Annotated in this window: 48 protein-coding genes and 2 tRNA genes (2 of these 50 cut by a window edge); 16 read left to right on the top strand and 34 right to left on the bottom strand. The window is 65.8% G+C overall.

What is annotated here, in order from left to right; translation table 11 throughout:
- A protein-coding gene (locus ABIB45_RS00525) for a DUF4166 domain-containing protein (RefSeq protein ID WP_354213930.1) crosses the window boundary here: on the top strand, positions 1-7 show its 3' end. It extends 707 nt beyond the left edge of the window; only the last 7 of its 714 coding nucleotides appear in the window; the start codon falls outside the window, past its left edge; the stop codon is at positions 5-7.
- Between the two features lie 5 nt (positions 8-12).
- On the opposite strand, the gene ABIB45_RS00520 is transcribed toward ABIB45_RS00525, so the two are convergent.
- From ABIB45_RS00520 to mnmA, 7 genes are all read right to left on the bottom strand, one after another.
- Positions 13-1023 carry a uroporphyrinogen decarboxylase/cobalamine-independent methonine synthase family protein gene (locus ABIB45_RS00520; RefSeq protein WP_354213929.1) on the bottom strand — a complete coding sequence of 337 codons (1011 nt, stop codon included), beginning with the start codon at positions 1021-1023 and terminating at the stop codon, positions 13-15.
- Positions 1014-1400 carry a chorismate mutase gene (locus tag ABIB45_RS00515; protein WP_354213928.1) on the bottom strand — a complete coding sequence of 129 codons (387 nt, stop codon included), beginning with the start codon at positions 1398-1400 and terminating at the stop codon, positions 1014-1016. The genes ABIB45_RS00520 and ABIB45_RS00515 overlap by 10 nt, the downstream gene beginning before the upstream one ends.
- A 9-nt stretch (positions 1401-1409) precedes the next feature.
- A complete protein-coding gene (locus tag ABIB45_RS00510) occupies positions 1410-3119 on the bottom strand; it encodes an ABC transporter ATP-binding protein (RefSeq protein ID WP_354213927.1) in 1710 nt (569 codons plus the stop codon).
- Positions 3116-4108, bottom strand: a complete 993-nt coding sequence (locus ABIB45_RS00505; RefSeq protein ID WP_354213926.1) for an ABC transporter permease — start codon at positions 4106-4108, stop codon at positions 3116-3118. Before ABIB45_RS00505 ends, ABIB45_RS00510 begins: the two co-directional genes overlap by 4 nt.
- On the bottom strand, positions 4108-5190 hold the full coding sequence (locus tag ABIB45_RS00500; protein WP_354213925.1) for an ABC transporter permease: 1083 nt from the start codon (positions 5188-5190) through the stop codon (positions 4108-4110). Before ABIB45_RS00500 ends, ABIB45_RS00505 begins: the two co-directional genes overlap by 1 nt.
- Before the next feature lie 94 nt (positions 5191-5284).
- The gene (locus ABIB45_RS00495; protein ID WP_354213924.1) at positions 5285-6925 is read right to left on the bottom strand and encodes an ABC transporter substrate-binding protein; all 1641 of its coding nucleotides are present in this window, start codon (positions 6923-6925) and stop codon (positions 5285-5287) included.
- Positions 6926-7114: 189 nt separating this feature from the next.
- Positions 7115-8245, bottom strand: coding sequence for a tRNA 2-thiouridine(34) synthase MnmA (gene mnmA, locus ABIB45_RS00490; protein WP_354213923.1), 1131 nt, complete (start codon positions 8243-8245; stop codon positions 7115-7117).
- Positions 8246-8454: 209 nt separating this feature from the next.
- Between mnmA and ABIB45_RS00485 the strand changes: the two genes are divergently transcribed.
- Entirely contained in the window at positions 8455-9711 is a 1257-nt protein-coding gene (locus ABIB45_RS00485) for an NAD(P)/FAD-dependent oxidoreductase (RefSeq protein ID WP_354213922.1), read from the top strand.
- On the opposite strand, the gene ABIB45_RS00480 is transcribed toward ABIB45_RS00485, so the two are convergent.
- Together ABIB45_RS00480 and ABIB45_RS00475 are read right to left on the bottom strand one after the other, a co-directional pair.
- The gene (locus ABIB45_RS00480) at positions 9687-10919 is read right to left on the bottom strand and encodes a cysteine desulfurase family protein (RefSeq protein ID WP_354213921.1); all 1233 of its coding nucleotides are present in this window, start codon (positions 10917-10919) and stop codon (positions 9687-9689) included. The two genes, ABIB45_RS00485 and ABIB45_RS00480, sit on opposite strands and share 25 nt — an antisense overlap.
- Before the next feature lie 31 nt (positions 10920-10950).
- On the bottom strand, positions 10951-11613 hold the full coding sequence (locus ABIB45_RS00475; protein ID WP_354213919.1) for a helix-turn-helix transcriptional regulator: 663 nt from the start codon (positions 11611-11613) through the stop codon (positions 10951-10953).
- Between the two features lie 88 nt (positions 11614-11701).
- Between ABIB45_RS00475 and ABIB45_RS00470 the strand changes: the two genes are divergently transcribed.
- Positions 11702-12127, top strand: a complete 426-nt coding sequence (locus tag ABIB45_RS00470) for a hypothetical protein (RefSeq protein WP_354213918.1) — start codon at positions 11702-11704, stop codon at positions 12125-12127.
- Here ABIB45_RS00470 and ABIB45_RS00465 read toward each other — a convergent pair.
- Positions 12124-12798: a hypothetical protein gene (locus ABIB45_RS00465; protein WP_354213917.1), complete on the bottom strand. Its 675-nt coding sequence runs from the start codon at positions 12796-12798 to the stop codon at positions 12124-12126. The two genes, ABIB45_RS00470 and ABIB45_RS00465, sit on opposite strands and share 4 nt — an antisense overlap.
- Positions 12799-13228: 430 nt before the next feature.
- On the opposite strand from ABIB45_RS00465, the gene ABIB45_RS00460 reads away from it, so the two are divergent.
- From ABIB45_RS00460 to ABIB45_RS00445, 4 genes are all read left to right on the top strand, one after another.
- Positions 13229-14185, top strand: coding sequence for a J domain-containing protein (locus ABIB45_RS00460; protein WP_354213916.1), 957 nt, complete (start codon positions 13229-13231; stop codon positions 14183-14185).
- A 23-nt stretch (positions 14186-14208) separates the two neighbouring features.
- On the top strand, positions 14209-14676 hold the full coding sequence (locus tag ABIB45_RS00455) for a tRNA (cytidine(34)-2'-O)-methyltransferase (RefSeq protein WP_354213915.1): 468 nt from the start codon (positions 14209-14211) through the stop codon (positions 14674-14676).
- A 205-nt stretch (positions 14677-14881) separates the two neighbouring features.
- The gene (gene sigK / locus ABIB45_RS00450; RefSeq protein WP_354213914.1) at positions 14882-15490 is read left to right on the top strand and encodes an ECF RNA polymerase sigma factor SigK; all 609 of its coding nucleotides are present in this window, start codon (positions 14882-14884) and stop codon (positions 15488-15490) included.
- Between the two features lies 1 nt (position 15491).
- Positions 15492-16346 (top strand): anti-sigma factor, encoded by an 855-nt coding sequence (locus ABIB45_RS00445; RefSeq protein WP_354213913.1) that lies wholly within the window; start codon positions 15492-15494, stop codon positions 16344-16346.
- A gap of 89 nt (positions 16347-16435) precedes the next feature.
- On the opposite strand, the gene ABIB45_RS00440 is transcribed toward ABIB45_RS00445, so the two are convergent.
- The 4 genes from ABIB45_RS00440 to ABIB45_RS00425 form a co-directional block, all read right to left on the bottom strand.
- Positions 16436-17215 (bottom strand): PIG-L deacetylase family protein, encoded by a 780-nt coding sequence (locus ABIB45_RS00440; protein WP_354213912.1) that lies wholly within the window; start codon positions 17213-17215, stop codon positions 16436-16438.
- Positions 17216-17217: 2 nt separating this feature from the next.
- Positions 17218-18171, bottom strand: a complete 954-nt coding sequence (locus ABIB45_RS00435; protein ID WP_354213911.1) for an electron transfer flavoprotein subunit alpha/FixB family protein — start codon at positions 18169-18171, stop codon at positions 17218-17220.
- A 14-nt stretch (positions 18172-18185) separates the two neighbouring features.
- Positions 18186-18986, bottom strand: a complete 801-nt coding sequence (locus ABIB45_RS00430) for an electron transfer flavoprotein subunit beta/FixA family protein (protein ID WP_354213910.1) — start codon at positions 18984-18986, stop codon at positions 18186-18188.
- A gap of 242 nt (positions 18987-19228) precedes the next feature.
- Positions 19229-20827 carry a S1C family serine protease gene (locus tag ABIB45_RS00425; RefSeq protein WP_354213909.1) on the bottom strand — a complete coding sequence of 533 codons (1599 nt, stop codon included), beginning with the start codon at positions 20825-20827 and terminating at the stop codon, positions 19229-19231.
- A gap of 288 nt (positions 20828-21115) precedes the next feature.
- Between ABIB45_RS00425 and ABIB45_RS00420 the strand changes: the two genes are divergently transcribed.
- From ABIB45_RS00420 to ABIB45_RS00410, 3 genes are all read left to right on the top strand, one after another.
- Entirely contained in the window at positions 21116-23161 is a 2046-nt protein-coding gene (locus tag ABIB45_RS00420; RefSeq protein WP_354213908.1) for a TPM domain-containing protein, read from the top strand.
- Positions 23162-23273: 112 nt separating this feature from the next.
- Positions 23274-24065, top strand: a complete 792-nt coding sequence (locus ABIB45_RS00415; RefSeq protein ID WP_354213907.1) for a PspA/IM30 family protein — start codon at positions 23274-23276, stop codon at positions 24063-24065.
- Positions 24066-24226: 161 nt separating this feature from the next.
- Positions 24227-25663 (top strand): cryptochrome/photolyase family protein, encoded by a 1437-nt coding sequence (locus ABIB45_RS00410; RefSeq protein WP_354213906.1) that lies wholly within the window; start codon positions 24227-24229, stop codon positions 25661-25663.
- 27 nt (positions 25664-25690) lie between these two features.
- Here the strand turns inward: ABIB45_RS00410 and ABIB45_RS00405 are convergent, their stop codons facing one another.
- From ABIB45_RS00405 to ABIB45_RS00385, 5 genes are all read right to left on the bottom strand, one after another.
- The gene (locus tag ABIB45_RS00405) at positions 25691-26626 is read right to left on the bottom strand and encodes a cytochrome b/b6 domain-containing protein (RefSeq protein ID WP_354213905.1); all 936 of its coding nucleotides are present in this window, start codon (positions 26624-26626) and stop codon (positions 25691-25693) included.
- A gap of 133 nt (positions 26627-26759) precedes the next feature.
- Positions 26760-26836 (bottom strand) — tRNA-Met (locus tag ABIB45_RS00400).
- A gap of 212 nt (positions 26837-27048) precedes the next feature.
- Positions 27049-27122, bottom strand: a tRNA-Met gene (locus tag ABIB45_RS00395).
- A 77-nt stretch (positions 27123-27199) separates the two neighbouring features.
- Positions 27200-30190 carry a UPF0182 family membrane protein gene (locus tag ABIB45_RS00390; RefSeq protein ID WP_354213904.1) on the bottom strand — a complete coding sequence of 997 codons (2991 nt, stop codon included), beginning with the start codon at positions 30188-30190 and terminating at the stop codon, positions 27200-27202.
- Between the two features lie 136 nt (positions 30191-30326).
- Positions 30327-31520, bottom strand: coding sequence for a YlbL family protein (locus tag ABIB45_RS00385; protein WP_354213903.1), 1194 nt, complete (start codon positions 31518-31520; stop codon positions 30327-30329).
- Positions 31521-31652: 132 nt separating this feature from the next.
- On the opposite strand from ABIB45_RS00385, the gene ABIB45_RS00380 reads away from it, so the two are divergent.
- A complete protein-coding gene (locus tag ABIB45_RS00380; protein ID WP_354213902.1) occupies positions 31653-33164 on the top strand; it encodes a zinc-dependent metalloprotease in 1512 nt (503 codons plus the stop codon).
- A gap of 9 nt (positions 33165-33173) precedes the next feature.
- Here the strand turns inward: ABIB45_RS00380 and ABIB45_RS00375 are convergent, their stop codons facing one another.
- From ABIB45_RS00375 to nudC, 3 genes are all read right to left on the bottom strand, one after another.
- Positions 33174-33821: a M48 metallopeptidase family protein gene (locus tag ABIB45_RS00375; RefSeq protein ID WP_354213901.1), complete on the bottom strand. Its 648-nt coding sequence runs from the start codon at positions 33819-33821 to the stop codon at positions 33174-33176.
- A complete protein-coding gene (locus tag ABIB45_RS00370) occupies positions 33818-35953 on the bottom strand; it encodes an ATP-dependent DNA helicase UvrD2 (RefSeq protein ID WP_354213900.1) in 2136 nt (711 codons plus the stop codon). The genes ABIB45_RS00375 and ABIB45_RS00370 overlap by 4 nt, the downstream gene beginning before the upstream one ends.
- A gap of 80 nt (positions 35954-36033) precedes the next feature.
- Positions 36034-37056, bottom strand: a complete 1023-nt coding sequence (gene nudC / locus ABIB45_RS00365; RefSeq protein ID WP_354213899.1) for an NAD(+) diphosphatase — start codon at positions 37054-37056, stop codon at positions 36034-36036.
- Positions 37057-37224: 168 nt separating this feature from the next.
- Here nudC and ABIB45_RS00360 point away from each other — a divergent pair, with 168 nt between their 5' ends.
- Positions 37225-38529: a macrolide 2'-phosphotransferase gene (locus ABIB45_RS00360; protein WP_354213898.1), complete on the top strand. Its 1305-nt coding sequence runs from the start codon at positions 37225-37227 to the stop codon at positions 38527-38529.
- Here the strand turns inward: ABIB45_RS00360 and ABIB45_RS00355 are convergent.
- The 3 genes from ABIB45_RS00355 to ABIB45_RS00345 are packed head-to-tail and all read right to left on the bottom strand — an operon-like array spanning position 38516 to position 45860.
- Positions 38516-42013 (bottom strand): ATP-dependent helicase, encoded by a 3498-nt coding sequence (locus tag ABIB45_RS00355; RefSeq protein WP_354213897.1) that lies wholly within the window; start codon positions 42011-42013, stop codon positions 38516-38518. The two genes, ABIB45_RS00360 and ABIB45_RS00355, sit on opposite strands and share 14 nt — an antisense overlap.
- Positions 42010-45447, bottom strand: a complete 3438-nt coding sequence (locus ABIB45_RS00350) for an ATP-dependent helicase (RefSeq protein WP_502909076.1) — start codon at positions 45445-45447, stop codon at positions 42010-42012. Before ABIB45_RS00350 ends, ABIB45_RS00355 begins: the two co-directional genes overlap by 4 nt.
- Positions 45444-45860 (bottom strand): MGMT family protein, encoded by a 417-nt coding sequence (locus ABIB45_RS00345; RefSeq protein ID WP_354213896.1) that lies wholly within the window; start codon positions 45858-45860, stop codon positions 45444-45446. Before ABIB45_RS00345 ends, ABIB45_RS00350 begins: the two co-directional genes overlap by 4 nt.
- Positions 45861-45923: 63 nt before the next feature.
- Between ABIB45_RS00345 and ABIB45_RS00340 the strand changes: the two genes are divergently transcribed.
- The 4 genes from ABIB45_RS00340 (at position 45924) to ABIB45_RS00325 (ending at position 49456) form a co-directional block, all read left to right on the top strand.
- Positions 45924-46634 (top strand): 3'-5' exonuclease, encoded by a 711-nt coding sequence (locus ABIB45_RS00340; protein ID WP_354213895.1) that lies wholly within the window; start codon positions 45924-45926, stop codon positions 46632-46634.
- Between the two features lie 339 nt (positions 46635-46973).
- Positions 46974-47924, top strand: a complete 951-nt coding sequence (locus tag ABIB45_RS00335; protein WP_354213894.1) for an ABC transporter substrate-binding protein — start codon at positions 46974-46976, stop codon at positions 47922-47924.
- A 33-nt stretch (positions 47925-47957) separates the two neighbouring features.
- Positions 47958-48722, top strand: coding sequence for an amino acid ABC transporter permease (locus ABIB45_RS00330; RefSeq protein WP_354213893.1), 765 nt, complete (start codon positions 47958-47960; stop codon positions 48720-48722).
- A complete protein-coding gene (locus ABIB45_RS00325) occupies positions 48719-49456 on the top strand; it encodes an amino acid ABC transporter ATP-binding protein (protein WP_354213892.1) in 738 nt (245 codons plus the stop codon). Before ABIB45_RS00330 ends, ABIB45_RS00325 begins: the two co-directional genes overlap by 4 nt.
- 107 nt (positions 49457-49563) lie before the next feature.
- On the opposite strand, the gene hemL is transcribed toward ABIB45_RS00325, so the two are convergent.
- From hemL to ABIB45_RS00280, 9 genes are all read right to left on the bottom strand, one after another.
- On the bottom strand, positions 49564-50883 hold the full coding sequence (hemL, locus tag ABIB45_RS00320; protein ID WP_354213890.1) for a glutamate-1-semialdehyde 2,1-aminomutase: 1320 nt from the start codon (positions 50881-50883) through the stop codon (positions 49564-49566).
- Between the two features lie 95 nt (positions 50884-50978).
- Positions 50979-51305 carry a hypothetical protein gene (locus ABIB45_RS00315; RefSeq protein ID WP_354213889.1) on the bottom strand — a complete coding sequence of 109 codons (327 nt, stop codon included), beginning with the start codon at positions 51303-51305 and terminating at the stop codon, positions 50979-50981.
- A 58-nt stretch (positions 51306-51363) separates the two neighbouring features.
- Positions 51364-52344 (bottom strand): porphobilinogen synthase, encoded by a 981-nt coding sequence (gene hemB, locus ABIB45_RS00310; RefSeq protein WP_354213888.1) that lies wholly within the window; start codon positions 52342-52344, stop codon positions 51364-51366.
- Positions 52341-53216, bottom strand: coding sequence for a uroporphyrinogen-III synthase (locus tag ABIB45_RS00305; protein WP_354213887.1), 876 nt, complete (start codon positions 53214-53216; stop codon positions 52341-52343). The genes hemB and ABIB45_RS00305 overlap by 4 nt, the downstream gene beginning before the upstream one ends.
- Positions 53203-54186, bottom strand: a complete 984-nt coding sequence (hemC, locus tag ABIB45_RS00300) for a hydroxymethylbilane synthase (protein ID WP_354213885.1) — start codon at positions 54184-54186, stop codon at positions 53203-53205. Before hemC ends, ABIB45_RS00305 begins: the two co-directional genes overlap by 14 nt.
- On the bottom strand, positions 54183-55448 hold the full coding sequence (locus tag ABIB45_RS00295) for a ferrochelatase (RefSeq protein ID WP_354213884.1): 1266 nt from the start codon (positions 55446-55448) through the stop codon (positions 54183-54185). Before ABIB45_RS00295 ends, hemC begins: the two co-directional genes overlap by 4 nt.
- The gene (gene hemQ / locus ABIB45_RS00290; protein WP_354213883.1) at positions 55445-56146 is read right to left on the bottom strand and encodes a hydrogen peroxide-dependent heme synthase; all 702 of its coding nucleotides are present in this window, start codon (positions 56144-56146) and stop codon (positions 55445-55447) included. Before hemQ ends, ABIB45_RS00295 begins: the two co-directional genes overlap by 4 nt.
- Before the next feature lie 113 nt (positions 56147-56259).
- Positions 56260-57120 carry a hypothetical protein gene (locus ABIB45_RS00285; RefSeq protein ID WP_354213882.1) on the bottom strand — a complete coding sequence of 287 codons (861 nt, stop codon included), beginning with the start codon at positions 57118-57120 and terminating at the stop codon, positions 56260-56262.
- Positions 57121-57222: 102 nt separating this feature from the next.
- A protein-coding gene (locus ABIB45_RS00280) for a protoporphyrinogen/coproporphyrinogen oxidase (RefSeq protein WP_354213881.1) crosses the window boundary here: on the bottom strand, positions 57223-57526 show its 3' portion. Its footprint extends 1154 nt past the window's final position; only the last 304 of its 1458 coding nucleotides appear in the window; its start codon lies off the right edge, out of view; its stop codon occupies positions 57223-57225.

The following is a 57526-nucleotide window of genomic DNA, read 5'->3' as shown; positions in this document are numbered from 1 at the left end:
CCTGTAACTGCCTTAGCCGTGCGCCCGCTGGTTAAGCCCGTCGGCCAGCTGGGTTAGCCTGCCCAGCACTGTCGTGGCGGCAGCCGGACTGAGACCGGTCAGTCCCCCGGCCGGTGTGACCCGCACGCTGCTCAGCGACGACGCCGGCAGCCCCATCTGGTGCCAGGGCCGCCAGACGGATTCGACGGCGTCGGACACCTTGGGCAGGGTGCCGCCGCTGGTATCCAGCGCACCGGCCCAAACCCGTTTGCCGGCCTCCACCGCGGCAGCCAGCTGCTCCCACTGCCGTGACGTCAGTGCCTTCAACGGAACCGCCACCCCGTCAGCGCCGGCCGCCACAATCCGTTCGATCGGGGCCTCCACCTCGGGCACCGCGACAACGACCTCGCCGGCGCCGGCCGCCCGCAGCGCTTCTATGACCAGCTGCCAGGACTCAGTGACCTCCTGGCCGCCCACCGCACGCAGCGTACGGTAACCGCTCGACGTCGGGATGGTGCCCGCAAGTACCGCGGCAATGTCAGGTTCGTCGAGCTGGACCACCAGCTGAGCGCCTGGAACTGCGCTGGAGACACGGGACAGGTAACTGCCCACACCGGCGGCCAGCGAGGCGGCGATATCCCGGCGCGCGCCGTAGTCGATCAGGGCGCGTTCACCGTTGTGCAGGTGCAGTCCGGCGGCCAAGCTGATCGGGCCCAGCAGCTGGACCTTGAGCTCGAAGGCAGGGGTGTCCTCCGCACCGGCTACGTCAGCAAGTACGTTGATGTCCGTGGAGAGCGCCGAAGCGGCCCGGCGGAAATCCTTGCCGGGCCGGTCCACCAGCCGCCAACCATGCGGCTGGACGTCCACGGCTAGCTCAACCAGGAGCGAGGCCGTGCGGCCCAGGGCGTCCGATCCGACTCCGCGGTCCGGCAGCTCGGCCAGGAACGGCAGGTGCGGGCTGCCAAGCTCACCTCGGATGATCCGCGCGGCCTCCACCGGGTCCTCCCCCGGCCACGGCCCCAGCGCGGTGGCTGTTACTTCCACTCTGCAGCGGCCTGGTGGTCCTCGGCGATGGCTTCGTGATGCCGGATGACCTCACCGATGATGAAATTCAGGAACTTCTCAGCAAAGGCCGGATCCAGGTGGGCGTCCGCAGCCAGCCGCCGCAGCCGGGCGATCTGGGCGCTTTCGCGGCCGGGATCCCCGGCGGGGAGCCGGTGTGCAGCCTTGAGGAAGCCCACCTTCTGCGTCGCTTTGAACCGCTCGGCGAGCAGGTAGACCAGAGTGGCATCGATGTTGTCGATGCTTGACCGGATGGACAGCAGTTCCGCCATCACCGAGTTGTCCACCTGGCCTGCCAGCGAACTGGCGGCGGCGTCGTAGGTTTCAGATTCGGGAACATCATGGTTTTGCTGCGTCATGGTCCAAGTCTATGTGGCCAGCAGCGCCCGGTGTGCCGCCCGTCGCCGCGCCTGCTCCTCCGGATCAGGGACGGGAAGGGACGCGATCAGACGCTTGGTGTAGTCGTGCTGCGGGGCCCCCATCACCTGGCTGCCGATCCCCTGTTCCACGAGTTTGCCCTTGTACAGCACGCCCACCCACTGCGCGAGGATGTCCACCACCGCGAGGTCGTGGCTGATGAACAGCGCGGCAAACCCGAACTCGGCCTGGATTTCCTTGAAGAGTTCCAGCACCTTGGCCTGCACCGAAACGTCCAGCGCCGACGTCGGCTCGTCGGCGATCAACAGCCTCGGGTTCAGGATGAGTGCGCGCGCCAGCGACGCCCGCTGGCGCTGGCCACCGGAGAGTTCATGCGGGTACCGGTCAGCGTACGACGCCGGCAGCTGCACTGATTCGAACAGCTCACCGACCCGTTTGCGCGCCTGCGCGGGGCTGGGGCTGGTGTGGATGATCATGGGCTCCGCCACACAGTCGCCGATGGTCAGCTGCGGGTTGAAGGACGCGGCCGGATCCTGGAAGACAAAGCCGATGTCCTTCCGGCGGGGTTTGAACGTCCGTTCTTTGAAATTCAGCATTTCGTAGCCGAGCACCTTCAGGCTGCCGCCCGTGGTCTGGTTAAGGCCGGCAATGGCCCGTCCGATCGTAGTTTTTCCTGATCCGGATTCGCCCACCAGCCCAAAGACTTCCCCTGCGGAGATGGTGAAGCTAACCCCGTCCACGGCTTTGAAGGCCGGCGTGCCGAACCGGCCTGGATACTCGATGGTCAAGTTGGTGGCGTCCACCAGCACCGGCGATTGCTGGTGGGCGCGTTCCCTTAGTCCTTCCGAGGCCGAGTTCCTGCCCAGGTGCGGCACAGCGGCCAGCAGCTTCCTAGTGTAGTCCTCTTGAGGTTCCGCGAACAGCACCCGCGCCGGTGCTTCCTCCACGACGTCGCCCTGGTACATCACCACCACCCGGTCAGCGAGGTCCGCCACCACGCCCATGTTGTGTGTGATGAGCACGATCGACGTACCGTATTTGTCCCGCAGGTCCCGCAGCAGCTCCAGGATTTCGGCCTGGACGGTTACGTCCAGGGCGGTGGTGGGTTCGTCAGCCACAATGAGTCCCGGGTTCAGAGCCAGGGCAGCGGCAATGACGACGCGCTGCTTCTGGCCCCCGGAAAACTGGTGCGGATAGTAGTTAACCCGGTGCTCCGGATCCGGGATCCCCACCTTGCGCAGCGCCTCGATGGCACGGGCTTTGGCGTCCTTGGCCGAGACCCGGTTGCTACCGGCGCCGGCGTGGGCGCGGATGCCTTCGGCGATCTGCCAGCCCACGGTGAACACCGGGTTCAGTGCGGTGGAGGGTTCCTGGAACACCATGGCCACATCGCGGCCCCGGATCTGCCGCAGCTTGGCGGCACTGACGCTGATCACATTGTTCCCGTTGATCAGCACTGCGCCGCCGCTCGTTGCGGTTTCGGGCAGCAGCCCCAGAATGGTCTTCGCGGTCACCGTTTTGCCGGAACCGGATTCGCCCACGATGGCCAGCACCTCGCCGGACCGGACGTCCAGACTGACATCCTTGACGGCGTAGACGTCTCCCCCGTCGGTGGCGAATGTGACCTTGAGGTGGTCGATTTCCAGGACATTCCCGGTGCCGCGCCTGGGGCTGTCTTCGATGATCTGGGGACCACTCATGCGGACACTTCCTTCTGGTTCGTAACGCCTGTTCCCTTGTTCTTGGCACCGGCCCGTTTGCGTCCGCGCAAACGGGGATCGTTGAGATCATTCATGCTCTCGCCCACCAAAGTCAGGCCCAGGACGGTGAGCACGATCGCCGTGCCCGGGAAGACTCCCGTCCACCAAATGCCGGAGGAGGCATCGGACATGGCCTTATTGAGGTCGAAGCCCCATTCAGCCGCCGAGCTGGGTTCGATGCCGAAGCCGAGGAAGCCCAGGGCGGCCAGGGTGAGGATCGCTTCAGAGGCGTTGAGCGTGAAAATCAGCGGCAGTGTGCGGGTCGCATTGGCGAAGATGTGCCGGCCGATGATCCGTGCGCTGGAGGCACCAACCACTTGGGCGGATTCCACAAACGGCTCGGCCTTGAGGCGAATGGTCTCTGCCCTAATGACCCGGAAGTACTGCGGTACGAACACGGCCGTGATGGCGAAGCCGCAGGCGAGGATGCCACCCCAGAAGCCAGACTGGCCCTTATTGATGGCGATGGACACCACGATGGCCAGAAGGAGTGTGGGAAAAGCATAGATGGCATCAGCAATGACTACCAGGATCCGGTCCAGCCAGCCACCAAAGTAGCCGCTGATCAGGCCCAGGAATACTCCGAGGAAGATGGCCATGAGGACAGCAACGACGATCACCGTCACCGCCGTCTGCGATCCCCAGATGACCCTGGACAGCACGTCGTAGCCGCCCACCGTTGTTCCCCACAGGTGCTTGCCACCTGGCTCGGCCTGCGCTGGGAACGTTCCGGCGTCGTCGGAGATTTGCGAATAACCGTAGGGCGCCAGCAGCGGCGCCAAAAGGGCCGTCACCAGGAAAACTGCGCACAGTACTACACCGATCAGCAGCATAGTGCGCTGCAGGCCGACGCTGCGCCGGATGTGCGACAAGACGGGCAGCCTGTCCAGCAACGACTTCTTTCTTGGCGTGAATGCTTCGGCACCCATCAGTACCTCACTCGCGGATCAATCAGGGCCGCGGCAATGTCCACGACGAAATTCGTGACGGCCACTATAACGGCCAGCAGCATGACGATGCCTTGGACGGCCACAAAGTCACGCGCCGTGAGGTACTGGGCCAATTGATAGCCGAGGCCCTTCCATTCGAAAGTGGTTTCGGTCAGCACTGCACCGCCAAGCAATAGCGCGATCTGGAGGCCCATGACCGTGATGATGGGGATCAGTGCGGGCTTGTAGGCATGCTTGGTCACCAGACGGTATTCGCTGACTCCGCGGGACCGTCCTGCCTCAATGTAGTCCTTGCCCAAGGTACCGATCACATTGGTCCGGACCAGGCGGAGGAAGACGCCGGCGGTCAGTAGTCCCAGCGCAACGGCCGGGAGAGCGGCGTGGTGGACGATGTCCCCGAAGGCTGCAAGGTCGCCGCTCCGCAGTGCATCGAGCCAGTAAATGCCAGTTGGCGCCGAAAGGCGCGCCATCGCAAGTTCAGTGGTTGTGGAAGCGCGCCCCGCCACCGGGAACCAGCCGAGGCCAACGGAGAAAGTGAGCTTCAGGAGAAGGCCCGCAAAGAAGACGGGGGTGGCGTAGCACAGGATGGCGAAGAAACGCAGCAAAGCGTCCGGGACCTTGTCGCGTTTATGCGCCGCAAACATTCCGAGGGGAATGCCAATCAGCAGCGCCACGACCAGTGCGTTGATGGCAAGCTCCAGGGTGGCGGCCCCGAATTTGGTGAGCATCTCAATCACTGGCCTGCCATCTGAAAGAGTCCGGCCGAAGTTGCCGGTGACGATCTGGCCGAGATATTCAAGGTACTGAATGAACAGTGGCCGATCATAGCCGGCCTGGTGGATCAGGGCATTAATCTGTTCCTGCGGGAGCCGGCCGCCCTGGGCCGCAGTGATGGGATCGCCGGTGATCCGCATCAGGAAAAAAACCAGGGTGACGAGAATAAAGATCGTGGGGAAGATCAGCAGGAAGCGGACCAGGATGTATCTCCCGAGGCCACCTCCCGCGGATTTGGATGTGGGGGCCGCGACCCTTGGCGGCGGGGCATCTATCAAGGTGGCCATGCTGTCCCTGCCTGGTTTGAAACGAAGAAATTTGGGGAACACCTAGGAGGCGGGACCGTGTGGGCCCCGCCTCCCGTTGTGGTGTCTTTCGGAATTACTTGGAGACGGTGCCGAGCCGGAACTTGAACGATGCGTCCAGGGTGGAGTCCACGCCCTTCACGTTCTTCCCGGAAATGGCCACCTGGGCACCCTGCAGTAGCGGCAGGGTGGAGATGTCCTTCGCCAGCTGATTCTGGACTTCCTGAATCGTCTTTTCGCGCTCCGACTTGTCCGCCGTCACCAGCTGTTTGGCGATCAGCGTTTCCACGTTCGTGTTGGAGTAGTGGTTGTTGATGTAGCCACCTTTGGGGAAGAAGGGTGTCAGGTAGTTGTCCGGGTCACTGAAGTCAGGGAACCAGCCCAACTGGTAGACCGGGTAGCTGTCTTTCTTCGAAGCCGCGTTGTAGGTGACCCACTCCGTGGACTGGAGGTTCACGGTAAACAGCCCGCTCTTCTCCAGCTGGTCCTTGACCATGGCGTATTCGTCGCCGGACGACTTGCCATAGTGGTCAGGGTTGTACTGCAGGTTGATGGTCACCGGGCCGGAGATGCCGGCGTCGGCAATGGCCTTCTTGGCTTTGTCCAGGCTGGGCTTTCCGGCACCGTCGCCGTAGGCCTGCTTGAAGGACTCATTGGCGCCAAGGAAGCCGGACGGAACGTTGGACCACATCGGCAGGTAGGTGCCCTTGTAGACCTGGTCCGAAATGGCCTGGCGGTCTACGAGGTTGGCCACCGCCTGGCGGACGGCCAGCGCCTTCTTCGGATCAGCTTCGGGGGTCTTCGCCCCGAAGGGCATGGTGTCGAAATTGAAGACGATGTAGCGCATCTCGCCGCCGGGGCCGATGTTGACCTTGACGTTGGAGTCCTTCTTGAGGTCGTCGATGTCCGTGGCGCTCAGGCTGCGGTTGGCAACATCGATCTGGCCGCCCTTGATTTCCAGCTTCATGTTGGTCTGGTCGGTGTAGTACTTGATGGTGGCACCGTCGTTGGCGGGCTTGCCCAGGACGCCCTTGTAGTCGGGCCACGGCTTTAGGCTGACCAGCGTGTTCTTGCTATAGGAGTCGATAGTGTACTGGCCGTAGAACGCGTTCGCCTTGACAATCTCATCGTCGCTGAGGAGTTTGTCGGCCGGGAACACTTCATCGTCAACGATGGGAGCGGCCGGACTCTGCAGGACCTGCGCAAACGTCTGGTCATTGGCCTGCTTGAGCGTGAACACCACGGTGGTGGCATCCGGGGTGGCAATGGACTCGATGTTGGTCAGCAGTGACGCCGGGCCGTTGGGGTCCTTGATCTTCACCTGGCGGTCGAACGAGAACTTGACGTCCTTGGAATCCAGGACGTGTCCGTTGGCCCACTTGAGGCCGCTTTTGAGTTTGACCGTAAATTCGGTGGGCTTGGTGAACGAGGACGATTCCGCGAGGTCAGGAACAGGATCCGCTCCGCCGGGCTTGGAGTTCAGCAGGAAGGAATAAACCTGGTTCATCAACATAAACGAACCGTTGTCGTACGAGCCGGCCGGATCCAGCGCCGTGACCTTATCGGTGGTGCCGTAGGAGATGGTGCTTGTGGCGGTGTCCCCTGGCGTGGTGCTGTTTCCGCCGCCGCCTGAGGGGCCCGTGCAGGCAGTCAAGGCGAGGGCGGAAACGCCCGCGAGCGCGAGTGCGCTCCGCAAGGCTCTGGTGCTGTTTGTCATCTGTGAACTTTCTGTTCGATGAGTACGCGTTCGCCGCCCGCTTAGGGGTGTTTACTCGAGCGGGCAGGGCGCTGTCCTAATGCCTAGATTCAATCAGACGCCGGGCTCATCAACCGGCAATTTTGTGAGTTGAGACACAAAATTTACCTGAGTATTTCAAACACGCCCGCTCAGGCTCAGGGGAGCGGCCTAAAGTTCGGCGCGCTGCAGCGACCGGGCGGCGTCGATAGTGGCCTGGCCGAGCACCCGGCTGCCCTGGTAGAGGACCACCGTCTGGCCGGGAGCCACTCCCCGCAGCGGGTCGGTCAAGGTCACCAGCAGCTGGGGCGCGTCCCCGCCGGGAACCGTCACCATACGCGCGGTTGCCGGCACGGGGTCGCCGTGAGCGCGGACCTGCGCATGGCACCCAAACTCGGTACCAGTTTCGATCTCGGCGATGGGCAGGCCGGCCCAGGAAACCTTGATGCCGCGGATCTCGTCGATGGCCAGCAGCGCCTGGGGCCCCACTACCACTTTGTTTTCCTTCGGCCGGATCTCGAGCACGAACCGCGGCTTGCCGTCCGCTGCGGGTGTCCCCAGCTTCAGGCCACGGCGCTGGCCCACGGTGAAGGCGTTGGCGCCGGGATGCTCGCCCACCTTTGAGCCGGTTTCGTCCACAATGTCACCGGTGGTCATGTCGATTTTTTCGGCCAGCCACCCCGCGGTGTCGCCGTCGGGAATAAAGCAGATGTCGTGGCTGTCCGGCTTGTTGGCAACGGAGAGCCCGCGGCGCTCGGCCTCCGCCCGCACCTCAGCCTTGGAGGGCGTATCGGCGAGCGGGAACATTGAGTGCTTAAGCTGCTCGTGGGTCAGGACGCCCAGGACGTAGCTCTGGTCCTTGGCCCAGTCCGCCGCCCGGTGGAGTTCCGGGTTGCCCTCGGAGTCAGTGATCACCTTGGCGTAGTGCCCGGTGCAGACGGCGTCGAAGCCCAGGGCAATAGCCTTTTCCAGCAGTGCAGCGAACTTGATCCGCTCGTTGCAGCGCATGCAGGGGTTGGGGGTGCGGCCAGCAGCGTATTCGTCGATGAAGTCCTGGACCACGTCTTCCTTGAAACGTTCCGAGAAGTCCCAGACGTAGTACGGGATCCCCAGCACGTCGCAGGCGCGCCAGGCGTCGCGGGAGTCTTCAATGGTGCAGCAGCCGCGGCTGCCCGTCCGCAAAGTGCCAGGCATACGGGACAGCGCAAGGTGTACGCCCACCACGTCGTGTCCGGCTTCAACGGCACGTGCTGCGGCTACGGCGGAGTCAACTCCGCCGCTCATGGCTGCTAAGACTCGCATGCTGGCTTTCTGTTGGGTTCAGGGGGGCTGCAGGCACCAGGGGCGGCAGCCGTTCAATCGGTGGCCGGACAGATAACACAATGCCTGCTGCGCTATTCTATCGGCACGCCGAATGCTCCCCAAAAAGACCTTGACTGGCCCGCTCCGCCCTTCTAAAGTCAGGATAGACGGTTTTAGATTCCGAAGGCATTATCGGGAAGCGGGCTGACATGGCTGTTCAGGACATCGTCATTGTGGGCGGCGGGCTGGCCGGCGCCACTGCCGCCAAGACCCTGCGGGCAGAAGGGTTCACGGGGAAGGTCACCGTTGTCGCCGCCGAAAGCCACCACCCCTATCTGCGTCCGCCGCTCTCCAAGGAGTACCTGCTCGGCAAGGCCGCAGAGGATACTGTCCCGGTGGTGCCGGCCGGCTGGTACGCAGAGAACGATGTCGGCCTCCGCCTGGGCGTCCGGGTCACCGAAATCCGGCCGGACGCCAGGACGGTGCAGCTGGGCGATGGAACGTCCCTGCCGTACGGCTCGCTGCTCCTGGCCACCGGGGCGTCCCCGCGTACGCTGCGCCTGCCAGGCAGCGGCCTGGCAGGCGTCTCCACGTTCCGCACCTTGGATGACAGCAGGCGGCTCCGCGAAAGCCTGGCAGCGGGCGGGAAGAACGTGGTGATGATCGGTTCCGGCTGGATCGGCATGGAACTGGCGGCCGCTGCGGCAACATATGGCAACAACGTCACCCTGCTTGGCCTCGAGGAGATCCCCCTGGCGGGTGCCATCGGCCCGGACCTGGGCCGGTTCTTCCGCGAACTGCACGAAACCCAGGGCGTGGGTTTCCGGCTTCCCGCCTCAGCGCGGGAGCTTACGGGGACGGAGGGTGCTGTCACCGGGGTCATCACCGACTCCGGCGAGCTGCTCCCGGCGGACATCGTGATCATCGCCGTGGGCGTGTTCCCCGAGACCGCTCTTGCCGAGTCAGCTGGCCTGGCCCTGGACAACGGCATCCTCACGGATGCGTCACTCAAGACCAGCGAGCCGGGCGTCTTTGCCGCCGGGGACGTCGCCAACGCCTTGCACCCCTTTACCGGCCAACACCAGCGCAGCGAACATTGGTCCAACGCGCTCAACGGCGGCAAGGTGGCCGCGAAGGCGATGCTGGGCCAGGATGCCACGCTCAGCACCATTCCCTATTTCTATACAGACCAGTTCGACGTCAGCATGGAGTACTCCGGCTTCCCGGCGCTGGCGGCGGCTGCCCCACCTGTGATCCGGGGGTCGTTGGAGGCCAAGGAGTTCATTGCGTTCTGGCTCCAAAACTCCCGTGTGGTGGCCGGAATGAGCGTCAACTGGCCGCGGAAGCCACAGCCCGGCGCACAGAAGGCTATCAAGGCCCTCATCTCAGCGCGGACGCCGGTCACGGCTGAGCGCCTGGCCGACAATTCCGCCGGCCTCGATCAACTCCTGCCGGAACCGGCCTGACGCGCCATCGTTCCGGCAGTCTGGATGGACGATTCGTGCCCGGCCATTCCCGCCTGGCGGGCCCGCTCGTAGGCGCCCGGCAGCGCGGCCAACAGGGCATCCACATCCGCCTCCGTGGACGCATGCCCGAGCGTGAAGCGCTGGGCGCCGCGGGCCGTTTCCTCATCCAGCCCCATGGCCAGCAGCACATGGGACGGCCGCGGGACACCGGCTGTGCAGGCAGAACCGGTGGACGACTCCACGCCGGCAAGGTCCAGGAGGAACAACAGCGAATCTCCTTCACAGCCGGGCAAGGTGAAGTGCGCGTTGCCGGGCAGCCGCCCCTTCCCCGCCGCCCCGCGCAGCACGGCCTCCGGCACCCGCTCCACGACGCCGTCGACCAGCCGGTTGCGGAGGGCCGCGATGCGGAAGGCCTCCGCGGTGAGCCCTGCAGTGGCCGCTTCGGCCGCTGCAGCGAAAGCGGCAATGGACGCTGTATCCAGCGTCCCGGAGCGCACATCGCGCTCCTGGCCGCCACCGTGCTGCACCGGAGTAAGCTTGACCGCCCGCCCCAACAGCAGGGCACCCACGCCCACCGGTCCGCCGATCTTGTGCCCGGACACGGACATGGCGTCCAGGCGGGAAGCTTTGAAGTCAACAGGCAGTGAGCCGAACGCCTGCACCGCATCCGAATGCACCGGCACACCCGCGGCGTGTGCCAGTTCCACAATCCGATGCACGGGCTGGATGGTGCCCACTTCGTTATTGGCCCACATAATGGTCACCAGAGCGATGGAGCCGGGGTCGCGGGCAAGCTCAGCGGCGAGGACGTCGAGATCCACCACCCCGTCACCGTCCACCGGCAGCCAAGTCACCTGGGCACCTTCGTGCCGTTCAAGCCATTCCACTGTGTCCAGTACGGCATGGTGCTCGACGGCGGAGCAGAGGATGCGCCGCCGGGCCGGGTCTTCGCCGGAGCGGGACCAATACAGGCCTTTGACCGCCAGATTGTCAGATTCTGTGCCGCCGGACGTGAAGATGACCTCAGAGGGATGGGCGCCGGCGGCCGCCGCAATCGCTTCCCGGGCATCCTCCACCGACCGGCGGGCGCGGCGTCCGGAACCGTGCAGGGATGAGGGGTTGCCGGTGCGGGACAGTTCCCGGGTCAGGGCTGCCAGCGCCTCGGCGGAGAGTGGCGTGGTGGCTGCATGATCGAGGTAGACGGACACGCATCAATTCTAGCCGCGTCAGGCCACGGACTCAGGGCGGCGTGATCCTGGCGCAGCACTGTCCCGGCACACTGTTCGGTGCGATGCGTTCCTCTGGTTCACCGCACGCCGCGGCGGCGCCCTGCAGGAAGGATCCGTTCATGGCGCAGACCACGTCCGGGTGCCCATCCGCGAGCCGGCGGAACGGGCAGTTGGCCAACACCAGGCCGCCATCCCCGTCGGGCCGTGGCTGATAGCCCTCCGCTGCCATGAACTCCGCCAGGCCCGGAGCTCCGGCAGCAAGCTCCCGGCCCTTGCGGTATGACGTGGCCCGCAGGGAATCGCCCACCGCGCCGCCCGTTTCCGTGGAGTGCTTAATGGCCGCAGCAAGCATCTCCCCGGCCAGATCGTAATTACGGTCAGGCACCGAGGCGCCCACTTCGCTTGCAGCAGGACGGTACATTTTTGCGGGGCGCCCGGAACCCGGGCCGGTCTTGCCGGCGGCCTTGTGGAATTCCACTGCCAGCACACCGTCCTGGACCAACCTGTCGAGGTGGAAGGATGCCGTACTCCGCGGCAGCCCCAGGGCCAGCGCAGCGTCGTCGCGCCCGACCGCCCCGTCCGAGGCGGCAATCAGCTCAAAAAGCTGCCGGCGTTTATCGTCGCCAAGCGACGCAATGGCTGCCATCCGACGTCCCCACGGAAGTCTGCGCATGACGGCCACCCTTCTAAAAACAACAATCATTGCGTAATCTAGCGATTCTCTCTAAAATTATGATACCTACTTTTAGAAGGACTCCACCATGAAAACCACAGCAGAAAACGTGTCGGCCGGCCGCCTGCAGACGATGGCGCCGGACCACCAGGCGTTCGTCCTGCTCCGCACGGTGTTCACCGTTGCGCCGATCCTCTTCGGGCTGGACAAGTTCACCAACATCCTCACCGACTGGACCATTTACCTCGCCCCCGCGGCCACCGACGCAGTGCCGGTTACGGCGCAGACCTTTATGTACGTCGTGGGCGTCGTGGAGATCATCGCCGGCATCTTGGTGGCCGCCCGTCCCCGGTTCGGTTCCCTTGTAGTGGCTCTCTGGCTGCTGGGTATCATCATCAATCTGCTGGTCCTCGGCAATTTTTACGATGTTGCGCTCCGGGACTTCGGCCTGCTGGTCGGCGCACTTGCCCTGAACCGGCTCTCACCCGCCGGGTCCTGGCGCCGCCACAGCTAGTTTGACGGCGGAACCACCACGAGGCGCGCTGCCACCTCGGCCTGGGCCGCGGCCAGCGTGGCAGCGTCGGGGCAGGAAACCGAGACGAACACCGACGATGCTGCGGCGCCGAAGACCCTGGCCATGACAGAAGTTGATTTGGCGCCGGACTGACCGGACTTTTCCAGAACCAGCACCTCAACGTTTGGTCCCGGCTTGGCAGGCTCACCGCCCCACCGCAGCGTGGCCGTCTTCAGGTAGGCGGGCAGGATGGTGGGGTCCAGATATGTAAAAAGGCCAACCGTTGACTCCCTATCGTCCGCCAACACCAGGGGTGACTGGTTGGTACGGACCTTGGCCGCGACCAGGCAGCCGTCGGCCTTCAGGTACTGGCTCTCGCCGGCCACATTGTGCTTGACCGGCGTCCACCCGGGCGCAGTCTTGAGCCCATCGGAGATCCCCACCGGGACCCCCGCGGCCAACGTCGCACCGGCAGAGAACGGCATGTCTTTGGCGGCCACTGCGGCGGCGTCGTGGCCTGGCGTGATGGTGGGAGTGGCCAGGACGGTGGCGGATTGATCCACTTTCGGGGCAGCCGGGTCCGGGACGCCAACACTGCATCCTGCGAGCGCCGTGGCGCCGAGCAGCGCCCCCGCCACGAATACGGCTGCAGCCTGTGACTTCACGTCCACCCCAATATGCTTGCCGGACGGCCAACCTGCCGTCGTCATCCCAAAGTCTAGATGGCCCGCCGGCGCGGGCCGCCCACGTCAGCAGCCGGACGGCGCCGGGTACCACCTCGATGGTGAGGGGCAGCGCGCCGATTCTCTTGCCGTCGGCATAGGCCACAACACCGGAAAACGGAGAGCCGCACTGTGGTCTATGCGCGCAGCTCGAGCACCTCCATGCCCGTGAACGGAAATTATCGACGGCGGCCGCGCCCGCCGTGCCGCGTTTGCCAAAGGAAGCCTGCGGGTTGATGGCGACGGCGGTCCTCATGGCTGCATGATGCCAGCGAAGGGAACCACTTCCGCCAGCGCAGTCGTTGTGTGGACAGCCGCTAAACTGGGCCGACCGGGCTGCCATGCCGTGGACTGGCCAGACGAACAGAAGGATGAGTGCTTGACCGAGAGCAGCAGCTCCCACTACGAGGTGCTCCGCGTCGCGGTGACAGCCACCGACAAGGAGATCAAGGTGGCCTACCGCCGGGCTGCGCGGACGGCACACCCGGACCATGGCGGGGACGCCGCCGCTTTCCGCCAGGTGACGGCAGCGTACGAAACCCTGATCGACCCCTCGCGCCGGAAGGCCTATGACCGCTCGTATGCAGCCGGAACCCCTGCCGGGGCGGCCAGCTCGGAAGCGCACTATGATGCTCCGGCCGCGGGTAGTCATGCCTCAGCCACCGTGCACCGGCCCAGCACGCCCCGCAGCACCGCCGGCGACCCCGCGCTGTACCTCCCGCCGTACGACGCCGCCGCCTTCGAAGCGGCCGGGACGGTCCCACTCATCCCGTTCAGCCAGGCCAGCCAGCAGGTCCACGGCATGCCGCGCAAACGCGGAATTTTTGGCGCCGATGCCCGGATACAGCGCGAAATGCGTACGGTGCAGCTCATCACCCGGCAAGTGCTGCCGGCCATCCCGGCGGCCCGGCTGGTCAACGGGCTGCAATCCCCCGCTGACAACAGCCACATCGACCATGCGCTCCTGTCCGGCTACCGGGTGGCCCTCATCGGTTCAATGCTCCTGCCGAAGGGGGCCTATGCCTGGGACGGACAGACCCTCAACCATGGCGGCCGCTCGATCGCCCCGCCGCAACTGGCCCACGTGGTCCGGGCCATGCAGGACATCTTCCCCGAGCTGAACGTCACCGGCTGGACAGTCATCCACAGCCCTGACGGGAACCTCCACGAGCCCGTCATCGACCGCCACCGGCGCACGGCCGGAGCAGGCGAAACCGTTCAGGTGGTCAACGCCGCAGGCCTGGTCCGCGGCCTCAAACACTTCCTGTCGTCCGGTCCGAGACCCAATACGGTGAACGTGCCCATCCTTGCCAGGCTGCTGCGCGGCATGCACTGAATCTGACTGGCTAGGATTGGACCGTGTTCCGAATCCTCTTCCACTCCCCCGAAATCCCCGGCAACACCGGCAATGCGATCAGGCTGGCCGCCATCACCGGCACTGAACTGCACCTGGTGGAACCCCTGGGCTTTGATTTTTCCGACGCCAAGCTCCGGCGGGCAGGCCTCGACTACCACGACCTCGCCGTCGTGACTGTCCACAAAACCATCGAGGACGCGTGGCGTGAGCTGCAGCCGGAACGGGTCTACGCCTTCACCGCCGACGGCAGCGCCAGTTATGCGGACATCACCTACCTGCCCGGCGATGTACTGATGTTCGGCCAGGAATCCGTGGGCCTGCCCGAAGCGCTCAAGCGCGACCCGCACGTCACCGCCACCGTGCGGCTTCCCATGCTGCCTTCCCTGCGTTCGCTGAACCTTGCCAATGCTGCCTCGATTGCGGTGTACGAGGCCTGGCGACAGCAGGGATTCGCCGGCGCCCAGGTCTGAGCACCGTATCCAGGCACCCGCAGGCCCATCCGCCACGCTGCCGGCACCGAATAACTCCTGACAGCAATTCCAGGCGATGAAGGAGCGGCAGGTGAAACTGTTACAAGCCGAGCCGGCAATCGAGCTGAGCGCCTTGCACGCTGCAAGGTACAGCCCCGGCGGCAATGCCCCGGATTCACCGTCTGGCAACCTATGCTTGGGAGTGATGGAAACTCCCAACGCGCCAAACTTCGAGGCCCCGGCCGCAGCCACGGTCTCACCGGCGGATCTCAGCCAGCGCCTGGCCGCGCTCCTCGCCCGGATTGCGGGCGCCGATCAGGCCGCCTTTGCGGAGTTCTACCAGCTAACCTCGCGCCGAGTTTTTGGCATGGCGCGCCGGGTCCTCATTGATCCCGAGCTCAGCGAAGACACCACCCAGGAGGTTTTCCTCCAGGTCTGGCAGAACGCCGGGAAGTTCAACCCGGAGGCAGGCAGCCCGCTGTCGTGGCTGATGACCATCTCGCATCGCAGGGCAGTGGACAGAGTGCGCTCGTCGCAGTCGGCCACCGACCGCGAGGCAAAGTACGGCGCCAGCAGCCAGGACGTGGCCCACGACTCGGTTTCAGCCGAAGTGGACAGCAAGCTTGAGGCTGAGGGGGTGGTCCGCTGCCTGGAAACGCTGACCGAAACACAGCAGGAATCCGTGCGGCTCGCCTATTACGGCGGTCTCACGTACCGCGAGGTCGCGGAGAAGCTTAATGCCGCCGTACCCACCATCAAGTCCCGCATCCGCGACGGACTGATCCGATTGAAGACCTGTCTGGGGGTGAGTTGAGATGACAGAAATGAATAGTCAGGGAGCCGCCCGCCGCCCCGGGTCTTTCGGCGTTGAGATCGCTGCCGACCTGGATTCCGGGCGGGCAGTGGACCTTGCCGAGCTCTACGCCCTGGATGCGGTCAGCGAAGATGAACGCGCTGCCATTGACCGGTATGTCGCCACGGCCCCCAAAGCTGAGCGCAATTCGTTCCTGGAGCGCGTTCGCCAAGCAAGGGAGACACTCGCCATATCGTTTACGGCACAGGAGGATCCTCCCGCGGATCTGTTCGTCCGCATCGTGTCGCAGTTGCCGTCCCTTGAGCAGGTCCCTGCCGCCGGACCAGCTGTAAGCACAGCCGCCGTGCAGCCGCCGGCAGAAGCCGTGGATGAGCTGTCCGCGGCCAGGCTCCGGCGGGAAGCACGACGCCAACCCGCCGGGGCACGCCGCTGGCTGGCCGCGGCAGCAGCAGCTGCAGTGATCGCGCTGGGTGGTGTCGCCGTCGGCAGCTACGTCGCCGACCAGAACGATCCACTCAACCAGGTGGCCCGGGCCGGGGACGTCCGCGAGGCGTCAGTCCCCGTCGCTGCGGGCGGAACGGCAACGGTCCTGATCTCCTCCTCGAAGGATGCCTTGGTCGTCAAGATGAAGGACGTTCCGGCACCGCCGGCCGGCAAGGTCTACCAGATGTGGCTGATTCCCAAGGACGGCTCGGCACCTGTTTCGGAAGGCCTGATGGACGAAGCAGCGCTGTCCAGGCCGGCCGTGGTGAAGGGCATCGCGTCGGCCGCAGCGCTCGGCATCACCGTGGAGCCGGTGGGCGGCTCGTCTACCCCGACCTTCCCCACCGTGGCAGCCGCACCGCTGGGTGCCTGACAGCACGGCTTTCCTCCCCACCCCCGAGTTTTTGTCCAGATAACGGGCTTTAAACGGCGTTTAAAGCACGTTATCTGGACAAAAACTCGTTAGAAGCCGGCTATGGTTCCCGGTCCGTTGACGGCGACCACATGGAATGCTTCGGCGCTTCGGCCATCCGCCAGTCTGCCACGACGCGCGTTCGCCAGCATTCCGTTCCGCACGGCCGCCTCCATGGCCGCGAGGTCGGGATGCTGGCTGACGTGAACATGGATCGCGTCGAGTTTGGCTGCCACGTGGTCCGTGACGTCCACGAAATGGTTCTCCCGCTCCTCCGGCCCGGCATAGAGCCACAGCCAAGGCAGCTTGTAGGCGGCCAGCCCGGCCTCTGCCAGTTCGGGGTAGGCGAAGGGATTTTCAACCGCGGGATAGACGGCCCGTGTCACGGCCTCCCCCACGGCGAGGTGGTCCGGGTGGCTTTTCTGGAGCCGGCTCCAGTTCCGCTCCGGATGCATGGCAAGCACGACGTCGGGACGGACTTTCCGGATCAGCTTCACCACACCTTTCATCACCTCGTGCGTCGGTTCCAGGTAGCCGTCGCGCTCGTGAAGGTAGTGGATGTCGGTGACGCCCACCAGCTCGGCGGCCCGTCGCTGTTCGGCTGCCCGGAGGGCGATGATCTCCGCACGGTCGGCGGGGTCGAAGCCCCCTGCATCGCCGTCGGTCATGATGCAGTAACTGACTTGGACGCCGGAGGCTGTCCAGGCGGCGATGGTCCCCGCGGCACCGAAGTCGATGTCGTCCGGGTGGGCGGCGAAACAGAGCACCCGCCCAATCCGGTGCGTGTCCGGGTTGAACGGGCTCTGTGCTGCGGCAGCGGGGTCAGCCAAGGTCAGCCTTTGCGCTTCTTGATTTCTTCCGCGGCCTGCGGGAGGACGTCGCGGAGGTCCCCGATGATGCCGAAGTCTGCGATCTCAAAGACCGGTGATTCGGCGTCCTTGTTCACGGCGACGATGACCTTGGCGGTCTGCATGCCGGCTTTCTGCTGGATGGCGCCGGAGATGCCCGCGGAGATATAGAGCTGCGGGGAAACGGTTTTGCCGGTCTGGCCCACTTGGGCGTCGTGGCTGATCCAGCCGGCGTCGGTGGCCGCGCGGGAGGCGCCCACTGCGGCACCCAGGGCGTCCGCAAGCTGTTCCACGGGGCCGAAGTCGCCATCCACACCGCGTCCGCCGGCCACCACGATGCGGGCATCGGCGAGGTCCGGGCGGCCGCTGGCCACCTTCTGTTCGCGGGAGGTGATGCGCGCCGCCGCTGCGGTGCCGTCTGCTGGAACCTCGATGGTGGAGGTCTCCGGCGCTGTGGCTGCGGATGCGGGCTCAGGGGTGACGCTGTTGGCCTTCAGCGTCAGCACCGAAACGGGCGTGGTGGCTTTGGCAGCTGTGGTGTAGGACCCCGCTAGGACCGACTTGTGTGCAGTACCGTCGGCGTCGACCGCCACAACATCGGTGATGACGCCGGCGTTGAGCCGGATGCCGAGCCGCGCGGCGATTTCCCTGCCTTCCGGCGAGTTATCCAGGAGCACGGTGCCGGCACCCGCAGCGCTGGCGGCGGCCGCGAGGTAGGCCGCCTTGGCTGCGACGAGGTAGTCGTCCAGGTCCGCGGCGGAGGGCTGGAATACTGCGCTGACGCCATATTCGGCGAGCGTGGCCGATACACCCGCGAGCAGCTCGCCGTTGACGGCAACAGCGGTTTCGCCGAGGGAGCGGCCAACGGTCAGGAGTTCCAGGCTGCCTTTCTTGAGGGCTTCGCCGGGGTGGTCAATGAAAACAAGTACGTTTGCCATGTCTGTGATCCCTCTTAGAGCAGCTTCTGGGCGGCCAGGAAGTCGACGAGCTTGATGCCGGCGTCGCCTTCGTCGGTGATGATGGTGCCCGCGGTCCGCGGCGGGCGTTCCTCGGCAGTGGTCACCGTGGTCCAGGATCCGGCGTGGCCCACCTGCGCGGGATCCACGCCGATGTCTGAGAGCGACAGGGTGGTAATGCTCTTGCGCTTGGCCGCGATGATGCCCTTGAAGTTGGGGTAGCGCGGCTCGTTGATCTGGTCCGTCACGGACACGACGGCTGGCAGGGACGCTTCGACGGTCTCCGAGTAGGTGTCGGCGTCGCGGCGGGCGGTGAGCCGGCCGCCGTCGACCGTCAGCGAGGACGCGAAGGTGACCTGCGGGAGACCGAGACGCTCGGCCAGCTGTGCCGGCACGAGGGATGTTTCGCCGTCGGTTGAGGCCATTCCGGTGAGGACAAGGTCAACCGGGCCGCCGGCACCGAGGTGGCGGATGGCGGCCGCGAGGGCAAGCGACGTGGCGGCCGCGTCTGAGCCGGCCAATGCGCTGTCCGTGAGGTGCACGCCTTCTGTGGCGCCCATCTGGAGCGACTTCTTGACTGCGTTCACGGCACCGGACGGCCCCATGCTCAGGGCGATGACCTGGTTGCCGGCCTTGGCGCCGCCGCGGGCCTCGGCCAACTGCAGGGCCGCCTCCAGCGCATACTCGTCAAGCTCCGAAAGGATGCTCTCGTCGCGGTCTGTGGTGTGGCCCTCTCCGTTGAGGTGGCGGTCGAACTGGGCGTCCGGTACATGCTTGACCAGGACGATTATTTTCAATGTCTCTTCCACTGTATTGACAGCAGCCTTCCATGCTTGTGGACAGCCAGCCGGGTGGGGTCATGGCCTCGGAACGCCCGGGGTACGGGTAGCTCTAGCTAACCATATAGCCGTGTTCCGTTGCCGTCCCGTTAACGCCTGTGTCACGGCCTGCCCGCAGGTTATGACCACCGGGACAACGCCCGACGGCGGCGATCACCGTGGTGAGCGCCGCCGTCGTGATGAGCTTTCTGCCGAACTTCCTACTGATCCGCTGCCGTGCCGAGCGTGACGTCGAACGTCTGCTCCGGGCCGTTCCGCAGGACGGTGATCTTGACGGTGGAACCGCCGGCCTGCTCGCGGACCGCCGCTGTCAGCTGGTTGGGCTCGCTGATGGCCAGGTCGTTGAACTTAGTCACCACATCGCCCACTTTGATGCCTGCCTTGGCCGCTGCTGAATTCGCTTCAACCGTGGCCACATCCGCTCCGACGGAGAATCCGGACGAAGAGCCGCTCGAAGTCTTGTCTTTGACACTGACGCCCAACTGGCCATGGGACGCTTTGCCGGTGTTGATGATCTCCTGGGCAACACGCTTTGCCTGGTTGATCGGGATGCTGAAGCCTACGCCGATGTTGCCGCTGGAGGAGGTGGAATTGGACCCGGCGGAGGCGATGGCCACGTTGACGCCGGTGATTTCACCCTTCGAGTTCACCAGGGCACCGCCGGAGTTGCCGGGGTTGATGGCGGCATCAGTCTGGATCACGTTGATGGAGATGGATCCCTGGTTGGCGGTGCTGTGCCCCTGCCCGCCGCCTGGCGGCGCGAACTGGAAGCCCTGGTCGCCGCCCTGGGAAGTGTCGCCCTCTTTCGGTGCTGCCGAGGAGGCGACGCTGATGGTCCGGTTCAGGGTTGAGACAATGCCGTCCGTGACCGTACCGGTGAGGCCAAGCGGGGAGCCGATGGCGATAGCGGTGTCGCCCACATTGAGCTTGCCGGAATCTCCGAGGGTTGCCGGGGTGAGGCCGGCGGTGTCGTCCACCTTGATGACTGCGAGGTCAGACAGCGGGTCGGTGCCCACGAGCGTGGCCTTCAGCACTTTGCCGGTGCTGGTGCGGACCTCCAGGGTTGCGTTGGCGCTCTGGCCATCGAGGGTCACCACGTGGGTGTTGGTCAGGATGTGGCCCTGGCCGTCCAGGACAATGCCTGACCCGGTGCCGCCCGAACTGCCGCTCGTGGCACTGATGGTCACCACGCTCGGCGACGCCTTGAGCGCTGCAGCCGTAATGGCGTTGACGTCGTCCTTGTTGTTAACGATCACTGTTCCCGGCTGGCTGCTGCTAACGGCCGCCGGTGAGCCGTTGTCAAAAAGATTTCCGGAACCGACCGTCCCCACCGCGCCGCCCACGAGGCCAGCGGCGAGGATGCTGGCCACCAGGGTTCCGACGCCGAACGAGGCTTTCCGGCGCGGCGCGTCAGCGGGGTTGGGGACGGAGTTGTACTGGGCAGAGTTGTAGGGTCCGGTGTAGCCGCCCGGGAGCGCTGAATGCGCTCCGTGCTGGGCATACTGGTTGCCCGCGTTCGTCTGGCCGTAGGAATTCTGGCCTTGCGTCTGTTGGTTCTGAGCCTGCCGGCTCTGCGTCTGCTGGCCGTAGCCCGGCTCGCGGGGAGGATAAACCGGACGGGGCGCACCTGACAGTTGCTGAGTGGGGTTTTCAGGCGCCCCGGAGCGGTCCAGCCGCTCCGTGGGATTGGACTGGGCGCCAGCGCTGCTGCGGGTCTCAGCAGGGGTCACGGCCGGATTCCGGTTCTCGTCCGGTTCCCGGTTGCCAGGCGCTGCACCCGGGGTTGGGTTCTCAGTCATTGGACTTCCTTTCATCCTCGTCTGCATTAACTATGGACCGTCTGACTGGAACTGGGGCGTACGTTTGCTGTGAGGTTCCTGAGAGCGCGGTTTGGTCCGGTACCGGCCCTGTTGAGGGGGTTTCGCTGGTGGCATATTTGACCGCGCTGGACGCCCCGATAGGTGCACCATAGAATCAAAAGGAATTGCCACAGCGACCTGCGGCTTTACACCACGCGTGGGGGCGTTGCTGAATTCTGAGACGCTCATTCGTCCCGAATCGGTGTCAGGCGTGCTGAAGGGTTGCACATGCGGTCAAAGTTCAAACATATTCTCGCCGTGATCGGCCTGACCGGGCTGCTCGCGGTTCCCGCCGGTACGGCCTGGGCTGAGGACCCGGTGGCCATCCCGTCCGGCACCAACATCGTGGATAAGGCAGACATCCTGGGCAGCCGCCAAGGCGAGGTCAAAGATGCCATCCAAACGCTTCTGAAGGACCACAAGTACAACCTCTACGTGGTAACTGTGGACTCGTTCACGAATCCCGCCGACCCCGCGGCCTGGGCCCAGCAAGTGGCAGCGAACAAAGGCATGGGCCGGGCCGACGCGATCCTGGCCATTGCGGAAGAGGGTAAATTCAGCTTTGTTCTGAACTCGGCAAGCACGATCAAGTCAAAGCAGTCCAACATCAGCCAGAATGCTGTCACAGCGAACCTGGCTGGCGGCAAGAAAGACTTCGCACAAGCAGCAATCGACACCGCCAAAGCGATCGGCGACGCGGCAGGTGGCGGCAGCGGCAGCGTTCCGTCGGGTGACAGCGCCGGGGCAGGCGTCCTGGTAGGGACGGGCATTGCCGTTGCGGGCGGAGCCGGCGCTTACCTCTACTTCCGCACCAGGCGCAAGAAGGCAGCGCTGGCATCGAGTGCCAGCTACGGTCCACAAGGTGCTGAGCTCGATCCGCTGGCTGCCCTCAGCATCGAGGAACTCCGGCGCAAGAGTGGCTCCCTCATTATCGAAGCCGACGACGCCATTAAGTCCAGCGAACAGGAACTCGGATTCGCGGAGGCACAGTACGGCGACGCCGCGGTAGGCAACTTCACCAAGGCGCTGGCCGAGGCAAAAGCCCACATGACCGAATCCTTCAAGCTCCAGCAGCAGCTGGACGACCATATCCCGGACACCGAAGAACAGCAGCGCAGCTGGCTTGGCGAAATCATCCGCCGGTCCGAAGCAGCACTCGGGTCGCTTCAGGAGCAGAAAGCAGACTTCGATTCCCTGCGCGAACTGGAGAAAAACGCCCCGCAGGCCCTGGCCGCTGTCAGCGCCGGAGCACGCGAGGCCGATGCGAAAATCGCCACCGCCGAAGAGTCGCTGACCGCGCTGCGGGCCAAGTACGCCGACAGCGCCCTGGTACAGGTCGCTGACAACATCACGCAGGCCAAGGAGCGCTTGGCCTTTGTCCAGAACGCCACCGCCACTGCCCAGGAAAAGCTCACAGGGGGTGAAGGAAGCCTTGCAGCTGTGGCAGTGCGCGCGTCGGAAGAGGGCCTGCACCAGACCAACGTCCTGCTCGACGCCATCGCCAGGGTGTCCGCCAGCCTGGACGAGGCCCGCACAGGCCTCGAGGCTGCCGTCGTCGAAACCGCCCAGGACCTCGCCCAGGCGAAGGCCATGATTCAATCCGGCGAACACCCCGAGCTCGCCGGTCCGGTGGCGGGAGTTGAAGCTGCCCTCGGCCAGGTCAAGGCCGAAATTCAAGGCGGGAAGATCGATCCCATCGCCACCCTCCAGCGCGTTGAGACGGCGCACCAGGCTCTGGACCAGTCCCTGACCGGCATCCGGAACCAGCAGGACCAGGCACGTCGCGCCCAAGCATCACTGCAGCAGACCATCATGTCCGCACAGGCACAGATCAGTGCCACCTCGGACTACATCACCGCCCGCCGTGGCGGCGTCGGCACCGAAGCCCGTACACGGCTCGCAGAGTCCCAGCGCAATCTTGACTACGCGCTGTCCATCTCGCGCAACGATCCTGTCACTGCCCTGACCTACGCCCAGCAGGCACACGCCCTCGCCGCACAGGCAGCACAGCTTGCCCAGGCCGACGTCGATAACTTTGGTGGCTACGCCAACCAGGGCTTCGGCGGCGGGGGTATGTTCGGGGGACGGGGCGGCCGTGGTGGCGGCCTCGGCGGCGCCATCCTTGGCGGCATCCTCATCAACTCCATCCTCAACGGTGGCGGCGGCGGGGGCTGGGGTGGCGGACACAGCGACGGCGGCGGCTGGGGCGGCGGGGATTCCGGTGGCGGCTTCGGCGGAGGAGACTTCGGCGGCGGGGACTCTGGAAGTTTCTGATCCGACGAGCTCGGGCGCCGGCGGGAATGAACCTGCTGGCGGATACCAAGCGGTACAACAACTGTTCACTGATTTTCAGTGGCCACCACTGAGCAGGACGAAAGGTAACACCATGGTTAAGCAGTCCATTTTCGGTCGAATCGCACAGCTTGCAAAGGCAAACATCAACACGTTGCTGGACAACGCTGAGGATCCGCAGAAGATGCTGGACCAGATGGTCCGGGACTACACGAACAACATCGCGGAAGCTGAATCTGCTGTGGCCCAGACCATCGGCAATCTGCGTATGCTCCAGGATGACTACCGCGAGGACGTCAAGAATGCCCAGGACTGGGGCAACAAGGCACTCGCCGCATCGCGTAAAGCCGATGAATACCGCGGCGCCGGGGATGTGGTTGATGCCGAGAAGTTCGACAACCTCGCCAAGGTAGCCCTGCAGCGCCAGATGTCTGCGGAGAGCGAAGCCAAGGGTGCTGAGCCGAGCATCGCCTCACAGACCGAGGTGGTGGACAAGCTCAAGAGCGGCCTGGACCAGATGAAGGGCAAACTCAACGAGCTGACCAGCAAGCGCAACGAACTGGTGGCCCGCTCCAAGACCGCCGCAGCACAGGCCCAGGTCCACGACGCCATCAAGAGCATTGACTTCATGGATCCCACCAGCGAGGTTGGCCGCTTCGAAGAGAAGATCCGCCGTGAAGAGGCCAAGGTCCGCGGCCAGCAGGAACTCGCCGCGTCGAGCCTGGACGCCCAGTTCAACCAGCTCGAGGATCTTGGCGAGCAGGTGGAAATCGAGGCACGCCTGGCCGCCCTGAAGTCAGGCGGCACGAAGCCCGCCCTCGGCGCCTCCGGCGCGTCCGCCCGGTCCGGGTCAACGGTGGATGAGGCCGACTTCGACAAACTGTAGCCGCTGGTGTCCGCCGTTTGGGCGGGCCCCGGCCGAGGCCGGAGTTCATGGTGAACTCCGGCCTTTGCCGTGACAGGACAAGCCAGGCGCGGCTGCCGCGCGAAATTTACTGCGGGGACGGCAGGGACAGACGCGCCGTCCGGGTGTGTAGCGTGGAGTCCATGGCCTCCCCCGCTGCAACGTCCATCGTCTGGCTCCGTGATGACCTCCGCCTGGACGATAATCCTGCGCTCTCCCGCGCCGTCGAGCTCGGCCTGCCGCTCACAGTGGTCTACATCCTTGACGAGGAATCGCCCGGGATCCGCCCCCTCGGCGGTGCCGCCCGGTGGTGGCTGCACCACTCGCTGACGTCCCTCGCCGCAGGTCTGGCGGGAACGGGCTCCGCCCTTACGCTCCGGCGCGGACCGGCCACCCGGGTAATCCGCGAACTGGTGGAGGAAATGGGTGCCCGGCACCTGCTCTGGAACCGCCGCTATGGGGGTCCCGAGCGTGCCCTGGATGCGGAGACCAAGGCGTGGTCGGCAGAGAACGGAATCGAAGCCGAAAGCTTCCAGGCCAACCTCCTCTTCGAGCCATGGACCATCACTACCGGCAGCGGTGGCCCCTACAAGGTGTTCACGCCCTTCTGGCGGGCCTGCACGGCCTCAGGCGAACCCCGCACGCCCCTGGAGGCGCCGGCGCGGCTCCGCTTCCCCGGCACCGGCTCCATGACGGCCAGCAGCGACACCCTGGCGGATTGGCACCTGCTGCCCGTGTCCCCCGACTGGAGCGGCGGCCTGGCGCGGACCTGGGAACCCGGTGAGGCAGGGGCGCACCACCGGCTGGATGACTTCCTGGCCGGACCGGCCGAGGAATACGGTACCGGGCGGGACGTGCCCGGGGTTGAAGGGACCAGCAGGCTCTCCCCCCACCTCCGATTCGGCGAGATCAGTCCGTTCCGGGTCTGGCACGAGATCCGCCTCCGTTTCCCCCGCGGGGCGACGCCCGACGTCGGGATCTTCCGTTCCGAGCTCGGCTGGCGGGAGTTCTGCTGGCAGCTTCTCTATGCAAATCCGCAACTGGCCACCCGCAACTACCGTCAAGAGTTCGACCGCTTCGAATGGCAGGAACCCACCCCCGCCGAACTCGAAGCGTGGCAACAGGGCCGGACTGGATATCCGCTGGTGGACGCGGGAATGCGGCAGCTGTGGCAGACAGGCTGGATGCATAACCGGGTCAGAATGGCCGCCGCATCGTTCCTGGTCAAAAACCTCCTCGCCGACTGGCGGCTGGGCGAAGCCTGGTTTTGGGACACCCTGGTGGACGCCGACGCCGCCAGCAACCCTGCGAACTGGCAGTGGGTGGCAGGCTCCGGCGCCGATGCGTCCCCTTACTTCCGGATCTTCAACCCGGTGACGCAGAGCAAAAAATTCGATGCCGAGGGCCGGTACCTGCGCGAGTTCATTCCGGAGCTGGCCCCGCTGGACCGTAAGGCCATCCATGAACCGTGGACGCAGCCGGATTTCGAGGGCTATCCTTCACCGGTGGTGGGACTCCATGAGTCAAGGCAACGTGCGCTGGCCACTTACCAGAAGCTCAAGGAGCAGCAGCAAGGCTGAAATTCCGCCAAGCGGCGGAGCCGGCTGTCAGCGGCTGACTTTGCCCGTCAGGGAGGCGATAGGTCGGAGGAAAATCGGGCGCGCCAGGACCCATGCTGCCACCATAACGGCAACCGACACGACGAACACCCAGAACCCAAACCAGCCGGCGTCGTCGTCGCTGCCGCCGTACATGTGGTTCAGGTTCCGCAAGGCGCCAGTGGCGAGAACAAAGAACACGTGCACCACGATGAAAGCGACGAAATAGATCATGACCGGGAAGTGGATGGCGCGTGCCAGCTCCATGGGGTAGGCCCTGTTTAGGGCCACTGCCTTCTTGGGCCAGGCGGAAGAAGTCCGGATTCCGGAGATGAAGGCCAGCGGCGCGGCAATGAAGACCGTAGCGAAGTACGTCAGCAGCTGCAGCGCGTTGTAGTTGACCCAGCCGTTGTCGGTGGGCCAGTTGAGCGAGGCGTACTGCAGGGCCGCCGAGAGCGCGTTGGGGATAACATCCCAGCTGGTGGGCACAATCCGCATCCACTGACCGGTGGCGAACAGCAGGGCAACAAACACCAGGCCGTTCAGTATCCAGAGCGCGTCCAGCGTCAGGTGCAGCCAAAGCTCCAGGGTGATCTTGGTCGGTGGGTTCTTGGTCTTGATCAGGCCTTTGTTGTTGCGGGTCCAGTGCCCGCTGGGGCGTGTGGTGGTCCGCACCTGCCAGCCGGTCCTGATGATGAGCAGCAGGAAGAACCCATTCAGGAAGTGCTGCCAGCCCAGCCAGGCCGGGAAGCCCAAGGGCGCACCTTCGGGAAGTTCCGAATGGCCCGGATAATCAGCCAGGAACGAGGCCACCGCCGGAAGGCCGGTCAGCCATTTGGCCAGCAGCACCACCAACACCAATGCCACAAGAACGGCCGGAACACCCCAGTAGAGGCTGGACCGCTTGCCCGTGGCGGAGCCGGGCTTCTTCGTGGGTGTGGACATCGAACAACATTCCTCTCGAGAATGACTGACCAGTACTCAAAGGTGAGGCTATGCGAACGAGAATACAAGGAACCAGCAGTAATCGGGCAAAAGAAGACCCCGGCCGGCGTAATGCCGGTCGGGGCCTTTCACATGGTTGCGGGGACAGGATTTGAACCTGTGACCTCTGGGTTATGAGCCCAGCGAGCTACCGAACTGCTCCACCCCGCGTCGCTTGATCAACACTACCCTAGTTTCACGGAGACAATTACCAATCGCGCCTGACCGCCATCTCACACCCACCCATCCAGAGTTTTTGTCCACTTAATGCCCCGCACGGCGGCAACACCACCCATTAACTGGACAAAAACTCTGGATGCAGGGGTTGGCGGTTTAAACCAGAAAGTCCGGATCCTGTTTCCAGAATCCGGACTTTCCGCCAGTTGCGGGGACAGGATTTGAACCTGTGACCTCTGGGTTATGAGCCCAGCGAGCTACCGAACTGCTCCACCCCGCGTCGCAAGATCAACTCTACCGTCCGGTGCACGGGAGGCCAAATCCTGGTGGCGTGATGTGTGTCTCGCTGGTCCGCCGTCAGTTGGCAGCTGAAGGCGAGGGTGTGGCTGACGGTGTAGCTTCCGGCGAAGGCTTGGCTTCAGGGGCGGGCGCCGGGATCTTCCCGTCGGCGTCAAGAGCCTTCTGCAGGGCGGCAGCCAGTTTCTTCTGCTCTTCCCCATAGGCGGCAAAGTCGCCGGCGGCCAGGGCCGTCTGGCCCGCCTTGATGGCGGCGTTCGCGGCCTCCAGGGCCGCCTTGAGGTCCGCCTGGGCGCCGGCACTGGCCGGGGGCGTCTCGCCCGGTGTGGCAGGCGTCTGGCCGGTGTTGGCAGAGTCGCCGGCAGCCGCACCGGAGTCACCGCCGAAGAGTTGCTTCAGCGCGCCGTCGAGCGTCGGTGCGAAGCCCACCTTGTCACCGAAGGCAACCAGCACGCGCTGCAGCGTCGGGTACGAGGTCTCGCCGGTGGACTTGAGGTAAACAGGCTGGACGTAGAGGATGCCGCCACCAACGGGCAGTGTCAGCAGGTTGCCGTTAAGCACCTCCGAAGCGCCCTGGCGCAGAAGGTTCAGGGCCTGGGACACAGTGGGGTCCGAGTTGAACTTGTTCTGGGCCTGGCCCGGACCGGGAACCTGGATCTCTGGCGGAATCTGGAGCAGCCTGAGCTTGCCGTAGGTGTCAGCCTTCACGCCCTTCTGATTACCGGCGTCCGAGTCAGCGGCGAGGAAGCCGTAGAGGACGTTCCGGGCAGTACCGTTGACGATCTGTGGAATGTAGGAGGAAGTCAGCTGGAAGGCCGGCCTGTCCTGGTCGGGCATCTGCAGCGACATGTAGAAGGGCGGCTGCTTGACGTCGGTTTTCACAGTGGGATCATTGGGAACGCTCCAGACATCCTTCGCCTGGTAGAAGCTGCCCGGATCAGTGACGTGGTACTTGCCCAGGAGTTCACGCTGGACCTTGAAGAGGTCCTCGGGGTAACGGACGTGGCTCATGACGTCCCCTGACATCTCCGAGTACGGCTTCAGGGACGTGGGGAAAACCTTCTGCCACGCCTTCAGGATGGGGTCCTGGTCGTCCCAGGCGTACAGGGTTACACTGCCGTCGTAGGCGTCGACGGTGGCCTTGACGGAGTTCCTGATGTAATTCACCGAGCTGTTCGGCAGCGCAACCGACCGCCCGGCAGAGGTCTGCGAGTCGGTGGTGGCGGCCGAAAGTTGTTCCTGCTGCGAGTACGGGTAGTACTGGCTGGTGGTGTATCCGTCGACGATCCACTTGACGCGGCCGTCCACAAGCGCCGGGTAGGCATTGCCGTCAACGGTGAGGTACGGCGCGACCTTCTCCACACGGTCCCGCGGACTGCGGTCGTAGAGGATCTGGGATTCCGGGTTGACACCATCGGACAACAGCATGTCCGAGGACTGGAACTTGATGGAGTAAAGAATCTTATTGAAGAAGCTGCCCACATTCGGGCCGCCGTTGCCTGCGAAGGTGTATTGGTTGTCCCCCTCACCCTGCTTGCCGGAGGGCCTGTCCTGCTCACGGGGGGCGGTGCCGTCGGGCGCGCCAACAATGGAGTACTCCGGAGAGTTTTCGCCGAAGTAGATCCTTGGCTGGTACGTTGAATCGTCGCCCAGGACACCGGTGGAAGGAATTCCGGACTGGAGGAACTCCGGCTTACCGTCAACGGTGAACTTGTTTCCCTTGGCCGCGACCACGCCGTAACCGTGGGTATAGACAACGTGCTGGTTCAGCCAGCCCTGCTGGTTCGTCGCGACGTTGACCGGGTTCAGCTCGCGCACGGCGATGACTGTGTCCTGAATCTTGCCGTCCACCTCGTAGCGGTCCACATTCAGGGCCTTCGGGAACTGGTAATACGGCCGGTACTGCTCCAGTTGCGAAAACGCGTCGGAGATCAGGTTGGGGTCCAGCAGCCGGATGTTGGCAGTGGTCTGGGCGTCCGGAGCCAACGCGCCCGTGGTGGCCGTATTAGTGGCGTTGTAGCGGTCCACCTGGATCTGGTCCAGGCCATAAGCGGCACGGGTCATCCTAATGTTCCGGTCAATAAAGTCCCTCTCGAGCGTCTGCTCGGAAGGCCGGACCTGGAATTGCTGGATGACCCACGGGTATACGCCGCCCGCGAGGATCGAGGTGATGATTAGCATGGCCGTACCGATGACCGGCAGGCGCCAGCGGCCGATGATGGCCGCAACGATGAAGAGGATGGCCACCAGGACGGCAGCGACGGCGAGGATCGCCTTGGTGGGGATCACCGCGTTGACGTCAGTGTACAACGCGCCCGCCCAGCGACCGCCGTTGCTCTGCAGCGCAGAATAGCGGTCCAGCCAGAAGTTGACGCCAAGCAGGATCAGGAAACTTGCGCCGGTTACAGCGAGGTGGATCTGCGCGGCCCTGCTGGTGAACACGCCGCGTTCCAGCAGACGGATGCTGCCGTAGAGGTAGTGCGTGAGGATTCCGGCGATGCCGGCCACCACCACCACGCTAATGAGGAAGCCTGTGATGAAGCCCAGGAACGGCAAGGTCATCACGTAGAAGCTGAGGTCCAGGTTGAAGAGAGGGTCTTGCTGGCCGAACGGCTGCTGGTTGAAGAACAGCAGCACCTTCTGCCACTGGCTGGCGGCCGCGCTGCCGGCGAACAGACCGAACAGGATGGGCAGCCCCACCATCACGACGCGGCGGACCGGTTCGAGCTGTGCCTGGTACCGGTTGAGGTTGTCACGCATTTCAGAGTCCGGCGCGTATACGGGCCGGGCACGGTAGGCGATCCGGATGGCAAAAAAGACAGCCAGGAACATCAGCGCGAAACCGGCGAGGAAGATCAGGATCCGGGAGAGGTTTTCGGTAAGGAACACTTCGAAGTAACCGAGCTGCTGGTACCACAGGACGTCAGTCCACACATTGGCGAAGAAGATAAAGCCCACGACTATAAGGGCGACAACTATCAGGGTGGGTGTCAGTGCCCCGCGTCGTGAGGGGGGTCTTCCGGGCGGGATGGGGCTGGTGGGACGGGACAAGCGCAGTACCTCATAGCTGATCGTCAGATTTACATTAGGAGCGTGCGTGCGGCTGACGTCCGGCACCGGTCAAGCGTGTGGCAACGTCCGTCATATCTGCCACGAGTGGCGGTAAAGCTTAGTTCCTGGGCTCAGTCTAGTTGGTTGTGCAGAGCGGCAAAGCGGACGTGTCCTGCCCTGATCCGGCCAGCTCGACGGCGGCGCGTGCCTGGGCGAGATTCTCCACTTTAACTACCTGCATTCCTTCCGGGACGTGGCCCACAACGTCGTCACAGTTATCTGCCGGGGCCAGGAACAACGTGGCTCCCCCGGCACGCGCGCCCAGCATCTTCTGCTGGATCCCGCCGATGGGACCCACTGCGCCGTCGGGGGTGATGGTACCGGTGCCGGCAACGTGCTTGCCTCCGGTCAGGTCGCCCGGTGTGACCGTGTCAATAATGCCCAGCGAGAACATCAGTCCGGCGCTGGGGCCGCCCACCTTGTCCAGGGAAATCTTCACGTCGAACGGAAACGTGAACAGGTACTTCAGCTTGACCCCAAGAATGTAGCGGCCTGCTCCGTTCGCCATGGGGGTGATGCTCTGGCTGATGGACTCCCCTGCCCGCTGCACCACCAGCGCGGCCGGGGCACCCTGGCCGGCGGCCAGTTCCTCCTGCACCACGGCGAGGGACGTGATCGGCTTGCCGTTAATTGTTTCGAAGATGTCGCCGTCTTCGATCTTGCCCTTCGACGGCGAACCATCGGAAAGCCCCGCTGCCTGCAGTTGCTGGCCGAAGGGAATGTCGAGTCCCCTCAGTGCCGACGCAACGGCGTTCTCCTGCGATGTGGTCATGGCCACCGAGCTTTGTTCCTCTGCCTGCTCCTTGGTAGTACCTGTGGGGTAGATGAGCTCCTGCGGGTAGACGGACTTGGACCCGTCCAGCCAGGCCCCAAACGCCCCCAGGATGCTGACCGGGCCGTTAGGGCCGCCGTCGACGTACACGGTGGTCAGATCCAGATTGCCGTTCGCCGGATAGCTTTCGTGGCCCGTGACGCTGATCACCGGGCTGCCCTGCGTCTGGCCGAGTGTGTTGAAGGTGGGCCCGGCTGATTCCACAACGTAAGGCACCGGGATAGTGCCCACTGCAATCCCCAGCCCCAGCGCCAGCATTCCGGCAAGCATCATCACGGAGACCCGCCTGTCGCCCGGCCGGTAACGGCGCGGGGCAAACCGTTTGGCAGGCGCCGGGCCCACCGGTCTTTCTTCAGGGCCTCCGGCACTCAGGATTGCAACGGCGTCGAGCTCGGGAGCGTGGTCCTCGTTTGGATGGTCGCCACGGGTTGTAGTCACTGAACCAACACTACGCGGTGGCACCCACGGCAGGCTCTTTGCCTACAGCGAACGTCGCGCCTGTCCGGCAGACAGCCGCCGCGGCCCGGGGTACCGTGAAGTTGAACGCACAAACTGATGATCGGCGGGACCATGACCTCCAACCCACTTAATCCGTCCAACGGCGATGACACGCCGAAGGATCCGTTGACCGAGATGCTGCAGAACCTGATGGGCGGCAAGGGTATGGAAAACTTCGACCCCGCCGAACTGGCAAAAGCAGCCGGCCTGCCGGACGACCCCAACCTCCTGGCGCAAATGTTCTCGCAGGTCCAGGCGATGATGAGCGCCCCCTCGGAGGGGCCCGTGAACTGGCAGCTCGCGCATGAGAACGCCCGCAGGGTTGCCGCCAGCACCGCCGACCCCTCCGTCACGTCCGGGCAGACCCGGGCCGTGGACGAAGCCCTCCGGCTGGCCGAGCTGTGGCTCGATCCCGTAACGGATCTGCCTGCCACCGGCCTGATTGGCCGGGCCTGGTCCCGGGCGGAGTGGGTGGAAGCCACCCTGGGAACGTGGAAGCGCCTGACTGAACCGGTCGCCAACAGCATCGCCAACGCGCTCTCCAGCGCCATGACCGAGCAGATGCCTGAAGAGATGAAGTCCATGATGGGCGGGGCATCGTCCATGCTCCAGAACATGGGCGGCGCCATCTTCGGGATGCAGTTGGGGCAGGCCATCGGCGCACTCTCCGGCGAGGTGGTCAGTTCCACTGACATCGGGGTTCCCCTCGCCGACCTTGAAATGGCCCTGCTGCCTGCGAACGTTGCCTCCTTCGGCGAGGGCCTGAGCCTGCCCGAGAACGACATCCGCCTGTTCCTTGCCGTCCGCGAAGCAGCTCATGCGCGCCTGTTCGTCCAGGTCCCATGGCTCCGTGGCCATCTGCTCGGTGCCATCGAGGCGTACGCCCGCGGTATCCACATTGATACATCCCGCATCGAGGAACTGGCCCGGGACCTTGACCCGAGCAACCCCGAAGGCATCCAGGAGGCACTGTCCAAGGGCGTCTTTATGCCGCAGCGGACGCCCGCCCAGGAGCAGGCCCTCGAAAAACTGGAAACGGCCCTGGCCCTCGTTGAAGGCTGGGTGGACGAGCTTACGGCTTCCGCCACGGAGAAGATGCTGCCGTCCGCGGCCGCCCTCCGGGAAACCGTCCGGCGGCGCCGCGCCACTGGCGGCCCGGCTGAACACGCCTTTTCCTCGCTCGTGGGACTGGAGTTGCGTCCGCGCCGCCTGCGGGAGGCCGCCACCTTGTGGGCAGTCCTCAAGGAGGAGCGCGGTATCGCGGGGCGCGATGCCATCTGGCAGCACCCGGACCTGCTGCCCACCGCCGCCGACCTCGATGACCCCCAGGGCTTCGGCGGCCGCCGTCAGCTCGCGGAGGCCAGCGACAGTGAAGTGGATGATGCCCTGCAGAAACTGCTGAGTGGCGGCTTCGACGCGCCGCAGGATGCGGCGGGCGACGGCGATTCCCAGTCCGGTCATCCCGACGCAGGTTCGGGTGGCGGAGATTCCGCCGCGGGCACGTCCGGGGATCATGATTCGAGCACCGGCGACTCCGGCGCGGGAGATCCCGACGCCGGTGATGCGGACCAGCCCAAAGGCTAGCCGGGGAGCCTAGTCGGCGTCGTCGTGGCTGTGCCCGGCGCCGCCGGCCAGTCCGGTGGGCTCGGCCGGCCCGCTCCCGTCGGCGCCCAGGCCCCGGGACGTAGCGAACGAAACGCCCTCCAGGAAGGCCTTGGCGCGCATGGTGTCAGGGTAGGCCTCCAACAGCTTCCAGAAGGCCGCGTTGTGCCCTGCCACCAGCAGGTGGGCCAGCTCATGCAGCAGCACGTAGTCGATGACCCACTGCGGCATGGGCCGAAGCTTGTCGGAGAGCCGGATGGTTCCTTCCGACGGCGTCGCCGAGCCCCAGCGCGAGTTCTGGTTGCTCACCCAGCGGACCGACGTCGGGACTGCCCTGCCAGCAAAGTACTGGGCGGAAAGGTGGGCGGCGTGGGCCGCCAGCGCAGCATCCGTTGCTGGCTGCTTCCGTCCTTTGTCTGCACGCCGCTGTCCTTGCCGGTGCAGCTTCTCCAGCATCCGGTGGACCCATTCGGACTCCTGGGCGGCGGTGAAGCGGGCCGGGATGGCCACCACCGCCGTCCCGTTTTCCCAGAAAGCGGCCACTGTCCGGGTCCGGCGGGAAGACCTCCGCACTTCGACCGGTGCACCGTCAGGGGTAGTCAGCCGAGGCGGCCGCGGACCGCCATGGCCAGGTGTCACAGGATGCTGCTTTCGACAAGGACCCGCAGCACATCTTCGCCGTAGCGTTCCAGTTTGGTGGGACCAACACCGGCCAGGGTGGCGAGTTCCTCCAGTGAGGATGGTTTGGCCTCGGCGATGGCGGTCAGCGTGGCATCGGTAAACACCACAAACGCCGGCACCTCGGCCGCCAGGGCAATCTCCTTCCGCCACTGTCGGAGTGCCTCAAACGTCTGTTCCTCGTAGCTGGGCGGACAGTCGTTGCAGCGCCCCACCTTACGTTCGGCGCCGCTGGCCAGCATGCTCCCGCAGACCCTGCACGTGGCCGGGGCCGCAGCTTTGCGGCGCGGCGACGGCCCCTTGCCGCGCGCATTGGAGGTGGCCACGGAGTTGGGCCGGAGCCCGTCGAGGAACCGTGAGGGCTTACGGTTGGCCCGGCCGCCAGGCGTCCGGGCTGTGGACCATGACAGTGCCAAGTGTTCGCGGGCACGGGTGATTCCCACATACAGCAGGCGGCGTTCCTCATCCACGGCTTCGGGAGTGTCCGCGAAGGAAATGGGCATCAGGCCTTCGCTGAGGCCCACAAGGAAAACGGCATCCCATTCGAGGCCCTTCGCGGCATGCAGCGAAGCAAGGGTCACGCCCTGGACTGTGGGGGCATGTTGAGCCAGGGACCGTTCCTGGAGTTCATCGACAAAGTCGGCCAGGCCGAAGTGCTCGCCACGGACCTTGACCAGTTCGTCTGCGAGCGCTACGAGTGCCGCCAGTGATTCCCAGCGTTCGCGCAGGGCGCCGCCGTTGTGGGGCGGTGCCTCGGTGTAGCCGAGGGACGCCACGATGTCGCGGACCAGCTGGCCCAGCGGTTCGGGCGTGTCTGTTTCGGCCACTGCCCTGGTGGCCGCCCGCAGCTGGAGAATGGCGTCGCGCACTTCCTTGCGGGCAAAGAACCGTTCCCCGCCGCGAAGCTGGTAGCCGATCCCGGCCGCCGCGAGGGCTTGCTCGTAGGCTTCGGACTGCCCGTTGGTGCGGAAAAGGACAGCCACCTGGCTGGCGGGAGTGCCGGCGTCGAGCAGTTCCCGGATTTTAAGGGCCGCCGTGGCGGCCTCTGCCTCATCATCGGAGCATTCGGTGAACTGCGGCACGGGCCCGGCCGGGCGCTGGGCCACGAGTTGCAGCGGAGTTGCCCAGGCCGAATCGGCAACCGGGCCGCCGCTGCGGCGCGCGGCAAGGAGATCGTTGGCCAGTTTCACCACCTGCGGCGTGGAACGGTAGTCGCGGATCAGCTTCACCACGCTGGCCTCAGGGTACTGCGCCTTGAAACCCAGCAGGTGTTTGGGGGACGCGCCGGTGAACGAGTAGATGGTCTGGCTGGCATCGCCGACGACGCACAGTTCATCCCTTCCGCCGAGCCACAATTCCAGGAGGCGCTGCTGCAGCGGGGAAACGTCCTGGTACTCATCGACCACAAAGTGCCGGTACTGTTCGCGGACGGTGGCAGCTACCTTCTGGTCTTCCTGCAGGATCCCGACCGTGATCAGGAGCACGTCTTCGAAGTCGATGACGTTGCGGTCAGTCTTGACGTCCTCATACGACTGGAAAACCCGGGCGACGGCAGTGAGGTCGAACCCGCCGGGGGTTCCCCTCCCCTGCGCGTTCTCCAGATAGTTGGCCGGTGTCAGCATGGACACCTTGGCCCACTCGATCTCCGAGGCGAGGTCCCGGATGGATGCCCGGTCCGTGCTGAGCCGCAGGCGGCGGGACGCTTCCGCGATCATCTGCGCCTTGTGGTCCAGCAGGTTGGGCAGTGTGCCCCCCACAGCCTGCGGCCAGAAAAACTGCAGCTGCCGCAAAGCGGCGGCGTGGAACGTGCGGGCCTGCACATTGCCCACGCCCAGGTCCCGCAGCCTGCTGCGCATTTCCGCCGCAGCGCGGGCCGTGAACGTCACAGCAAGTAGCCGCTGCGGGCTGTAGACACCGGAATGCACCCCATAGGCAATCCGGTGCGTGATGGCGCGCGTCTTTCCGGTGCCGGCCCCGGCCAGGACGCACATTGGGCCCTTCAGCGTGCTGGCGACCTCCCGCTGTTCGGCATCGAGTCCCCCGAGGATGCGTTCCTCCAGGGACTGTGAACTGTCTAAATTCTCTGTGGTCACGTCTGCTGCTCTGTTGTTGGGACTGCTGGGTGGAACTGCCACGTGCCAGCGTCGGGCCAATAATGCTGCCTGGCCGGGGGTCAGGTGTCGGTGCGGTCCATGATCCGGCCGCCATACCAATGCTCGATCAGGGAACGTGCAATGGACAACCGGCCGGAGATGGTGATCTCCCCGGCGAGCACGGCATCCTGGAGTTCTTCCCGGCTGAACCAGCGCGCCCGGGTGACCTCCACGCCGTCGGGCGTTGCCACGGAATCTTCGGTGATCGCGGAGAACCCCAGCATCAGGGAGGCCGGGAATGGCCACGACTGGGAGCCCAGGTACTGGCAGCGGGTGATTCGTACGCCCACTTCCTCGTGGATTTCCCGGATGACGGCCTGTTCCAAGGATTCGCCCGGCTCCACGAATCCGGCCAGCGTGGAGTAATTCTTCGCGTCCACCGGCCCGCCGCCGCCCAGCAGGAGCCGGCCGTCCGGTCCCACGACGGTGACAATGATGGCCGGGTCGGTCCGGGGATAGTGTTCGGAGTTGTCCTGGGGGCACCGGCGCACCCAGCCGCCGGCTTCCACCACGGTGGGGACACCGCAGCGGGGGCAATGCGTGTGGCTGGCGTGCCAGTTGGCCACGGCGCTGGCCTCAACAAACAACGCCGTATCAGTGACGTTCAGGACTGAGGCGATATCGCGGAAGCCGGCCCACTCCGCGTCCGACGGGATTCCCGCCGCACCGGGGGCAACAGCTTCGCCCAGGACTATGAGGACAATCTCCGTACCCGCAGGCAGGTCCGAGCCAGCCAACGCGGCCCCGAGGTAGATGACCTGTTCCGGTGCCGCACTCAGGTCCCGGAGCCCGGCCAGCAATTGAGAAGCGGCCGCCAGCAACAGCCGGTTCCCCTGAACCAGCGCCTGCCGCCCGGCGAGGACCACTGCCAGGGTGTCCCCGCCGGCCAGCAGTTCCGCAACCATGCCTGGCCGGACGCGGTCTGCGGAGCCCCGGTCCACGGCGGCCGGCCGCACGGGGAGGACGGTATCGAAAAGGTGGTTGGCCGGCAGGTGGACTGCCTGCGCCTGGTAGGCCGGTGTAGCAGACTCCGCATGACTCATGTCTCCACCGTACTGACTCAGACCGACAATTTACATTTACCGGGGAGAATCGGTGGAACATGTGGCGGGGGCCGCAGGCATTGGCAGCGTGGCCGACTTTTGCAGGGTATCTGAAGACTCGCCGCCGCACATCGTTGTGTTGGACGCCAGCCAATCTACCGTGGAACGGTGAGAAGAAAACCGATCGAACTGGCAGCCGTGGCAACCGCGGCAGTCCCCGGGCTGACCCCCACCGCCGTCAGCTCCGACGCGGACGATCCCGCGGATTTCGACTCCGCCCTGCTCCTTGATTCAGAAGGCAAACGCTGGCGGGTCAGATCGCCACGGCATGCAGAGGCCAGCGCGAGGCTGGAGACGGAGTTCCTGGTTCTCCGGGCGTTCGCACCGGCCATCCGGGCCGAACTGCCCTTCCTGATGCCTACCGTGGCCGGCAGCGTCCGCCTCGGCAGCCTGAGCACGTTTGTCTACTCGCACCTTGCGGGCAGCACCCGCAGCGTGGAGGAACTGACCGCCGGTCCGGCCGCCCTGGCCCGCGAGGTTGGAACCGCGCTGGCGGCAATCCACGACCTTCCGCACTCCCTGGTCAGCAACGCCGACCTGCCCAGCTACACCCCCAACGAATTCCGCCAGCGCAGGCTAAACGAACTGGACCAGGCGGCAACCACAGGCAAAATACCGGCTTCGCTCCTGCTCCGCTGGGAACATGCCATGGAGGACGTCTCGCTGTGGCGGTTCAACCCGAGTGTTGTCCACGGCGACCTGCATGAGGACAACCTCCTGGTGGACGGCAGCCGCGTGACGGCCGTGACGGGATGGACTGACCTCCGGATCGGCGACCCCGCCGATGACTTCGCCTGGCTGGTTGCGTCCAACGAACAGGATTTTGTGGACGCCGTGCTGGCCAGCTACACCCACAACCGCCGGGACGCTCCGGATCAGCATCTGCTGCGGCGGGCCGCGCTGTCCGCCGAATTCGCCCTGGCCCAATACCTCGTCAAGGGCATTGCTGCCGGCGATGCTGAAATGGTCGCCGAAGCCGAGAGCATGCTGGAATCCCTGGCGGCCGACGTCGAGGAACACGGCGGCCAGGCCATCAGCGTGGAGCCGCTGCCTGGCCAGGCACCTTCCGGCGCTGGCGTAACGGCCGACGCCGGGTCGTCACCGGCAGTGACGCCGTCACCGGCGGTGTCTGCGGCGCCCGCCCCCGCCGTTACGGTCGCTCCGGTTCCGGCGGTCAGTATCGTCCCGGTACCCGAGGTGGATGTACGTCACGTACAGGTACCCGAGGTGGCGGTACCTGATGCACGGTTGCATCAGGCGCCGGCGCCAGCGCGGCCGGCTCGGCCGGCTCCGGTGCCGCCCGCCGTCGAAGTGGGCCGCATCCCGGCGGACCCAACTCTGGAAAGTACAGCCCGAGCCGCCGAGGACACGTCCACCGCGGCAATCAACATAGTGGATGTCAGGAAGCACTAGATTCGAGCGCTGCTGCCACGATTCCTTCAAGTTCCTCGGCGGAACCCAGGTCGTGCGGCCGCACCACCTGGTTGTCCGCCACATAAAAGAATGCAGCGCGGACCTCGTGGACGGGGACGCCTTTGAGCCGGGCCCATGCGAGCCGGTATGCGGCGAGTTGGACGGATTTGGCGCGGAGCTGCGACGCGGAGGGCCGGCGGCCTGTTTTCCAGTCCACCAGGTCCCAGCTGCCGTCGGCATCGAGGAACACGGCGTCGATCCGCCCGCGGACTACAACGTCCCCCACCCGGGTTTCGACCGGCACTTCAACAAACGCAGGTGACCGGTCAGCCCACTCCGAGGCTTTGAACGTGGCCACCATGGCGTCGAGGTCGTAGGCCTCGTCGATGTGATCGTCGGACCCCGGCGCCTCACCAAGATCCAGCATTCCGGCGGTGCCGAAGTACTCCTCCACCCAGGCGTGGAAAGCCGTCCCCTTCCGCGCGGACATGCCCGGCTCACGTGGTACTGGCCGCCGCAGCCGGCCCACCACTCCCGCGGGATCCTCGCCGAGATCCACCAATGTGGACGCCGAGATGTGGCCTGGCAGGTGCACATCCTGCCCGCCCGCCCGCCTGGACCGGCGTTCCAGCAGCAAGTCGGCCTCGCTGGCCCACGCCCCGGCATTGCCCCGGAGCGTCTTTCCTGCCGCCCCGGCAGGCCCGGCCTCGTCGGCACGCGTGGACCCGCCACCTGACGCCCCCTCCGCGCCTGGTGAAGCCAGGGCAGCCCGGACCCGGGCCGCGGCACCCTCCATGGCCAGCCGCCTGCCGGGGACTGTGCGCAGGCGTTCACCGGTGCGCGGATCCGCCGGACCCTCCAAAGGGTCGTAAGGCCAGCCGGCAAGCTCAGTTTCGGTAGTCAAGGGGCTTTTTTCCGGCAGGGCGGCTTCCTCCACCGAGGCTTGGTGCACCATGGCACCGGGCGTGTCCGTACCCTCAACGGGGGCGGTAACAAGCCGCTCCAGCTCGGCCAGGAATGGCGACATTTCGGCGCGGCCTGCCCGCGACCCCACCCATGCGGCGCTGGACACCCAGAGGACGTGTTTGGCCCTGGTGTACGCCACGTACGCCAGGCGGCGTTCTTCGCCTTCACCGTGGACCTGGACAGCGGATTTGAAATCCTTTTCGGCGTCCAGCCACCCCTTCTGGTCAGGCTGGTCGGTATCCCACTGCGGCAAGTCCGAACGGTCCCCCCGCAGCGGCCAGGGCAGTGCGGCCGAGCCGCTGCTCCACCGGGAGTCCTTGTTGCTCGGGAACGCCCCCGCATTCAGGCCCGGGACGAAAACAACATCCCATTCCAGGCCCTTGGATGCGTGGACGGTCAGTAACTGCACTGCTTCGCGGTTGATATCCGGCGGCGGTGCTTCGAGGCCGTTCTCCTCGGCTGCAGCAGCCTCGAGCCACGCGAGGAACGCGAGGATGTCCACCCGGTGGGAGGTCCGCAGGAATCCGGCAGCCGCATCCTGGAAGGCGTCCAGGTTGCGGCGGGCCTGATGGATGCTGATCCCCGGGCGTGCCGCTACTTCGATGTCCAGCATCATGGAGCGCTCCACCTCGCCGAGAAGGGTGGTCAGATCGTCCCCCAGATAGCCGCGCAGCTGTCGCAGTTCAGCCGAGAGCCTGCCGAGCCTTTCGCGTGCTTCGTCCGTAAGCGCCCTCCCTTGGGCGGAGACCCAGTCTTCACGTGGCAGCCAGTCCAGCGCCTCAACCAGGCTGGCACCGTCAGTCAGGTCACTTTCAATGACAGCGTCATCGGACCCGTCCACGGCATCGGGATCCGGAGCCCTTGCTTCGGCCAGGTGGCTGCGGCGGCGGGCGAGCTGGCTGGACCAGTCCCGGAATGCCATCAGATCCGCTGGCCCGATCCGCCACCGCGCGCCCGCAAGTAGGCGCATTAAAGAGTCCGAACGGCCCGGATCGGCCAGGACGCGCAGCGTTGCCACGAGGTCAACGATTTCGGGGGTGTCCAGCAGTCCGCCCAGCCCCACGATTTCGTAGGCGATCCCGTGCGACTCGAACTCCCGCCGGATGGTCTCCATCTGGGCGCGACGCCTGCAGAGCACGGCCAGGGCGGGTGGCACGGGAGTGCCGTCTGCCTCACGTTCGAAGTCCGTGATCCGGTACTTCAGGACGTCCCCGGCCAGGGCCGTGGCTTCGTCCGCGTCGGTGCCAAAGCGGCCCAGCACCACCTGTCCTTCCACCGCGAACGGGCTGGGCTGCAGCGGCGGCACGGCGGCGGCCATCGGGGTGGTGCCGGCCGGGGCCCTGTGTGCCTCCGCCCGGCCCAGCGCCTCCGACATGATGTTGGCTGCGGAGAGAATGGAACGGCCGTTGCGCCATGCCGTCGTGAGATACGATGTCGGCGCCGGCTGGTACGTTGCCTGCCCGTCGCCGCCGCCCGAGCGGACGGGAAATTCGCGGACAAAGTGGAAAAGCTGCCCGGCGGAAGCGCCCCGGAAACCGTAGATGGACTGGTTCGGATCACCCACTGCCGTGACGGCGTGCCCCTCACTAAAGAGCCGGGAAAACAGCACCAGTTGGGCGTATGAAGTGTCCTGGAATTCGTCCAGAAGCACCACTTTGTACCGCTGGCGTTCCATCTCCGCAGCCAGCGGAACCTCCCTCGCCACTCGGGCAGCGAGCGCCACGAGGTCGCCGAAGTCCAGCGCTCCCCGGGCTCTCTTGGCCGCCGTGTAACGGCCCACCATGTCCGCTACGCTGGCCCGCGTGCGCAGCATCGCGGCCAGTTCCCCGGCCGCCTGCGGCGCGTTTTTCGCGGCACCGGCGACGTACGGAACCCCGTCGAATTCTGCCAGCCGCGCCATCAGCCAGGCTTCGACGTCGGCCGGTTCCTGCAGGTGCTCGGCACACTCACCTGCCAGCTGGATGACTGCCTTGACCAATGTGGACTTTGCTGCCTTGAAGTGGCGATAATCGCCGTCGAACGCTTCCACCACTTCGCTGGCCAACTGCCAGGCCTGGGCACCCCCCAGCAGCACCACGTCCCGTTCCACGCCGAGCCGCAGCCCGTAGTCCGAGACGATGCCGCTGGCGAAGGAATGGTACGTGGACACTTTCGGTTCAAGCGCGTCGCTGCTGAGCAGGCCCTCCGGGAAGACTTCATGCCGGGTGTCCTGGGCCGCGATGCGCTGCAGCGCGGCCAGTTTCGCCCGGATCCGGGTGGCCAGCTCGCCGGCTGCCTTCCGGGTGAACGTGACGCCCAGGACCTCCTCCGGCCTGACCCAGCCGTTGGCGACAAGCCAGACCACGCGCTCTGCCATTGTGGCGGTCTTGCCGGAGCCGGCTCCTGCGATCACCAGCCGGGGTGCCAGCGGTGAGGAGATGATGGCCGACTGTTCAGGCGTGGGCTTGTTCTTTTCACCCAGCAACTCAGATAGCTGCACTGGGCTAAAAAGGGGCTCGGGAGGCTGCTGGCGGCTCATTCCGTGACCTGCTTTCCCCGGATACACAGCGGACAGACCTCCGGGAGCCGGCAGCCATGGCCGCCGTGGCTGCCCTTCGCAGGATCGTGCCTCGCCTCGAAGCTGTTGCCGGCCATCAGCGCTGCGGCATCGTTAACCATGGCCAGCGCCCAGTTTTCCTCCGGGTCCAACGGTTCCTGTTGCTGGACTCCAGGACTTTTGGTGGCGGTGCCCAGCTGCGCCAGGACTGCGCCACCGGGCACGGCTGCGTCCAGTTCGGCGGCGCCGGTCGTCCCGGGTGCGTCCGGGAATCCGCCGGCGAGGACAGCTGCCTGATAGGCCCCCAGCTGGGGATGGCGAGATAACTCTGTCTTGCCGGGCTGCCGTTTCCCGGTTTTGAGGTCGACAATGACCAGCCTTCCCTCGCTGTCGAGCTCAAGCCGGTCAACCTGGCCGCGGAGGACGGCGCTGCGGGACCCGGTTTCGCCGTCGTCGGGGTCCGGGACGCCGGCGTCGGGGTCCGGGACGCCGCCCCCCGGGCCGCCGTCGTCGACGGCCCGCATTGGCGGCAGGTCTGGCAGGCGCACCTCGAAGTCCTGCTCGACGCCCAGCAGGTTCCGGCCCTCACTCCGCATCACCAGGACGTACTGGGCGAGCTTGCGCACCATCGTTTCTGCCCGCTGGAAGTCGAGTTTGCCTTCCCAGTTGTCCTTCATGCCCAGTGTGGGCCAGCGGCGGACAAGTTCCTCGACGTACTGGCCCCCGGAGGCTTCCGGCATGTCCTGCGCGATGGCGTGGACCAAGGTGCCGAGGCTGCGGGCGAAATCGGTGGCAGCTTCACCCCCGGCGGCCTGCACAAACCAGTCAAGCGGAGATTTCTGCACCGACTCCACCTTGGAGGGGGAGACATAAACCGTCCCGCCGGCCGGGACTACCGGCTCCGAGCTGCTCAATGGCAACAGCCCCCACCAGCTGTCCGGGTGGGCCCCGGGGACGGGCGGTTCCGCCGTTGCCAGCGCGGCCAGGACCCGGGCGGCTTCGGCGGCCTCGGGCCCATACTTGCCGTCCAACTGCGCGTACTGGCGCAGCTCGGCCACCAGCGCCCGGAGCGTCATGGGCCGCTCCACGGGCGTGAATCCCCTGTCCTCCTGTCCCGGTTCGAGCGGCGCCACGTAGTCGAGGAACGACGACGGCTGGTCATCCTCCGAGGAAACAGCCGTGCAGATGAGGAGATCCTCGGCCCTGGAAATGGCGGTGGAGAAACTCCGGAGTTCGTCGTAACGGATTTCCCGCAGCCTGCTCAGCGGGTCCAGCTGCAGGGCGTAGCTCACGCCATGCTCCACGGCGTCCGCAAACAGGCTGCTGCCCAGCAGCTCGCCCCGGAGCCGGGTGTTGGGCCAAACGCCTTCCTGCAGCCCGGCCACGATGACTACAGGCCACTGCCGTCCTGCGGCGCTGGCCGGGGTCATGAGTTCCACGGCGTCGTCCACCTGCGCCCGCGCTGCGAGCGTGTCCATGGGCAATTCCTGGTTCAGGAGATATTCGAGGAACTGCTCGGGACTGGCGCCGGGCATCTGGTCGACATAACGCTCGGCGGTATGGAAGAGCGCCATCATGGCATCAAGGTCCCGGTCCGCCCGCGCCCCGTGGGAGCCGCCGGACAGGGCTGCTTCGGTCCACGCATTGGCCAGGCCAGTGGAATGCCAGAGACTCCAAAGTACAGTTTCGGCGTTGGCCCCGGGCTGGGCGGCGGCCTTCCGCCCGGCCTGGATCATGCGGGCGGTCCGACGCGCGGACCTGCCCTCCACCCCAAGGGTGACGAGGGCCCCCGGCTCCAGGAGCGCCTCGACCAGCAGGGCGTCACTGGTCCGGCCGCCGCCGCCCTGCAGTTCCTCGCGTCTGAGGGATTGCCGGAGGCGGCGCAGTTCAATCGACGTCGCCCCGCCGATCCGGGAAGTCAACAGGGCGACGGCGGCCTCCGGCGTCAGCAGCTCAGGGTCAAGCGCGATGGCATAGGCATCCAGCAACGGACGCACTGCCACTTCGTCGCGGACCGCGGACTCCGCGACCGGAACGCGTACCGCGATCCCCTGCCCGGAAAGGTACCGCTGCAGCTCGGTGAGCTGTCCACCGTTGCGCACAATCACCGCGATCTCGCCGAGGTCCCGGCCACGGTTTACATGCTGGTCAAGGATGCGCTGGGTGACGTACCGCAGCTCGTGGACCGGGGACGGGACCAAGTGCGCCTCCACATTTCCGGCCGCTATTGCGTGGGGTTCGACGACGGCGGCAGTCCCGGAATGCGCGGATCCTGCCACGGAACCGGGCTGCTCAAGCCGCCGGGCCAACTGCCCGCCGGCCCGCTGTGAGATCCGGCCGGCTACGCCGAGCCAGGCCTCCGCAATGGCGGGGGCGTGCCGGTGCGTGTACCAAAGTGGCCGCTCAACGACGCGGGACTCGGCAGACAGCAGCCGCGGAAGATCAGCGACGAGATCCGGCCTGGCCCCGCGGAAGCCCTGCACCACGGTGTCCGGGGAGAATGCAACGTAGCAGTCCTTGCCGGCGGCGATGTCAGCGAGCAGTTCAAAAACGGCGGGGTTGGCTTCCTGGACATCATCCACCAGCACCAGCTGGAGGCGTTCACGTTCCGCAGCCAGGAAATCCGGCTCGTCCTGGAAGATTTGCCGGGCGGTGGTGATGATGCCCGCGGGGTCGAATGCCTCTGGCATCCGCAGGTCCAGGACATCCCGATACTCCGAATACAGGGCCGCGGCGGCGATCCAGTCCGGCCTGCCGCAATGGCGCCCCATCTCCGCAAGGTCAGTTGCTGTCCGGCCGGATTCGATGATCCGGTCAAAAAGCAGGCGCACTTCGTGCCGGAAACCGCGCGTCTCCAAGGCCGCTTCCAGATCCGCGGGCCAGGGAAGTTCGAGACCGGGCATCCGATGGCCTTCCAGGAGTTCCTTGATGATGAGGTCCTGTTCCGGGCCCGACAGGAGGCGTGGTGCCCGGGGCAGCGGAAGGATACCCTCCGCCTTGGCCCGACGGATCAGGTCAAAAGCGTAGGAGGCCCACGTCCGGGCCGGAGTAGTGCTTAGGCTTCTGTCCAGCCGTGCTGTAAACCGGTCCCGGAGCGAGTCCGCGGCCAGCCGCCCCGGCGCGAGGATGAGGATCCGTTCCGGGTCCACACCGTCCTGCACGGCACGGCGGACGGCAGCTTCGATCAGGACCGTGGACTTGCCGGTTCCGGGCGCGCCCGGGACCAGCACTGGTCCTGAACCATGCGGCACCTCAACGGCACCGCGCTGGTCCGCTGACAGCACAGGAACCTCGGCGTGGACCTGCCGCGGCGGAAGAAGGCGTAGGCCCGTGCCGCCGGAGCCCCCCGCCGGGGCGGCCGGCGTGGCTGCACGGGAGAAGGCAAGGGGATCAACATCTGGAAGTCTTACGGTCACACAGACATTCCATCATCAGCCACTGACAATCGGTGCAGCCGCAGCTGCAGATGCTCCGCAATCAGGTCGATTCGGTCAAAATCGTCCTCGTCCGGAGACCACCGCGCTGCCATCAGGTCCACCCGCCACCGGCCCTCGCCCGTGGGCAGGTACTCCTCTGGACGTCCCAGGAGCGGCGTCCGCTCCTGGAGGTAGTGGCGGAGGGCGTCAGCTTCATGCCCGTAGGGACCGTGCCCGCTGGACTTCAGGATCCGCCACCAGGGTACGGAACTGCCGTAGTGGCTCAGCACGCGGCCAACCTGCCGGGGACCGCCGGAGCCCAGCAGTTCGGACACATCGCCGTAGGCCAGAGCGGTCCCGGGCGGAACGAGTTCAACCACCGCCAGGACCGCCTCGACGTACTCAATCCGCATGGATCCAGACTAGCCGCAGTGGCGGTCCCGGATCCTGTCGGTGCTGGCCGGTAGCGTTGAAGCATGAGCACCTGGAACACCCTCCCCCGCGCAGCCTTCGACCTCGAAACCACCGGACGGAACTCGCGTGCCGCGCGCATTGTCACGGCTTCGGTGACGGTGGTGGGCCACAACGGGGATGTGATCAAGGAACACGAATGGCTTGCCGATCCGGGTGTTGAAATCCCTGCCGAGGCCAGCGATATCCACGGCGTAACCACCGAGCAGGCCCGGCGTGAGGGGCGTCCGGCCCAGGAAGTCACCGGTGAGCTCGCCACCGTCCTGCAGGAACTGTTCGACGCCGGCATCCCGGTGATTGCCTTCAACGCCAGCTACGACTTCACGGTCCTGGCCGCCGAATCAGCCCGCTATGGCGTCCGGCAGCTCACCCGCTTCCCTGTCCTGGACCCGTACATCATGAACAAGCAGGTGGACAGGTACCGCAAGGGCAAGCGCACGCTGACCGCACTCTGCGAGGAGTACGGCATCACTCTGGACAATGCCCACACCTCAGCGGCGGACGCCCTGGCCACACTCCGGATGCTGGACGCCATGACCGTCAAATTCCCCAAGCTCAAAATGCCGGCCAGCCAGCTTCACGAACTGCAAAAGGACTGGGCCGTCAGCCAGGCGGCAGACTTCCAGAACTACCTGCGCAAGACCAAACCCGCGGCTGTGATCGAAGGAGAGTGGCCCGTCCTGCCGCCAGAAGACGCCAGCCGCGGCGACTTCTAGCTTTATCCGGGCAAGCAAAAATTCCCGGCTGCGAGCTATCTCACAGTCTGGGGGCATCGGGGGGCGCAACCCCTTTGGAAGCGTGGATTCGGCCAATCACTGGAGCCGCTCAGTGATGCGACCCACCCTGCGGCGTTAATCAAAGAATCTGCAGCTTTTGCGGCAGAGGGGTGCTATTTCTTCGACACTCCTCGGCTTCGGCCTGAAGTGAGATGATTAAGTTTTGCGGTCACCCTCTGCCCCGGCCCGCGCGGGCCTACCCCCGGGCACGTTCCAGGCTCCTGCCATGTAGCCGTGCGGCCCGTTTGAACCTATGACTCTGATGAAAGTGACTTTCCCATGAAGACCAAAGCCATGAAGTGGCTGACCAGCGTTCCCGTCGCGGTTGCCCTGGCTGTCTCGCTGGCCGCCTGCGGCACGGGGACTGCCCAGCCGAGCGGTACTCCCACGGACGCCCTCGCTGGCAGCGACCAGCAGACGCTGGACAAGTACACCACCAAGGACGTTACTGCGCTGGACAAGATTGACAAGTCCAAGCTGGGCCTTATCACCGACGGGACCCTGCGTGTCGGCACATTGTCCGACGCCCCGCCGAACATCTTCATTGATCCGTCGGGCAAGTTCACTGGATACGACAACGAGCTCCTGCGGGCCATTGGCGACAAGCTGGAACTCAAGGTCGAGTTCGCCTCCACCAAGTTCCAGGCACTTCTCAGCCAGGTCAAGAACAAGCAGTTCGACGTCGGGTCCTCCTCGATTTCCACCACGGATGCCCGACGCGAAACGGTTGCATTCACCAACGGCTATGACTTCGGCTACATGGCCCTGGTGACCAAGGAAGATGCCAAGGCCCAGGCGTTCGCGGATCTGAAGAGCGGCCTGCGCGTTGGCGTCGTCAGCGGCAGTGTGCAGGAAGACTACGTCAAGAACACATTGAACCTTGAGCCGGTTTCCTTCCCTGACTACAACACTGTCTTCGCCAGCCTGAAGAGTGGCCAGGTGGACGCCTGGGTGTCACCGTCGCAGCAGGCAACCGGCCAGGTCAAGCCCGGTGACGGCACCAAGATCGCCGAGAAGAAGCTCAATACACAGAACTTCACGGCCTACGCCGTTGCCAAGGACAACCCGGCCCTCCTCGAAGCGCTGAACTCTGCCCTGGACGCCGTAGTTGCCGATGGCACCTGGGCCAAGCAGACTAGCCAGTGGTACACGGACCGCAAGACCGCTGCCGAGCAGACCCCCGAGGGTTGGAAGCCCGGCAGCAAGGCCGTCAAGCTCCCTGCGAACTAGAAGCCGACCACCCAGAGAAGATAGCGACGCCATATGGATTTCCTGACACGACTCGCAGAGACCTTCCTTGACTGGAAGCAGATCGCCGAGGTTCTGCCGAGCATGCTCGCGGTGGGCCTGCCCAATACGCTGGTCCTGGCGATCACCTCGGGACTGATTGGGGCTTTCCTCGGCCTGGTCCTGGCTCTCATGGGAATCTCCCGGAATCCTTTGGCACGGTGGGCCGCCCGGGTGTACACGGACGTTTTCCGTGGACTCCCAGCGGTCCTCACCATCCTGGTCATCGGCCTTGGATTCGGGCCAATCTTCCGCGAAATCACAGGCAGCAACAGCCCCTATCCGATGGGTATTGCGGCGTTGTCCCTCATGGCCGCCGCCTACACGGGGGAAATCTTCCGCTCCGGCATTCAGAGCGTGGACAAGGGGCAGTTGGAAGCAGCGCGGGCCCTGGGCTTTGGTTACGGGCCTTCCATGCGCTCGATCGTGGTGCCCCAAGGTATCCGCCGGGTGCTTCCGGCCCTCATGAACCAGTTCATTGCCCTGATCAAGGACTCTTCGCTGGTCTTCACCTTGGGCTTGCTGGCCACGGAACGCGAGCTGTTCCAGATCGGCCAGGACGCTGCCGCACGCAGCGGCAACCTGTCCCCCTATGTCGCCGCCGCCATTTTCTATCTGGCCATGACCATTCCGCTTACGCACCTGGTCAACTACATCGACAACCGACTGCGCAGCGGCCGCCCGCAGAAGCTGGAACCGGACGAGGCAGCCGCCGTCGTCGGCAAGGGAGCTCAAGCATGACGGAATTTACTTCAGGGACTCTGACCGCCAAGAACATCCACCTGGCCTTCGGATCCAACAAGGTCCTGCGCGGCATCGACATCCACGTCGAAAAGGGCACCACCGCGTCGGTGATCGGCCCTTCCGGTTCGGGCAAGTCAACGCTGTTGCGGGTCATGAATCGGCTCATTGAACCGGACCAGGGCGACATCCTGCTCGATGGCCGTTCGGTACTCAAGGACAACCCGGACGAGCTGCGCCGCCGTATCGGCATGGTGTTCCAGCAGTTCAACCTGTTTCCGCACAAGACCGTAGGTGAGAACATCGCCTTCGCGTTGCGTAAGCTGCGCGGGCTATCCAAGGAACAGGCTTGGGCCGAGGCCTTGGAGCAGCTGGATCTGGTCGGCCTGACGCACAAGGCGGAGGTACGACCCTCCACCCTGTCCGGTGGCCAGCAGCAGCGTGTGGCCATTGCCCGTGCTCTGGCCATGAAACCTGAGGTGATGTTCTTTGATGAGGCCACGTCGGCCCTGGACCCTGAGCTGGTCAAGGGCGTCCTGGCGCTCATGGCCGACCTCGCCAAGGGCGGCATGACCATGGTGGTGGTGACCCACGAAATGGGCTTCTCCCGCAATGTCTCGGACACAGTGACGTTCATGGACGCCGGTGTGGTGGTCGAATCGGGTCCACCCGAGCAAATCTTCACGGCGCCTGCAACGGATCGACTGAGGGGCTTCCTTTCGGACGTGCTTTAGGGCGCACAACCCAGAGATCCCCGACTCCCGGACTTTTCCCCCAATCATGTTGCGGGGAGTTGTCCGGGAGCGGGGATTTCTGGGTTAGGAGGGTGCCGACGCCGGGACTAGCCTTTAGCGGCGGCTGCAGCTTGGGCGGCGGCCGGGAGAGCGTCAAAGATCCGGTTCATGGCGGCGTCGTCGTGGGCTGCCGAAAGGAACCAGGCTTCGAAGACGGACGGCGGCAGGTAAACGCCGGAGTCCAGCATGGAGTGGAAGAACGGCGCGTACCGGAAGGTTTCCTGGGCCTGGGCATCCGCGTAGTTATGGACGCCGTGGGCCGAGGTTCCGAACGCCACAGAGAAGAGGTTGCCGGCGAACTGGATGGAGTGGTCCACACCGGCACCGTCCAGCGCGGCGGACAACGCCGAGGAAAGTTCCAGCGACCGGACGTCAACAAACGAATAGACGTCGCGCGTGGCGTGCGTCAGGGTGGCGACGCCGGCCGCCATGGCCACCGGGTTGCCGGACAGCGTCCCGGCCTGGTAGACCGGCCCCAGGGGCGCCAGGAAGTCCATCACGTCGGCACGTCCGGCGAGGGCCGCGGCCGGCATTCCACCCCCGATGACCTTGCCGAAGGTGAGCAGGTCCGGGGTCCACGGGTCCGCGGCGTCGGGCGCGCCGCCGGTCAGGCCCCAGTAGCCCGAGTAACCGGTGCGGAAACCGGTCAGCACCTCATCGACGATCAGCAGGGCGCCGTGCTCGCGGGTGATGCGGGACAGCCCCAGGTTGAAGCCCTCCGCCGGGGTGACCACGCCCATGTTCGCCGGCGCGGCTTCGGTGATAATGGCCGCGATGTTGGGTCCGTGCTCAGCGAAGGCGGCCTCAACGGCGGCAAGGTCGTTGTAGGGCAGAACGAGGGTTTCGGCGGCCGTGGCTTCGGTGACACCGGCCGAGCCGGGCAGCGCCAGGGTGGCAACACCCGATCCGGCGGCGGCAAGCAGCCCGTCGAGGTGGCCGTGGTAGCAGCCGGCAAACTTGATGATGAGATTCCGGCCGGTGAAACCGCGGGCCAGCCGCACGGCCGTCATGGTGGCCTCGGTGCCGGTGGACACCATCCGGACACGCTCGGCGGCGGGCACACGCTCCTGCACGAGAGCGGCCAGGTTTGCCTCGTCCGGCGTGGAGGCTCCGAAAGACAGGCCGCGGTCTACAGCTGCGTGCACTGCCTCGAGCACAGCCGGGTGGGCGTGGCCCAGGAGGGCCGGCCCCCAAGAGCAGACCAGGTCCACGTACTCGTTGCCGTCGGCGTCCGTCAGGTAGGGGCCCTTGGCCGAAACCATGAACCTCGGAGTCCCGCCCACCGAGCCGAAGGCACGGACGGGCGAGTTGACGCCACCGGGCATCAGGGTCTGGGCACGGGCGAAGAGGGCATCGGAACGAGTCATACCCCTATTCTCCCATCCCATGCCGCGGCATCCGGCGCACGCCACAGCGAGCGCCGGATGCCGCAATCCAGGCCGTGAGTGTCAGCGGACAGCTGTCAGCGGTCAGCGAGCACGTCCGCAAGCTGGTCTGCGACGAGAGGCGCCACTTTGGTGCCGAACAGTTCGATGGAGCGCATCATCTGAGCGTGGGGCAGCGCGCCGCTGCTGTACTTCATCTCGAAGCGGTCCGCGCCCAGGGTCTTGTTGAGGCTGACTACCTTCGCTGCCACCCCCCCATAGCCGGGAGAGTGCACCGACAGCGCCTGAGGTTCCTTGCCAGCCTCGCCAAGGGTGCGCCGGTACAGGTCGGCATAGGCGACGGGAGCGGTGGCGTGGCCCGGGGTTGAGGGAGTGGTTCCGGAAAGCTCGCTGTTTTCATGCATACGCATACAAACTTCCGGGGCCGCCGGAAACATTCCCGCGGCATCAAAATTCGGCCCGTCAGGATTCCTTGAGCCAGCCTGCGAGCTCGGCGGCCCAGTACGTCAGCACGGTATTGGCGCCGGCCCGCCTGATGCCGAGGACGGATTCGGTGATGGCGCCCCGCCGGTCGATCCAGCCATTCGCAGCGGCGGCCTCAATCATCGCGTATTCGCCCGAGATCTGGTAGGCCGAGACAGGTACGGGGCTCATCGCGGCGACGTCGGCCAGGATGTCGAGGTAGCTCATGGCCGGTTTAACCATGACCATATCGGCGCCTTCCTCAAGGTCCAGTTCCACCTCGAGGATGGCTTCGCGGCGGTTGGCGGCGTCCATCTGGTACGTTCGCCGGTCGCCCTTAAGCTGGGAGTCCACGGCTTCACGGAAGGGGCCGTAGAACGCGGAGGCGTACTTGGCCGCGTAGGCCAGGATAACGGTGTTCCTGTGTCCGGATTCCTCGAGGGCCTGGCGGATTACGGCGATCTGGCCATCCATCATGCCTGAGGGCCCCAGCACGTGGGCGCCGGCATCGGCCTGTGCCACGGCCATCTGGCCGTAGATTTCCAGGGTGGCGTCGTTGTCCACATAGCCGTCGGCGTCCAGGACGCCGCAGTGGCCGTGGCTGGTGAATTCGTCCAGGCAGACGTCGCCCATGATGACCAGGTCATCGCCCACCTCGGCGCGGACATCGCGAATGGCCTTGTTGAGGACGCCGTCCGGGTCCAGGGAGGCGGTGCCGCGGGCATCCCGCACCTCGGGTACGCCAAAGAGCATGATGCCCCCTACGCCCAGTTCCACGGCTTCTGCGGCGGCACGCTTGAGGGACTCGGTGGTGTGCTGCACCACGCCGGGCATGGAGGTGATGGGTGCGGGTTCGCTGATGCCTTCCCGGATGAATGCCGGCAGGATCAGGTCCGCGGGGGACAGACGGTACTCGGCGGTGAGGCGGCGCATGGCGGGCGTGGTGCGGAGCCGGCGCGGGCGGTGGTTCGGAAAGCTCATCGGGTGTTCCCTTCGTTGGCGAATACGGTGCCCAAGGCGGCCACGATGCCGGCCGGGGTTGGTACTTTGGCGGTGGCTGCCACCGGGATGCCAAGCGCGGCAGCTTGTGCCGCCGTCGGGCGCCCGATTGCGATGAAACGGCAGCTGCCCAGCGGCAGCAGGGTCGCAGCGATCCGGCGCGCGGCGCTCGGCGAAGCGGCCACAACGGCGTCGAGGGTTCCCGCGGCGAGCTCTTCGCGGGCCTCTACCGGGCTCAGCTCCGGCGGTGCCCCATGGTTGGAATCCACGACGGCGGCCGGCAGTTCCGCCTGCAGGCGGACTTCCGGCCGGGCCGGGAAATCCACGGTGCGGTAGGCCACGACCGGGGTGACGTTGGCGCCCTTGGCCGCAAGGCCCTCGCGCAAACCGGGCGCAGCGATGTCCGCCTGCGGGAGCAGCACGCGCTCGGGGGCCGCCGTCCAGAGGTCAACCAAGCCTTCGGCGGACTGGATGTCCACTGGGGCCAGCGCCACGGGGATGCCCACGGACTCCAAAATCTGCCGGGACGACGGTCCAATCGTGGCCACGCGGGTCCCGGCAGGCACGAGCGCTGCCAGCGTAGTTCCGCGCCCGGCGGCCTTTTCCGCGAGCATGCGGACCGTGGTGATGCTGCTGACCACAAGCCAGTCGAAATCCCCGGCCGCCATTGCATCCAGGGCGGCATCCAGGGCTGGCTGGTCCGCGGCCCGCTCGAAGTCGATGAGGGGCAGGACCAGCGGCTCGGCCCCGAGGCTGCGCAGCAGCGAGGACAGTGGACGGGCTCGGTCGGCGCTCCGGGTGATCAGGACGCGCCTGCCACCCAGCGACCCCGCCAGGTCATCAGGATGCGGCAAGATCCGCGATCTCCGCGGCGCCGGCGGCGAGGAGGAGTTCGGCCACCTCGATGCCGAGCAGGGTGGCGCCAACCTCGGTCAGGCCGTCCGTCGCCTTCTTTTCACGCACAATCTGGGTACCGTCCACGGCGCAGACTGCAGCCTCGAGGTACAGCATGCTGCCCTTCCGGTAGGCGAAAGCGCCCACGGGGGCGGCGCAGCCGGCCTCGAGGCGGGCCAGCACAGCACGTTCGGCAGTCACGGCGAGGCGGGTGTCCTCATCGTTGAGCGCGGCCAGGGCCTGCGCTAGGACACCTTGCGAACCTTCGGTGGAACCGGCCTTGCGCGGGGCGTCGGCCGTCCTGCATTCAATGGCCAGCGAGCCCTGTCCCGGTGCGGGCAGCATCACGTCCGTCTCTAAGAATTCGCTCACGGCGTCCAGGCGGCCGATGCGCTCCAGGCCGGCGGCGGCCAGGACGACGGCGTCGAGGTCACCTGGTGCGGCTTCTGCGTTGCCGGGCAGGCCGGGCACACGGCCCAGGCGGGTGTCCACGTTGCCGCGGATATCCTGGACATCCAGGTCGGGGCGGGCGGCGCGCAGCTGGGCAGCGCGGCGCGGCGAGCCGGTGCCCACCCTGGCGCCCTGCGGAAGGTCGGCCAGCTTGAGGCCGTCGCGGGCGCAGAGCGCATCGCGCACGTCCACACGCTTGGGCGTCGCGGCGATGGTCAGGCCAAGTGCTGCGCCGGTGGGCAGGTCCTTGAGCGAGTGCACCGCGACGTCGCAGGTGTCATGCAGCAGGGCATCGCGCAGGGCGGCGACAAATACGCCGGTGCCGCCCATCTGGGACAGCGATCCGGTCTTAACGTCGCCCTCGGTGGTGATGTGCACCAGCTCCACCGGGAAGCCGCCGACGGCGGCCAGCTGGTCAGCCGTCTGCTGGGTCTGGGTCAGCGCGAGTTTGCTGGCCCTCGTTCCAATCCGGACCGTCACAGTGCGCCTTCTCCCCCGGCAGCGTCTGCGCCGCCTGCCGGGTACTCGTCGTGCCCGGTGCCGACGGTGGTGTCGGCTCCGGCGATGGTTGGCTTTTCGCCGCGGAAATTGGCACAGCAGCCGGGCCGGCAGACGTCATACCACGGGCCCAGGCCGGTCATTGCGGACCGGTCGGCGATGTTGTTGGCACGCGTGCGTTCCGAGATGAGGTCCACGAGTCCATTGACGAACTTCCGGTGGGTACCGGGGGTCGGAACGCGCGTGGCGGCCAGCCCCAGGTTGCGGCAGGTCTCAAGCGCTTCGGTGTCCAGGTCCCAGACAACTTCCATGTGGTCGCTGACGAACCCGAGCGGCACGATGACGATGCCCTTGACCCCCTGGCCGGCCAACTCTTCGATGGCATCGTTGATGTCCGGTTCCAGCCACGGCACGTGCGGGGCGCCGGAGCGGGACTGGTACACCAGCGACCATGGAGCGGTCAGTCCGGATTCCGCTTTGACCCTCTCGATGACCGCCGAGGCGGTGGCGAGGTGCTGGGCCACGTAGGCGGAACCTTCCTCAAACTCGCGCGGCTCAGCGTCGGACCGTCCGGCGGCTTCTGCATCCCGTGTGGGGATCGAATGCGTCGCGAACAGAATCTGGACGGGGGCATCCGGGGTGCCCGCGGCGGCGAGCTGGGCGCGGACGTCCGCGAGCCCGGCTGTGGTGCCCTCAATGAACGGCTCCACAAAGCCGGGGTGGTCGAAGTACTGGCGGACCTTGTCCACCTCGAGCCGGCCGTCCAGCCCGGTCTCCGTCAGGGCGATGCCGATGTCCTCGCGGTATTGGCGGCAGCTGGAGTAACAGGAGTAGGCACTGGTGGTGACCATCAGCAGTTTGCGGTGGCCGGCGTCGTAAGCGTCCTGCAGGGTCTGCGGAAGGTAGGGGGCCCAGTTGCGGTTGCCCCACAGCACCGGAAGGCTGATGCCACGGGCGGCGAGCTCGGCCTCGAGGGCGGCTTTGAGCTGACGGTTCTGCTGGTTGATGGGGCTGATGCCGCCGTTGGCCCGGTAGTGGTGGGAAACCTCTTCGAGCCGCTCGTCCGGGATACCGCGGCCGCGGGTGACGTTGCGCAGGAACGGGATGACGTCGTCCTGTCCCTCGGGGCCGCCGAAGGAGGCGAGCAGCACCGCGTCATAGTCCTCGGGAGCCATCCGGCCGGCCTCGGTGACGGGGTTGACAGCAGTGACGGTGGAGCTGGCCAGAGGATCGTTCGGGGTCATGCGAGGACCTCTGCGACCTCTGCCGCGGTGATGCGGCGGCCGGTGTAGAACGGGATTTCCTCCCGGACGTGGTTGCGGGCCTCAGTGGAACGCAGGTGCCGCATGAGGTCAACGAGGTCCACGAGCTCGGGAGCCTCGAGGCCAAGGATCCATTCCCAGTCGCCCAGGGCGAAGGCGGACACAGTGTTGGAAATAACCTGGGGGAACTCGCGGCCCAGCATGCCGTGGTCGCGCAGCATCTTGCCACGCTCGGCGTCGGGGAGGAGGTACCACTCGTAGGAGCGGACGAAGGGGTAGACGCAAAGCCATTCAGCCGGTTCCACTCCGCGGGAATAGGCGGGAGTGTGATCCTTGGCGAATTCAGCATCGCGGTGCACACCCATGGCTGACCAGACAATGTCGGTGCCGGCAAGGAGCTTGCTGCGGCGGATCTCGCGGATGGCCTGCTGGAGCGCTTCGGGCTTCGATCCGTGGAGCCACACCATGACGTCGGCGTCGGCACGCATGGCGGACACGTCGTAGCTCCCGCGGTGGGTGACGCCGGCGTCGGACAGCCGGGACAGCAGGGCGTCAAAATCGGCGGCAGCACCAGCGCTGCGAACCAGGGACTCGGTGCGCTTGAAAACGGTCCAGAGGGTGAAGAACTGCTTGGCTGATTCTTCGGTTTTAGTGACAGATTCGGCAGAAGTGTGGCTCATAGTTACCAGTTTGCCCGTTCCCTCCCCCCAAGTCGAAACCAGCGACTTCTACATGACGTAGAAGTGCCCGATTTCACACCTCCGTATGGCCTGCCAGCCTCGTCCGGCAGTAGTCAGATCCTGCGGATCCGGGCAAACAGGAGCCCTGCAGCTCCGGCAGAACCTATCAGGCCGACGCCGAGCCACACCTTGGCTGTTTCGGCGGCGGGTTCAGCTGCCGCAGACATCTTGTGCCGCGAGGACGGTGCAGTGGAGAGCCCGGCAGTTTCCGTGGACCCGCTGCTGGTGGCGCCGGCCGTGGCTTCATCCGTGGCGTGGCCGGTGGACTGGTCGCCCCCGGGATGCTGGGACTTCTGCGGTTCGGATGCCTGCTGACCTGTTCCGGGTGCGGCGGACTGGCCCTGGTTCTCCGGGGCTGCTCCCGTTGCCGGTGCGGCGGTGCCGGAGTCCTGGGCCGTCGATGACGGCGCGGGCGACGGCGCCGAAGGTCCGGGGCGGGACGACCGTGGTGAGGCTCCCCGGGCCGACGTATCCGTAGGAACCGGGGCCGCTGTATCCGTAGGAACCGGGGCCGGCGACGTTGGACTGCCGGTCGCAGGGGAAGTGGGAGGCGGGTTTGCCGGCTCGGTTGGCCTGGTGGCACCCGGCCTGGTGGGACCCGGCCTGGTGGGACCCGGCCTGGCGGCGCCCGGGGTGGCCGGGGTTGACGCGGCCGGTGAAGGTTCAGGCGACTCGGTGCGGTCTTCTGGCTCATCCCGCAGGCCCCTCAACAGGCCACCGATCAGGGAGTCATCCTGATGGTCTTTGGCCTGGACGGGCTTGCCGGATTCACTTTGGCCCGTCCCCGCCTGGGAGGCGGGGACGCCTGCAGAAAGTACCAGTATCGTTCCGAGGGCCGCGGCAGCCGCGCCACGCCGGAATCCCCCATGGATACTGGTCCTGGAACGGGAAGGTTCGGACCTGTAAATAACCATAGCTATCGACCCTAGCCACAGGATCGGACGGATTGGAAACCGGGAAATTGGCCCCGTCGCGGACGGCCGCCGGGGCTATATTGCGCTGAACAGGGGCGATGATCAGCTGAGCAGGCCGTGAATTTCTTTTCGTGTGTCGAACACAACAGCGGCGAGTCCGTTGCCGGCCACCCAGCCGCCTATTATGCCCAGCCCGCTCTCCGCGGCGCAGATGCTGCGGATCCCGGCCACCCGGGCCTTGTGGCCCACCGCAGCGAACGGCAGGGCGCCCTGCCACCTCACCACGTCCCAGCCCACTAGGTCCTTCGACTGCACCGGGACCTCCAGCAGGCTGGAAGCGTCCCGCAGGGCTGCAGCCAGGAGGTCGGAGCCCGCTGCAGTTGTAGAGCCGTCTGCCCTGGAGCCC

This window comes from Arthrobacter sp. UYCo732 (assembly GCF_040547265.1).
Lineage (GTDB): Bacteria > Actinomycetota > Actinomycetes > Actinomycetales > Micrococcaceae > Arthrobacter.
Note: the sequence above shows the minus strand (reverse complement) of the source record. Positions and strands in the feature narration are given on the sequence as shown.

Bases quoted from the DNA above. Each gene is read 5' to 3' on its own strand.
- mnmA (WP_354213923.1), bottom strand. From the start codon at position 8,245: ATGCGAGTCTTAGCAGCCATGAGCGGCGGAGTTGACTCCGCCGTAGCC.
- ABIB45_RS00435 (WP_354213911.1), bottom strand. From the start codon at position 18,171: ATGGCAAACGTACTTGTTTTCATTGACCACCCCGGCGAAGCCCTCAAG.
- ABIB45_RS00505 (WP_354213926.1), bottom strand. From the start codon at position 4,108: ATGGGTGCCGAAGCATTCACGCCAAGAAAGAAGTCGTTGCTGGACAGG.
- ABIB45_RS00500 (WP_354213925.1), bottom strand. From the start codon at position 5,190: ATGGCCACCTTGATAGATGCCCCGCCGCCAAGGGTCGCGGCCCCCACA.
- ABIB45_RS00380 (WP_354213902.1), top strand. From the start codon at position 31,653: ATGACCTCCAACCCACTTAATCCGTCCAACGGCGATGACACGCCGAAG.
- ABIB45_RS00325 (WP_354213892.1), top strand. From the start codon at position 48,719: ATGACGGAATTTACTTCAGGGACTCTGACCGCCAAGAACATCCACCTG.
- ABIB45_RS00330 (WP_354213893.1), top strand. From the start codon at position 47,958: ATGGATTTCCTGACACGACTCGCAGAGACCTTCCTTGACTGGAAGCAG.
- ABIB45_RS00295 (WP_354213884.1), bottom strand. From the start codon at position 55,448: ATGACCCCGAACGATCCTCTGGCCAGCTCCACCGTCACTGCTGTCAAC.
- hemB (WP_354213888.1), bottom strand. From the start codon at position 52,344: ATGAGCTTTCCGAACCACCGCCCGCGCCGGCTCCGCACCACGCCCGCC.
- ABIB45_RS00315 (WP_354213889.1), bottom strand. From the start codon at position 51,305: ATGCATGAAAACAGCGAGCTTTCCGGAACCACTCCCTCAACCCCGGGC.
- ABIB45_RS00470 (WP_354213918.1), top strand. From the start codon at position 11,702: ATGAAAACCACAGCAGAAAACGTGTCGGCCGGCCGCCTGCAGACGATG.
- ABIB45_RS00345 (WP_354213896.1), bottom strand. From the start codon at position 45,860: ATGCGGATTGAGTACGTCGAGGCGGTCCTGGCGGTGGTTGAACTCGTT.
- ABIB45_RS00425 (WP_354213909.1), bottom strand. From the start codon at position 20,827: ATGACTGAGAACCCAACCCCGGGTGCAGCGCCTGGCAACCGGGAACCG.
- ABIB45_RS00340 (WP_354213895.1), top strand. From the start codon at position 45,924: ATGAGCACCTGGAACACCCTCCCCCGCGCAGCCTTCGACCTCGAAACC.
- ABIB45_RS00415 (WP_354213907.1), top strand. From the start codon at position 23,274: ATGGTTAAGCAGTCCATTTTCGGTCGAATCGCACAGCTTGCAAAGGCA.
- hemL (WP_354213890.1), bottom strand. From the start codon at position 50,883: ATGACTCGTTCCGATGCCCTCTTCGCCCGTGCCCAGACCCTGATGCCC.
- ABIB45_RS00510 (WP_354213927.1), bottom strand. From the start codon at position 3,119: ATGAGTGGTCCCCAGATCATCGAAGACAGCCCCAGGCGCGGCACCGGG.
- ABIB45_RS00410 (WP_354213906.1), top strand. From the start codon at position 24,227: ATGGCCTCCCCCGCTGCAACGTCCATCGTCTGGCTCCGTGATGACCTC.
- nudC (WP_354213899.1), bottom strand. From the start codon at position 37,056: ATGAGTCATGCGGAGTCTGCTACACCGGCCTACCAGGCGCAGGCAGTC.
- ABIB45_RS00515 (WP_354213928.1), bottom strand. From the start codon at position 1,400: ATGACGCAGCAAAACCATGATGTTCCCGAATCTGAAACCTACGACGCC.
- ABIB45_RS00445 (WP_354213913.1), top strand. From the start codon at position 15,492: ATGACAGAAATGAATAGTCAGGGAGCCGCCCGCCGCCCCGGGTCTTTC.
- ABIB45_RS00420 (WP_354213908.1), top strand. From the start codon at position 21,116: ATGCGGTCAAAGTTCAAACATATTCTCGCCGTGATCGGCCTGACCGGG.
- ABIB45_RS00285 (WP_354213882.1), bottom strand. From the start codon at position 57,120: ATGGTTATTTACAGGTCCGAACCTTCCCGTTCCAGGACCAGTATCCAT.
- ABIB45_RS00475 (WP_354213919.1), bottom strand. From the start codon at position 11,613: ATGCGCAGACTTCCGTGGGGACGTCGGATGGCAGCCATTGCGTCGCTT.
- sigK (WP_354213914.1), top strand. From the start codon at position 14,882: ATGGAAACTCCCAACGCGCCAAACTTCGAGGCCCCGGCCGCAGCCACG.
- ABIB45_RS00405 (WP_354213905.1), bottom strand. From the start codon at position 26,626: ATGTCCACACCCACGAAGAAGCCCGGCTCCGCCACGGGCAAGCGGTCC.
- ABIB45_RS00335 (WP_354213894.1), top strand. From the start codon at position 46,974: ATGAAGACCAAAGCCATGAAGTGGCTGACCAGCGTTCCCGTCGCGGTT.
- ABIB45_RS00495 (WP_354213924.1), bottom strand. From the start codon at position 6,925: ATGACAAACAGCACCAGAGCCTTGCGGAGCGCACTCGCGCTCGCGGGC.
- ABIB45_RS00355 (WP_354213897.1), bottom strand. From the start codon at position 42,013: ATGAGCCGCCAGCAGCCTCCCGAGCCCCTTTTTAGCCCAGTGCAGCTA.
- hemQ (WP_354213883.1), bottom strand. From the start codon at position 56,146: ATGAGCCACACTTCTGCCGAATCTGTCACTAAAACCGAAGAATCAGCC.
- ABIB45_RS00485 (WP_354213922.1), top strand. From the start codon at position 8,455: ATGGCTGTTCAGGACATCGTCATTGTGGGCGGCGGGCTGGCCGGCGCC.